Below are 56,081 nucleotides of genomic sequence, written 5' to 3' on the forward strand. Positions count from 1 at the left end.
GCTGATCAAAAGAGACAGCTCATAGTTTAATAGATGAATAGAAGACAGATAACCGACAAATGTCATCATGACTTCATCGGGTATCGGCAGGCCTACAATTCCGAGAACAAGCATCCCGAATATCGCAAAATACCCGTATTGGGAAATCAATTCTTTTGCCAACTCCATGAAAAACTAGCTCACTTTCTTCAATAGTTTTTTCCCCTTCAGGCTGATGACTTTGATTTTGCTGACCATGAGAAAGGACAGGAACAGCATAATCAAAATGTACGGCTTTTTGCCAAGGATCTCTGATAAAAGGTTTAAGCAAACCAGAATTGTTCCGGCTGCGGTGATCGGAAGGCCTGTAAAATAATCCTGGTTCTCTGATTGAATATTAAATCGCGCCAGCCGAAGCGCTCCGCAAACAGGGAATAACAATGTCGAAGGAAGGCCTAAGATCGGTGCATCATAAAAAACGATTGAATAGGTGATGATGGCCGGGGCGACTCCGAAAGTGATAATATCAGACAAAGAATCCAATTCTTTTCCAAACGGGCTGACGGCATTTAATCTGCGCGCGGCCATGCCGTCAAGGCTGTCCAAGATAGCGCCGATCAGAACAAATATAATGGCTAAGAATAAATACCCTCTGAATGCAAGCAATATTGAAGAGATGCCCGAAACAAAGTTTCCAATCGTAATTAAAGAAGGTATGACTGATTTATTCAATGTTTTCGCATCCTTTAAATAAAAACGTTTTATATAGAAATTAAACAATATTAAATTGTATACGATTTGCTTCCTGTCTGCAATAAAATTCCTGAAATGATTGATAACCAGACTTTTTCATCATACCATAAAAGTGGTAAAGACACTGGCGGCGTCAAAAAAATTTATATTTTGTTAAGGTAACAAAAAAATGAATAAGAGAGCAGACGCTCTCTTATTCTATCGTTCGGTTCGCGTTTTCCTTTAATATAAGCCGATATATCAGGCCAGCGCGGGAATCGTCAAACGCAAGGCGAAATCAGCATCAGACGCTTGGTATTTCTTTAAAGAAGGGAAGCGTGGACCCGATGCTGTTGATAGCTTTGAGCGAAGCCGAAGAACAGAGCGGATTCGTTCGGGTCGAACCCTAAGCGCAGCGAGCGCGATAAATCCTTGTCCGGTAACGGCGGCATGCGAGAAGTCAAGCGTGACCGTCACAAAAAAACGCCCGCTGTCTTTAGGAAGCAGCGGGCGGGGAGGGGACATGTTATAGATATTGGTTAATCACGTTCAAGTCATTTGTATTTAATTTATATTGGAAAACCGGTCTGCCGATCGTGCCGTAGGCCATTTCTACGTTGAGAACTTCGATTTCCTCCAGAAACTTCAAGTATTTGCGAATTGAAACTTGAGAGATTTCCGTGTGATTGGCCAAATCTTCTGTTGTGAACGTCAAGCTGTCAAACGATCTGATGCTTGACCAAATGAGATTCAGCGTGCTTTTGGTCAGCCCTTTTGGCAAATGCATCTTTTCGGGCGCGCGTTTTTTTTGAAAAAGTTCGAAATCCAGCTCTTTTTGGCTGATATTCCGGTTGCTTGCATAAAGCTGCTGCTTCCGTTTGTAATCGGTTAGGGCGCTTTGAAACCGCTCAAATTCGAACGGCTTGATTAAGTAATCGACAGCCCCGTACCGCAGCGTTTTTTGAACAACATCCATTTCACTGGCCGCTGAGATGACGATCACGTCGACAGCTTGATTCTGGCGTCTGATCTCAGTGAGCAGCTCGACGCCGTTCCTGCCCGGCATATAAATATCGAGCAGGATCAGATCGATGTGCTCTTCCCTGAGGAAGGTGAGAGCCTCTTGAAAAGAAGCGGCAATTCCCTTCAGCTGAAATCCCTCTACCTGGCTGAGGTAACGTTTATTCAGCTCTCTTACCATCGGGTCATCTTCAACAATTAATACATCAATCATGGTCATCCTCCTTTGGTTCATACGGAATGCGGAGACTGAATGTCGTTCCTTCATTCTTTTCGCTTGTCACGATGATATGTCCATTTAAATTTTCAAGGCTTTGTTCGACGAAATAAAGCCCGAACCCCCGGTTGGAGCCCTTTGTTGAAAAGCCTTGATCAAACATTTTCTGCTGTTCCTCCTTGGATATGCCGACTCCCGTATCCGTGACTTCAATATCAAGCTGTCCGTCATGGTGGCGGAATGAAATCGAGATATTTTTCTTATCAGTTGCGGAAACGGCATCCAGGGCATTGTTGAGAAGGTTCCCGATAACGGTGATTAAATCGTGTATCACCGCTGTGTTGGCTGTATCCGGAATCCTCGTGCTGCAATGAACCTCCAGCGAGGCCCCCTGTTCCCGGATATAGCTCTGCTTGCCGAGCAAAAAGCCGGCGAGCACCGAGTTTTTAATATGGTTGATAATTTCGCTCGCTTCAGACTGCTGATAGATCGCAATGTCTTTTATATAGTTTCCAAGCTCGTCGTAGTTCTTTAATTGAACGAGACCGAGAATCACGTGGAGCTTGTTCATAAACTCGTGCGACTGCGCCCTGAGCGCGTTTGCGTACATTTTAACACCGGACAGCTGCTCAGCTAAGTGCTTCACTTCGGTTTTGTCCCGGAATGTGGCAATCGCTCCGACGATGTTTCCCTTTTTTAAGTGGATCGGAACTTCATTAAAGACAAGTTCTAGCCCGTTGATTCTAACGTCGCGGTCCAGAACGGGCTTCTGAGTATCGATCACTTGTTTCAGGCGGTTGTTTGGCAAGATGTCGGTGACATCCCGGTCGATCGGATTCTCTTCGATCCCCATTTTATGAAACAGGCGCTTCGCTTCCGCGTTGGCGAGCTTGATTTTTCCTGTTCGGTCAACGGCGAGTATCCCTTCTTTTGTCGACTCAAGCATCGCGCTTCGTTCATTCAAAAGCGTTGCAATTTCATACGGTTCCATACCGAACATAATCGTTTTTACTTTCCTCGCCACGATGACAGCTCCGATGATTCCGGCGAAGATGCTGAGGACGATGACCGTATATAAAGGGCGGAGATTTTGCTGGGTGATCTGCTCAATCTCGTTAAGGGTGATTCCGACCGCTACCGCTCCGACCTGGCTGCCCGTTTTATTATAGATGGGAACAAAAGCCCTCAGTGATTCACCGAGCGTGCCTTTTGCCGTACTAATGTGGCGGCGGCCCTTCAGCACTTCTTTTTCGTCCCCGCCGGCAAATTTCTTTCCGATTTTATTCGGATCCGGGTGGGTTTTACGGATGCTGTTCATATCCATGACAACGACGAATTCAGTCTCGGTGATTTTTTGAACGCGGGCGGTGTATTTTCGGAGCTCATCGTATTCGCCGCTTTCCAGCGATTGCGCCGTAATCGGAGCTTCGGCGACCATCTCCGCCGTCTGCAGGGCAATCTGCTGCTCCTGCTCCCGAATGTTCCTTGCGGTCTCGGAACCGACCATAAAAAACGCGATCAATAAAGAAATCAAAACGACGACGCAGACAAATATCGTTAATCGTGTCTGCAGTTTTAATGTTTTTTTCAACGGCGATTCCTCGCGATCTATTGATTAGTCAACACATAATACTTTACAAGTAAATGGCGAATTTGTGAAGAATCCTGCCCCTTTCTGCCGCGAACAGCAGAAATTAAAAATATGGAAAATATTCTTGTCAACAGGTCCTAAGTCGTACATAATGAATGAGGAACATATCAGAAAGGGACTTTTTTTATGAAAAATACGTATGTAACAGGCTTTTTTCCTTTTATCGCAATTCTTCTTTTCAGTTCATCTCTTGCGATTTCTTCCGTTATCTATGCCATGGGGATACTGTCTTCTCTCGGCATTTACAAAGGAATGCTCGAATTTTTCTCTGAGAGCGGCATCCGGATGGCTTTGTTTGCTGTGTTTACGCTGATTTTTTTCATGGTATTTTCCGCTTTGAAGCTGATTGCCAATACTGTGACAGAGCTTGCCCTCTTATTTTTCGCCAAAGATCCTGAAGGAGCGAACCTGAGGAAAATCAGGGTCGGTTCTGCCGTGTACCTGGGAGCAAGCCTTTTATCCTTTATTTTTGTCCAATATGCCGCTGGAATTGCAGCGCTTTTTTTACTCGCAACACTCGTATATTTAATTTTTATCGTTTATGCGATCCACAGCACGCTTTCATTTATGTCATTAATCGGCTTTATTATGTTTGAGCTGCTGTTTTGGTTTACGTTTTTAATCGGCACGGTGTATATCGTCATCAAGCTATATAACAGCGTCATGGCGAGCCTGCCCGTTTGAGCCATGCAAAAAACCGGAGCGCGGACGTTTGTCCGGCGGCTCCGGTTTTTTTTATGACAAAAATCGTTTTCTGATCTCAGGACCGGGAATGGTGCACTCGCTTTTTTGCCCAAACCATTTGTAACGGTTTTTCGCAATCACGCTGTAGATGGCGTCCCGTAGCGGTCTGGGAATGATCAAGAGGGCGGAAGCGGCCCGCCAAAGACCAGGAAGGCTTTTCACCACATGCAAGGCCGCGGTTGATTTCTGATATACCCGTCCGTTTTCGATCAAAATAAAGCTGTCAAAATGATCGGAGGGGAGCTGATATTGCTTGAGCAGCTTCCCCCCGGCATCAGATTGCAGGGAAGCGAATGAAAATAAGCCTTCTGGATCATGCTTGATGATGAATTGAACGGCTCCGTCGCAAAAGTTGCACACGCCGTCAAACAGAACGATTCGCTCAGGCATATCAGCCACTTTCAGCCACCCCTTTTTTGATTTAAGATGCGTATGCAAGCGTTCCTCTCCAGATCAAAAGTTGAGGTCCCGCGTGATGCAGGTACTCGACATTGCCTTTTGCCTCTTTTCCGACCCATACACTCATTGTGTACGTATCCGTCAATCCGACAAACCAAAGGTCTCTGTACCCGTTGGATGTTCCGGTTTTGCCTCCTACATATCCGCCGCTGAAATTCGCTTTTTTCCCGGTTCCTTCTTTGACAACCGCTGATAAGAGCTGACGCATTTGGTTGTTTGTCCGCATGCTGAATACTTGCTGCGGTTTGTCTTTCCATTTGTAAAGCGTTTTGCCTTTTAAGTCCGTCACCTTTGTGATGGCATGGCTGGATGTATAGCTGCCGTTATTGCCGAAAGTCGTATAGGCATCGGCCATCTCCAGCGGTGAGAAGCCCCATGTAAATCCGCCCAGTGCAGCAGGAAGACGGTAGTCATTTTGAACGATTTTATCAAATCCGAACGGTTTTAAATAGCTGAATCCTTTTTGCACGCCGACCCGGTTCAGCATTCGTACGGCCGGTGTATTATACGAATTTTTAAAGGCTGTCTTGATCGACACGGTTCCGTATGTTCTTTCGTTGAAGTTGTTCGGACAGTATTCTTTGCTGCAAAATTTGCTTGCGTCAATCATGCTGCCTGCCGTCGCACCCGTTTCTTCAATGTACGGCCCGTAGTCAAGGAGCGGTTTAATCGATGATCCCGGCTGCCTGTATGCCTGGAATGCCAGGTTGTAATCATACTTTTTATAGTTTTTCCCGCCGGACATGGCGACGATTTGATGGGTTTGGTGGTTGATCACCACCGCTCCGCCTTGTACGCCTTCATAAGGGAGGCGATTATTCACTTGCTGGACGACCCGGTTTTGCATCCCGGTATCGAGCGCCGTATAAATTTTGATCCCGCTCGTCGTGAGGGAGCTGATGCGGTTAGACAGCTCTTTTTCGATTTTTTTCTTTTCTTCTTTTGTTTTTGCCTTTTTCAGCCGTTCGTCAAACCCTTCCGAAGCAGACACCAATTTGGTGAATTCCTCGTTGACATAAGTCGTATAGTCGGGATAAGCGTCTTTCTTTTCTTTTACATGAAGCGTAATTTTTTGCTTTACGGCTTTGCTGTATTCTTTTTCAGTGATCACGCCCGCTTTTTTCAGCCCTTCAAGCAGCCGCTTTTGGCGGGTTTTTGTGTAGTCAAAATGTTTCAAAGGATCATATAATGTAGGGTTATTAGGGATCGCGCAAATAAACGCCGTTTCGGCAAGGTTGAGAGATTTCAAAGGCTTGCTGAAATAGAAATAAGACGCGGATCCAATTCCGTAGACCCCATGATTAAAATAGATCGTGTTTAAATATTTCTCAAAAATTTCTTCTTTTGAAAGCTTTTTTTCCAGCTGATAGGAATACAGGAGCTCTGTGAACTTGCGGTCGAAGGTTCGTTCATGGTTCAAATACAAGTTTCTCGAAAGCTGCTGTGTAATCGTGCTGGCTCCCTGATCAATGCCGCCTTTTTTGACATTGGCTGCGGCGGCCCGGGCCATTCCGATAAAATCAAAGCCTTTATGCTGAAAGAAATGCCGATCCTCTGAAGTGAGAAACAGCTGCTTCACATGATCAGGGATATTTTTATAGGGGACAAATACCCGGTTTTGGTGATCTGAAACAATTTCTGAAATCAGGGCGCCGTCCCTGTCATACATGTAGCTGTTTTGTACAAGGCCGATATCTTTTATATTGATCTTCTCATCGAGCACCTGATCGAGAGGCTTCATATCCTGAGCTTCCCGGCCGGAGGCCATTAAGGTAAAGACAAATATAGGAATTAACATCAACAGAAAAATCCATCCAAAAAATGAACGCAACTTTGTCACTCTCTTTTCGCTAAATTCTAGCCATATCGTACCATTCTTTTTCGATATCGAGAAGGATAATTTGATAGATTGGCAGTTTTTTATCCGATTTCAGCTTGCTTTTGCCTCTGATTTTTTTTGCTGGGACCTTTGGAATATCAGAAGGCATGCTCCGCCGAAAAAGAGGACGGCAGTTGCGTAAAAAGCGGAAGAAATTCCGAAAAAGCTGGAAAGAACGCCGCCGAGCACCGGGCCGATGACATTGCCCAAAAATCTGAAACTTACATTATAGCCAAGCACTTCCCCTTGAATAGGCCCCGGAGATTCAACTCGGATTAAGGCGGTGATGCAGGGAATCATCCCGCCAAGCGCGATTCCGAACAGAAAGCGGAAGAACACAAGCATTTCATACTGAGATGTAAGTCCTTGCGGGATAACGCAAACCGCGGCAGCCAGCGCGAGAATCATCAATATTTTTCCATGGCCGAACCGATCGCCTAAGACGCCCCATTTTCTCGCGGCGAGAAGGCTTCCAAGGCCGGTTGCAGAAAAAGCCAGCCCTGAGAAAAATGCGAGATTGTCAGTTCCGTGCAGCTCGCTGACATATAAGGCAAGCAGCGGCTGAACACTGAAGTTTCCCACTTGAATCACAGCGGTGAGGATCATCGCCGTAATCAGCGGGCGCTGGTGCAAAATCGTCTGCAGCACCTGCTTTCTCGTATACCCGGCGGAGGCATCGCGCTTCGCCTTCAAAGGACGTTCACGCACTCCGATAAACACGAGGAAAACGGCGCTGTAAATGGCAAATGCCGTAATGAAAAACGTATATGTAAAACCGACGCGATCGGCGAGCAGACCGCCGAGCAAGGGGCCGAATAACCCTCCTGAGACCGTGCCCATCTGCAGCGTGCCGAGCACTTTGCCAGCCGTTTTTTTCGGCGTCTGAGCCGAAATCATGGCAAGGGAAGTGGGAATGAACCCGGTTACGAGCCCCATCGCCATTCTCAAAAAAAACAGTTCGTATACGGAAGAGACAAGGGACATGAGAAGAATGCAAGTGCCGATGCCGGTGCCCGTGATCAAGAGGATTTTTTTATAGCCGTGTTTATCTCCGAACCTTCCCCAAAAAGGAGAAACCAAAAAGGCCATCAAAAATGTGACGCCGAAAACGTATCCGCTCCATTTTGCCGTAAATCCGTCCGAATAGCTGCCGAGCGTTTCGATATAGAGGGAAAGAAACGGCAGAACCATTGTAGAGCTTGCGGCCACGAAAAAATTCGCGAACCACATGATCACAAGGTTTTTCTTATAAACAGAGATGCGAATCACCTTCTTAAAAAGTTTGAATTTCCTTCATTATAAATGAAATGTGGAAGCTGTATGGAATCGCTGCTCATTGGAAAAATGAAAATTGGGTATTTGAAGGAATTTTCAACATTTTCAGAAATTAAAACCTTAAATATAGAAATATAATGATATAATAAGAGAAATATGAACGTACTTTGGAAAACATTCAGAAGGCTTTAGGCTTGGACGATTTCCATCCGCTGCGCTACATCCATAAGTTTTTTATATTGAGATAGAAAGGCAGGTGTGAAAGTTGGAAGCGAGCACCTTACTGATTATTGATTTTGAATTTACAATGCCTGAGGGAAAGTATCACCCGCAAAATTTTTTCCCGGAAATCATAGAAGCAGGGATTGTAAAGGCGGTTCATGATGAGGTGGTTGAGACATTTTCAAGCTATATTAAGCCGAAGAAGTTCCCTAAATTAACGAGGCGCTGCAAAAAATTTCTCAGCATTACGCAGGAACAGGTTGACCAAGGCATCACGTTTAACGCGTTGATTGAAAAGCTGCGGGAGCTTGATCCTGACCAAAACAGCGCCATCATTACATGGGGAAACATGGATATGAAAGTGCTGAAGCAAAATTGCATGTTCAACCATGTTCCGTTTCCGTTTAAAGGAGAGATGAGGGATCTTTCCATGGAGTACAAGGAATTCTTTGGTGACAAAACATTGACGAATTTGTGGAAAGCAGCGGAAGAGTACGGCGATTCAGGAACGGGAAAACAGCATAAAGCGCTAGACGACGCGATGACAACGTATAAGCTGTTTCGGCTCGTAGAACGGGATAAGAAGTATTTGGAAAATCCGAAACCGACGACGATCGGCGAACGGGTTGATCTTTCAAAAGTTTTTCCGCACGCCACATAAATAACCCAATCTGGCGAACAGATTGGGTTATTTGTGCGGGAAATATTCATTTTCAAGCGCATGAATAAGTTCAAGCGATTTTGCCGCGTATTCGGACGAATCGTTTTGCAGATCCGTTTTTAAACGGTTTAAAGCTGAGCGGAGCGAATCCGCATAATCCGGTACAGCTTCATCGAACGGCTTCACCATACGATGCGGGATATTTGTCTGTTCACCGAAAGCGAGCGCTTTTCGTTCATGAAAAAAAGGGACGTCTGCCTTGTTGGGATGGTGAAGATCGCCTTGCTTCGGGTGGGTCAGCACGGCGAGGATTTTGACAAGGTAGTGCATTGGTTTAACATCCGTAATTTCGCCGATGTAGACGCCTGTCTTATAAAAGCCCTTTACACGATCGCCGACTTGAAATTGGTTGTTCACTGCATCTGCCTCCTAATGGTATCATAATAAATAAATGGTAAAAAAATCATTTCAGGGAGGAAGAAAAATGGCGCCGTTTCTGATTCAGTTTATGCTCTATTTTCCTGAAGACAAAAGAGAATATATCCCTTCTTTTATTACGCTGGCCGTTTTCTTTATCATCGCAATTGTTGTATTCCGGCTGATCATTAAACATTCCAAAAAAGAAGCTGAAAAAGCGGAAAAGCTGGAAAGAGAATTGAATGAAACCATCCACAAGCGCTCTTAGAAGCGCCCGTTTTTCAGCCGGAACGCTTATGAAAAAGCGGTCTTCAGACGTCTGAGCCCGTCTTTTACAACAGAGAGCGAACATCCGACATTCATTCTGACGAATCCTTCTCCGCCCGGTCCGTACTTTGGTCCCGGCTCCAGAATCAGCTTTCCTTTATGAAGGAGAAGCCGTTTGATGTCCTGATCCGTCAATCCGAGCTTGCGGCAGTCAAGCCATGCCAAGTAAGAGGCGTCTGGCTCCATCATGCGGACCTCGGGCAGCTCCTCTGCTAAAAAGCGGCGGACTTCTTCCATATTTCGTTCGATGTAAGGGATAAGCTGATCGAGCCACGGTTCGCCTTTTGAATAGGCCGCTTCGATTGCTGCAACTGCAAATGTATTTAAAGAATGCAGTCCCTGACGCTGCATAACTTTTGCAAAGGCGGTTCTCTTCGCCTTGTCGGGTATGATGATGGCTGAGGCCTGCAACCCGGCCAAGTTAAACGTTTTGCTAGGTGCAATGCATGTGATCGAAATATCCGCGAATTCCGGAGATAAAGAGGCGAACGGCGTATGGTTCAGTCCGTTCAGCATCAGGTCTGAATGGATTTCGTCGGAAACAACTGTGACACCGTGTTTAAGGCAGAGTTCGCCCAGCGTTGTCAGCTCTTCTTTCGACCATGAACGTCCGGAAGGATTGTGCGGATTGCAAAGAATGAACATCTTCACATCCGGTTCCCCAAGCTTTTTTTCAAGGTCGGAAAAATCCATTTCATAGCGGCCGTCTTTTTCGATTAATGGATTGTGTAACACAACCCGTCCGTTTTTTTCAACAATATCAAAGAACGGCGTATATACAGGCGGCTGTACGACCACCCGCTCGCCGGGCTCTGTGTACGCCTGCACCGCTTGGGCTAGCGCTGTTACAATGCCCGGGCTGAAAGTGATAAACGCCGGTTCAGTATTCCATCCGTGCCGGCGGCTAAGCCAATCGGTGACAGCTTCGTTCGTGCCCGCGCTTGCAGATGTATAGCCAAAAACCCCGTGCTCCAAGCGCTGCTGAAGAGCGTCGATAACGGGCTGGGGGGCGCGGAAATCCATATCAGCCACCCACATTGGAAGCGCGTCATCTACACCGAATAATTCCTGTGTTAAGTCCCACTTCACAGACTGGGTCCCGCGTCTGTTATGTTCTGTATTAAAATCCATGATCTCACCTCATGTCTTTTTCATATGTTATACATTAACTGTGATAAGGATAGATTGCAATGTTTTAACCATGAAAGCTTTTATAAAGTAAAGGGAGTGGCATCCGATGGAATGGAGCAGTGTGCCCTGAGTGGGCTTTTCAGCGTCATCTCAACCCTATGAGCTGGTATATTCGCCCGGTCTTTCTTGTGGCGCTTGCGTATTTTTGCTATAGGCGGACTTGGAAAGGCGTCATCGTTACTTTTTTGCTGATGACGAGCAGCATGTTTTGGTTTCCCGTCCCCGAGCGGATCAATCCGGAGATGCAGGCTGTTTTGGATTACGAGCAGATGCTTTTGTCCAACCCGCTTTCTGCCGTGCTCACGCTCGCTTTTATGATGGGGTTTCTCGTGTTGATTGGCGCGGCATTTTGGAAGCGCTCCTTAGGGTGGGGACTTGCGGTATTGAATGTGACGCTGATCGGCAAGGTTGTGCTGTCAGTGATGCTGACGGGGGAAAACGGCTGGGCGCCCCTCGGAAATACCATGTTCGGATTGATTCTCGTCAACGGCATCGGGCTGCTGCTGATCGCCTGGCGGAGGAAGCGGAGACAAGCCGGCCGATAGCCTGGTGCTTTCCTTATCGACAAGCCGGCGCGTTATGATACAATAGCTTTTGAAACATTACAATGAAGCGGTGATCATGATGAAAGAAAGTCAGGCAGCAGCACAAATCATCCACATCATAAAGGAATGGGATCCGTTTCAAGCCGGACCCGATTTTTATGAAACGGAAGCGGCCGAGATTGTTCAGGCCGTCTACACGGAAAACGACGCAGAGCGGCTGGGCGAAGCTATCCAGTCCGTTTTTGAAGTATCATTTGATCAGACGCTGCCGCTGGCAAAATGCAAACAGCTGGCTGAACGGCTCCTTGCGATCAAAGACAGCAGTTCGTGCTGATCAAAATTTAAAAACCGCCAAACGGCGGTTTTTTTATATTCATGTCAAAATGAAATCGGCAATTTTGTCTGATACATAATCCGGATTTTCTTCGGGGACGAGGTGGCCGGTTTCCCGCAAGGAATAGAAAATGGAATTGGGCAAATCCTGATGAAGCCTTTTGCCGATCTGTACAGGGACAACGCGGTCCTCTTCGCCCCAGATTAAGAGGGAAGGCGTCTCGATTTTCTTCAAATCGTCCGGTAATAAATCGCCTTCCCGGTGTCTGATGAGACGCGCGAGCGCCCTGAAAATTTGATCGTCAAGAAACGGTTTCAGGTAGCCATTGATCATCTCCTGATCGATCAGAGATCTGTCGTAGACAACATTCATGAGATTTTTCAGGACGCCTTGTTTTGACAGCCAGCGCTTGATGTACAAATAAAAATAAGGAATATGGCTCCCGAAAATGAGCGGGCGGGGGGAACGCTTTAAATAGCCTGAGCTGCACAGCAGGACGACTTTTTTGAACAGTTCAGGCCTTTCCTTTATCGCATAAAGTGAAATCTGGCCGCCCATCGAATGTCCGACAAGCACGGCGTCTCTAATCCTCAGCCTTTCGATCAGTTCGATGACCACCCTGGCCATGTTTTGATAGGTATACACAAAGGTGCTGGATTTTTCTGATTGGCCGAAGGGAGGCAGGTCAACGGCGACTAAATTAAACTCATCCTTCAGAAGAGGAATGATTTTTCTGTAGCAAAACGAGGAAGAAAGAAAGCCGTGTATTAAAACGAGCGATTGCCTGCCCGGATTCTCGTAATGCTCATAATATATATTGACCCCTTGAATGGTTTCAATAGAAGGTTTTGTTAACAGCATGATCCAAATCACTCCGAATGTTTTTCTTTCATGTTCAAACAATCTGGCTGCATGTTGTCGCCTAAGTCCTGAGTACGTTATTTATCGTACCCGAAAAAATTTTTTTCACGCTTTGATTTCGCTTTTTTTACCGCCTTACATTCGTTCAAAAACGTGCTATAATATTCAGAAGATTTCTTGACATATAAAAGGTGTGATAACGAGATGAAGCTAACAGAAAAAGAAACAGAAATATTGGAAATATTAGAGGAAAACAGCCGCCTCGAACCTGAAACCATTGCTAAAATGGCGAACATTTCACAGGAAGAAACAAAAGCGATTATCGAAAAGCTTGAAAAAGAAAAGGTCATCATCGATTATTCGGCAATGATCGACTGGCGAAAAGTCGACGGCCATGAAGGCGTTACAGCGATGATCGATGTGAAGGTAACACCGAAGCGCGGCGTCGGATTTGACGAAGTGGCCGAGCGGATTTATCGTTTTCAGGAAGTTGAATCCGTTTACTTGATGTCAGGCGTATATGATCTGTCTGTTGTCATCCGCGGCAGAACGATGTCGGATATTTCGCATTTCGTGTCCGAAAAATTATCGACGCTCGAATCGGTCGTGTCGACAACCACCCACTTTATTTTAAAGAAATACAAGCATGACGGTAAAGTTTTTGACTCCGGTGATGATGACAAAAGAATCGTGGTGTCTCCTTAAATGAGGACAACTTATATTTCTAAAGCAGCCCAGCAAATCAAACCGTCGGGCATCCGCAAATTTTTTGATCTTGCGTCCACAATGGAAGGCGTGATTTCATTGGGCGTCGGAGAGCCCGATTTTGTAACGGCGTGGAATGTCAGGGAAGCGAGCATCCTTTCCCTTGAACAGGGCTACACGTCATATACGGCAAACGCGGGTCTTCTTTCTTTGCGGAAAGAGATCAGCGCTTATCTGAATAAACGCTTTCATCTGGATTATGCTCCTGATGACGAGCTGATTGTCACAGTCGGAGCAAGCCAGGCGCTTGATATTGCGGTCAGGGCGATCCTTGATCCCGGAGAAGAAGTGCTGATTCCCGAGCCTTGTTTTGTCGCTTATGAAGCGCTTGTTTCTTTGGCGGGGGGAAAAGCGGTTCACATTCACACGAACGCAGAACGCGGATTTAAAGCGAGCGCAGCCGATTTTGAAGCCGTTCTGACTGAACGTACGAAGGCCATTATCCTTTGCACGCCGTCTAATCCGACAGGCTCTGTGTATACAAAAAAAGAACTGGAAGAGATCGCGGCTTTTGCTGAACAGCATGACCTGATTGTAATAGCGGATGAAATATACGCCGAGCTGACATACGATGAAGCGTATACAAGCTTTGCGGAAATCGCCGGAATGAAGAAGCGGACGATATTGATATCGGGTTTTTCGAAAGGGTTTGCCATGACAGGCTGGCGCCTTGGATATGTCGCAGCTCCTGCATATTTAAGGGACCCTATGCTGAAAATTCACCAGTACTCGATGATGTGCGCGCCAAGCATGGCTCAATTTGCGGCGGAGGAAGCCCTTAAAAACGGTCTCGAAGACGTCGAAAAGATGAAAAAAAGCTATCGCCGCCGAAGGAATGTGTTTGTGGATTCACTGAACGAAATCGGGCTTGACTGTCATCAGCCGGGGGGCGCTTTTTACGCGTTTCCGTCCGTTAAAAAAACGGGCATGAGTTCAGAACAGTTTGCTGAGGAGCTTCTCATCGCAGAAAAAGTCGCCGTCGTCCCGGGCAATGTTTTCGGGCCGAGCGGCGAAGGCTATATCAGATGTTCTTACGCTTCCTCGCTTGAACAGCTTCAGGAAGCGCTCGTCAGAATGAAACGCTTTGTCCAGAAGACCGGTGCAGTTCAATAAAAAAATGCGCACCTAAAAGGTCCGCATCAACATAAGGGGGGGAATACTAGAAAGCCTTAGTTGTTCTTTAGTATTCCCCTTTCAGCTCGGTTTTAAACATACAATGCTTAAAAAAGTTTTTTTGCTTAATAAAGACTTGTATGATATAATTTTTTATTGCGTATAAAAAGAGTTAAATTCATATGATTTAGGAGTTGTTAGTTATGACAGCAAAATTTGAAGTAGGCAGTGTTTACACTGGAAAAGTGACTGGATTACAGGCGTACGGAGCGTTTGTTGCATTAGATGAAGAAACACAGGGACTTGTGCATATTTCTGAAGTAACACACGGTTTCGTTAAAGATATTAATGAGCACTTGGCGATCGGTGATGAGGTGCAAGTGAAGGTTCTTTCTGTAGATGAGGAAAAAGGCAAAATCAGCCTTTCTATCCGCGCTACACAGGCAGCTCCTGAACGAAAAGAAAGCAAGCCTAGAAGACAAAAGGCTGTTCAAGCCGAAGATACAGCTGCTCCACAAGGATTCAACACGTTAAAAGACAAACTTGAAGAGTGGATCGAGCAGTCCAACAGAAAAGATCTTATTAAGAAGTAAATGAAAAAACTCCGGCAAAAGCCGGAGTTTTTTTATCGCATTTCCGGCTGCTTGGCGTCTTCGCCAGCAGTCTCTTCAGCCGGTCTAAATAAAAGTCCGAGGTTGATCAGACCTGCAATTCCGACAAGCGCGTAAACGGTCCGGGCTAAAGCGGATCCTTGACCGCCAAAAATGGCTGCAACCAAGTCAAATTGAAAAAATCCTATCAGTCCCCAATTGATTGCTCCAATGATTGTTAATACCAATGCAATACGTTGAAGTGCATTCATTTGTTTTTCCTCCTTTTTGAAGTCCTATATTTCACATTTATAGATTGCGACGGATTTGGAAACATTATACGCCTGAGGAGCAGATCGCTTTACAGGGCATTCGGCGATTTCCCATAATAGTAAATAAAGGAGGAGATGTAGATGGATAATTTTACATATTGGAATCCCACGAAGCTGATATTCGGCCGGGGAGAAGTTGAAAAGCTGGCAGAAGAGGTGAAACACTACGGCCGCAATGTCCTGCTCGTATACGGAGGAGGCAGCATTAAACGAAATGGTTTATACGATCAAGTGATTTCAATTCTTGAAAAGGCAGGCGCGACCGTCCATGAACTGCCCGGTGTCGAACCGAATCCGCGTGTTGCCACTGTGAATAAAGGAGTCGCGATCTGCAAAGAGAACGATATTGACTTTCTATTGGCAGTCGGCGGCGGAAGCGTCATCGATTGTACGAAAGCGATCGCCGCCGGAGCGAAATACGACGGCGATGCATGGGATATTGTGACAAAAAAACATATTCCTGCTGATGCGCTGCCGTTTGGAACGGTTTTAACGTTGGCAGCAACAGGATCGGAAATGAACTCGGGATCTGTGATCACAAATTGGGAAACCAATGAAAAATACGGCTGGGGAAGCCCGCTCGTATTCCCTAAATTTTCAATTCTTGATCCGGTCAACACATTTACCGTTCCAAAAGACCACACGATTTACGGCATTGTCGACATGATGTCCCACGTGTTTGAGCAATATTTTCACCATACCGAAAATACTCCTTATCAGGACCGGATGTGCGAATCCCTGCTCAAAACGGTGATTGAAACAGCTCCTAAGCTCATTGAAGACCTTGAAAACTATGAGCTGCGCGAAACGATTCTCTATACAGGCACCATTGCGCTGAACGGTATGCTATCAATGGGCGCACGCGGAGACTGGGCGACGCACAATATCGAGCACGCTGTTTCGGCCGTCTACGATATTCCGCATGCGGGAGGGCTTGCGATCCTGTTCCCGAATTGGATGAAGCACACGCTTTCCGAAAATGTCGGCCGCTTTAAACAGCTTGCCGTACGCGTTTTTGACGTAGATGAAACAGGAAAAACCGATCGTGAAGTGGCGCTTGTTGGAATCGAGAAGCTGTCTAAATTCTGGACCAGCCTTGGCGCGCCAAATCGTCTTGCTGATTATGACATCACAGATGAGAAGCTGGATCTGATTGCCGACAAAGCGATGGCAAACGGCGAATTCGGCCGCTTTAAAACGCTGAATAAAGACGATGTTCTGTCTATTTTGAAGGCTTCTTTATAAGATTTCTTGACGGCTCAAGGAGGACCGCCATACCTTGAGCCGTTGTTCATTTGTTATCTTTTTGACAAAACTGCGCGTGGCGGCTGAAAAACATGCATTTTTGCGCGCCTGCCTCCATCCTCCTTTTTTTCGTCACTTGATTTAACGAAGGAGTTCATATAAAGTGAAAAGGGAAGAGGCTGTCGCCGAAAATCGACATGTTTTAAAACCCTTTGGCCCGCACTCTCATGAAAATGAAAGCGCTGGCGGGTATATGGAAGAAAACAGCTAGTACTGGAGGTTTAATAATATGACGCATGTCCGTTTTGACTACTCAAGAGCATTGCCATTCTTTAAAGAACATGAACTTACATATCTGCGTGACTTCGTGAAAGTCGCCCACCATACCATTCACGAAAAAACAGGTGCAGGCAGCGACTTTTTAGGATGGGTGGATCTTCCGACTGACTACGACAAAGAAGAATTCGCCCGCATTAAAAAATGCGCTGAAAAAATTCAAAATGATTCCGATGTTTTGCTGGTTGTTGGAATTGGCGGTTCATACCTCGGCGCAAGAGCGGCGATCGAAATGCTGAATCATTCATTTTACAATGTGCTGCCGAAAGAAAAGCGTAAAACGCCGCAAGTGATTTTCATCGGCAACAACATCAGCTCTTCTTACATGAGAGACGTGATGGATCTTCTTGAAGACGCTGATTTTTCAATCAACGTGATTTCTAAATCAGGCACAACGACAGAACCGGCGATTGCTTTCCGGATCTTCCGCAAGCTTCTTGAAGAAAAGTATGGAAAAGAAGAAGCGAAACGCCGCATTTATGCAACAACTGATAAAGAGCGGGGCGCATTAAAAACGCTTGCTAATGAGGAAGGCTTTGAATCATTTATCATTCCTGACGATGTCGGTGGCCGCTTTTCTGTGCTCACAGCGGTCGGCTTGCTTCCAATCGCAGTCAGCGGAGCCGATATCGATGAAATGATGAAGGGCGCCCGCGATGCGAGCAAAGACTTCTCCACATCAGAGCTTGAAGACAATCCGGCTTACCAATACGCGGTCGTCAGAAATGTCCTTTATAACAAAGGCAAAACGATTGAAATGCTGATCAACTACGAGCCGGGCCTTCAGTACTTCGCAGAATGGTGGAAGCAGCTCTTTGGCGAAAGTGAAGGAAAAGACGAAAAAGGCATTTATCCATCTTCAGCCAACTTCTCGACGGATCTTCACTCTCTTGGACAATACGTACAAGAAGGAAGAAGAGACATGTTCGAAACGGTGCTGAACGTTGAAAAGCCGAGACATGAGCTGACAATCGAAGAAGCGGACAATGATCTTGACGGCTTAAACTACCTTGCCGGCAAAACGGTCGACTTCGTCAATAAAAAAGCGTTCCAAGGCACAATGCTCGCGCACACAGACGGTAATGTGCCGAACCTGATCGTGAACGTACCTGAAATGAACGCTTACACGTTCGGCTACCTCGTGTACTTCTTTGAAAAGGCCTGCGCAATGAGCGGATACCTGCTCGGCGTCAACCCGTTTGACCAGCCTGGAGTGGAAGCGTACAAAGTCAATATGTTCGCTCTCCTCGGCAAGCCTGGCTTCGAAGAGAAAAAAGCAGAGCTTGAGAAACGTTTGGATCAATAAACGAAAAAACAGCCTCCGGACTTATTGTCCAGGAGGCTGTTTTAATTCATATGACGGATGCTGAAGTCCAGTAGACGGATAAAATTCGTCATGAGTGTAGACGAATCCCAATTTTTCCAGTCGTTTTTGTGAAGCTGTATTTTCAGGGTGATGTCCCGCAAACAGCTTTTTTGCCCGGATTTTGTTAAATGCGTATTCAATCATGGCCTCAGCCGCTTCAGATGCATAACCTTTCCCCCAAGCCGAACGGACGAGATGAAAACCAAGCTCGTACACATCATTTTCCGGGTCATAGGGGCGAAGTCCGCAACATCCGATGAATTCGTTGTTTCCTGTTTTAAATATCGGGAAGTATTGCACACCGTGTGTTTTGTATTGTTCGATCTCAAGCAGCAAACGATTTCTTATTTCGCTATCGGTCATAATTCCGTCTGCTGTCAGATATTTGGCCACATCTCGATTTCCCCACAATGTCTTTGCCAAATTCAAATTCTCTTTAGCCCATAAAGAAAAGCCGATGCGTGTTGTTTGCAGAAAGCAGTGCTTCATTCCATTCTGGTCCCCCTTGTAAGGCAGCTGTTCACCTTATTTTAACACGGCAATAGCCGGCGGGGCCCGTTAACCTAATGATTCATCCCGTAAATCGCAAACGCGAGATAAGTCGCGAAAAAACTCCACAACACATAAGGGACAAGGAGAAGTGCTGCTCTTTTATGAATGCGAAGTGTAATCAAGGCGAGCGCAAGAGCGGTCAAGGCTACGAAAAAGGAGTCGGCCGAGGCAGCAAGTACGTTTTTTTCCGTGAATTGAAAATAGCTGAATGCCTGGTTAAACAAATAGTTAATGATCAGCATGATCCAAAATGGCGCCGCTGCTTTTCTCAGATCATATGTGGCATACACAAGCGCCGCCGCTAATGAAATGAAGGCGAACAGCACGCTCCAGATGGTTCCGATCAAACGGCCTGACGGTGTCCAATCCGGTTTGTTTAATGACTCATACCATTCACGATCTACGGGAAATAAAACGCCCGCGAGTGAAAACAGTGCATATGTAACGAGAAACACGATCACAGCCGCTACTATTTTTTCCTTCTTCAATAGAAGTCCCTCCTCATAGTAAGCTCATACCTTTGTCTTTCCCTATTCGTTTAAATATACTCATACCGCACAAGCTTCTGATCCATACTAAAAAATAAAACGGGTGAAGTGACATCATGTTATTTGTATTGGAAACGTTGTTTCTCATCTTAACGGGTATTATTCTGCTGAGAATTTCGGGGAGAAAATCAATTTCACAGATGACAATAGCCACCACCGTCGTCATGATTTCCATCGGAACGATCATTGTTCAGCCGATCATTGAAGACAGCATTTTTAAAACGGTGGCAGCTGCATCGATCTTTATCATCGTCCTTCTGTTGATCGAGTATTTGAAAATGAAATTTGATTTTTTTGAAAGCCTGATTGCGGGGAAAGCCGTTGTATTAATCGAAAACGGCGAGCTTCAGAAGCAGAACCTAAAAAAGCACCGCCTGACTGTCGACCAGCTGGAAATGAGGCTCAGGACACAGGGGATTTCAAAATTATCGGACGTGAAAAACGTAACGCTCGAATCAAACGGCCAGATTGGCTACGAGTTATCGGATGATGCAAAGCCTTTTACTATGGGAGAGTATAAAAAATTCCTCCGCATGCAAAACAACCTGCAGCAGCCGGAGGACAATCTGTTTAAGGAAATCAATGAAGGGCACCTGCACGAACCTGATAAACAATTGCGCTAGGGCCCAGAAGTATAAAAACGAAAAAAGGAGTTTTTTTATGATAAGCTTACCTTCTGAACTGGAAAACCGGTCGTTTTCTCTTTATCATCTCGAACAGACGCTTAAGCCTCTCGGTTATGTAATCAGCGGCGGCTGGGAATATGACCGCGGCTTTTTTGACTATAAAATTGATGATGAGGAAGGATACTTATTTTTGCGGATTCCGTTTGAAGCGGAGGACGGACAGCTTGATTCGCAAAATGCGACGGTCAAGCTCGGTACACCGTTTTTGCTTCGCCACGTCTATCAGGAAGCGCTGGACGACTACGTCGTTCAGGGGAATTTTCGCGCATCTTTTGACCAGTTTGCTGAACCGAAAGAAAAAGACGCCGATATTCCCGGCGTCTATGAAAAGCTTGGCCAATCGTATGTAAAAGAACTCGAAAAGGCGCTTCTTTCCTAAAGTGACAGCAGCTGGTCTGTCGGCTGAAGCTTGTACGAAAATGAAGGAGACAGCACAGGCCCGTCTTTTTGGTGAATACCGATGACGAAAATGTCTTCCTTCATGAAATGGTGAATCACTTCTTGAAAAGACGCACCTTCCATCGTCTTCGGAAGCGGAACCCGATGGACTTTGAAATGAATATCGGCTTCCTTAAATAGCGGATCAGGAAGCTGATTTTTAATGAGAAAATGCTGCAGCATTGCTGTTTTTAAAAGGTCCGCCGTACTGATGATTTGGTTCGCTCCGGCGCGCTCGGCATTTTTTTTCTGCTTTTCCGTCAAGATTTCTACAACGCAATACACCGACGGGTTCAAGCCTTTAACAGCCAGCAATGTTAAGACCGACTGCATATCTGCAGATATTTCGCTTTTATGCTGATCGGCGGTAATAAAGACGATTTCAGCTTCTTCAATATTGGCTTTTTGCAGTGTGGCATCATCCGCAGCGGGTCCTCTGATGAAATGAATGTTTTCCATCAGGGGGCCTTCCTTTAGTGTTTCATCAATGAGCACGATCGTTTTGTTTGAATCGGCGGCCTGGAGCGTCCTCATCAGCTTGTTGGATTTCTCGTTCCAGCCGATCAGGATCATATGTCCCTTGCCTCTGTAGTTGACCTTGCCTTCGGCGTAGCGCTGCTGCTTGCTAAAAGCGGCCGTCGCCATCGTTGCAAAATAGGCCGTGACAAACGCTGCCCCTATTAAAATAAGGAGCATGCCGACGGTTTTGCCGAGTGCGGTTTTAGGGACAAAATCGCCATATCCGACTGAGGACACGGTGATCAGCGCCCACCATACGCCTTCAAAAACGTTTGAAAACTGCTGCGGCTCGACGAATGTGATCAGCTGACCGAAAAGGATGATCAATAAAAGGATAATGATTGCGATGCGGACATATATCGGCCACCTCAGCCATGCGATAAATACACGGTTTGATTTCATGTTTCTTCACCGTCTTTCCGCAGGGAAAATGATAAAATCTCTTTGATGATTGCATTTAACTTTTGATTGGTGCTTACTTTCCCGTGCTGTTCAATGGCTTGTCTGATCATTTCTGCCGTTTCTTCTTCAAATTCAATCAGCTGCTCGTCTTTTTCCGATTCGTTATAGAGAAGAATGAATGCATCAAGCCCTTCATTCATTTTATCAATCGCCGTGCTTAACTGTTCTTTTTCCTGATCCGTTACTTTCACCGTGTCACCACCCGTGCTCTCCTTTTTATTCAGTATATCCCTCTTTTACAAAAATTTTTCAGGTAAAAATAAACCTTTGTTAACCGACAATAACCGGTAGAGCTGAAGATTTTTACTGCGGCGTCATATCGGTTCCCGTCCTTCCATACACTTTTTATAAACGGATGAGGGATGGGAGCGGAATGTCCTGTTTAATGAGGCTCTTTTTCATACTGGTCGGAGTCCAGCTGATGGCGGCGGCATCCATTCAATTCATTTTTGATTTAAATGCCGTTTATCATTCCTCTGATGAGGTATTCTGGAGGGAGTTTTTCAAGGAGCTGTCCACAAGGCCGCCTTTCTACATCATGGTGTCAGGAATGGTGCTGATCTTTATCGGGGTTTGTTTACCGCGAAGAAAAAGGTAGTGCACTTTTCTGTACAAAAGGAAATCCCTCGGGATAAAATATATTTACAATTAAAATTTTAAACGACTTATCACAAGAGGGAAGATGATTGCATGAGCATGATTTTTTACTTGTTAACATTTGCTGCATTAGGTTTATCGATTTGGGCACAATTTAAAGTAAAGAGCAACTTTGAAAAATATTCAAAAGTAGAGGCGTCAAGCGGGAGAACTGGAGCCGAAGTGGCCAGACAGATTCTCGACCAAAACGGCCTTTACGATATCCCGGTTGAACCGGTAAGAGGAACCTTGACAGACCATTATGACCCGACAGCACGCGTTGTGCGCCTGTCCGAACCCGTATATTACGGGCGTTCAATTGCAGCGGTTTCCGTTGCTTCCCATGAATGCGGACATGCCCTGCAGCATCAGGAATCATACGGCGCACTTGTTTTGAGGCATAAGATGTTTCCGATCGTGAACTTTTCTTCGGGAGTGGCGCCGTTTTTGTTTATCGGCGGAATGCTGCTCGGAAGCCTGAATCTGATCGGACTCGGCATCATTTTGTTTTCGGCGGCCGTATTCTTTCAGCTTGTGACACTGCCAGTTGAATTTAACGCAAGCTCCCGGGCAAAAAGGATCATCGTTTCAGAAGGAATGATCCGTAACACGGAAGAAAGAGGCGTCAGCAAGGTGCTGGATGCCGCGGCTTTGACATATGTTGCTGCAGCGCTTGTTTCGCTGTTTGAGCTGCTGCGCTTCGTCGCAATTTTCCTGTCCGGTCGTAATGACTAACCATTCGTCTTAAGGAGGTGGCCCCTTACCATATTTGGTAAGGGCTTTTTTTGAATATCCTGAATCTCATACTCGTCATACTTTTAATTGCAGCTACGGCTTTTTTCGTTGTCGCCGAATTTGCGATCGTCAAAATCCGCGGCACAAAAATCGATCAGCTTGTTGAAAGCGGGGATAAGCGGGCGATTGCGGCCAAAAGAGTGGTGACAAATCTTGATGAATATTTGTCTGCCTGCCAGCTCGGCATTACCATCACCGCATTAGGGCTCGGCTGGCTCGGAGAATCGACATTCGAAAGGATCATCCATCCGCTTTTTGAACTATTTGGCCTGCCTGAATCCGTTTTAAGAGTGGCTTCGATTGTTACCGCCTTTGTCATCATTACATTTTTGCACGTTGTGGTCGGCGAGCTTGCGCCAAAAACGATTGCGATTCAAAAAGCGGAAGCCGTCAGCTTATGGACGGCGAAGCCGCTCATTTTGTTTTATAAAATCATGTTCCCGTTTATCAAACTGCTGAATGGCTCGGCCCGGCTGTTAACGAAGCTGTTCGGGTTCCATTCGGTTAAAGAGCATGAAGTGGCAATCAGTGAGGAAGAGCTGCGGCTTATGCTGTCTGAAAGCTATAAAAAAGGAGAAATCAACCAGTCTGAGTATAAATACGTCAACAAAATTTTTGAATTTGACAACAGACTGGCCCGGGAAATCATGGTGCCGAGAACGGAGATGGCTACCTTGTTGGCCGATCAATCCATAAAAGAAGCGATTGAAACCGTCATTAATGAACGCTATACGAGATATCCGGTCATTAAGGATGATAAAGATCATATTATCGGAATTGTCAACAGCAAGGATTTGTTTAAATCGTATTTTCTCGACGAGACGATTCCTTTAACGGACTTAATGAGGCCTGTCATCAGGGTGATTGAGAACATACCGATCCAGGAGCTCTTGATTCGCATGCAGAAGGAACGGATTCATATGGCCATTCTTGTTGATGAGTACGGTGGAACGGCAGGACTGGTTACGGTTGAAGACATATTGGAGGAAATCGTCGGGGAAATCCGGGATGAGTTTGATCAGGACGAAATGCCGCACATTATAAAAAAAGGCGAACACCATTATATTATGGACGGAAAGGCTTTAATCGACGAAGTGAATGACCTCCTTCATATCGCGATTGAAAACGAAGAAGTCGATACGATTGCCGGCTGGCTTCTGACGCAAAAGATGGAGCTGAAAAACGGTGACATCCTCAAAACTGAGGGATGCGAATTTAAAATTCTTGATGCTGAAGATCATCATATCCGTTTCATTGAAGTGAAAAAAACGGAATTTTAAAAAGACAGCTGCGGGCGACCGCGGCTGTTTTTTAGTTCGATGGCCGTTCTTTATTTCAATAAAATGGATATCTTTTCAAAGATAAGAGGATATATCTATGGAAATTCATGACTTTTTACGAATGTACTCCGTTTCGTTCTTTTTTATAATAGGGTGTATAAATATGAGGAGGTTTTCAATACGTGAGAAACAACCATTTGCTAAAAGCTATCCTGCTATGGGGAGCTGTATGTATCATGCTGCTGACGGGGCCGCTCTCAGCGCTTGCTGCTTCGTCATCAAACCCGTCGGATAAATTGTATTTTAAAAACAAAAAATACTACATATTCAACAATGTTTGGGGAGCCGACCAGGTCAGCGGCTGGTGGCAGACCATTTATCATAACAATGATTCAGACATGGGCTGGGTATGGAATTGGCCGAGCAATACAAGCACAGTAAAAGCTTATCCGTCGATCGTCAGCGGCTGGCATTGGACTGAAGGCTATACTGCGGGCAGCGGCTTCCCGACCCGATTGTCAGATCAAAAAAACATCAACACGAAAGTCAGCTATTCGATCAGTGCGAACGGCACGTACAATGCCGCATATGACATTTGGCTCCACAATACAAACAAGGCAAGCTGGGGTTCGGCTCCAACCGATGAGATTATGATCTGGCTCAATAACACAAATGCCGGACCTGCCGGTTCTTATGTCGAAACTGTTTCGATCGGCGGGCACAATTGGAAAGTATATAAAGGCTATATTGATGCTGGAAGCGGCAAAGGATGGAACGTGTTTTCATTTGTCAGAACGGCAAACACCCAACGTGCGAACCTGAATGTTCGGGATTTCACGAATTATCTTGCCGACTCCAAACATTGGCTTTCCAAAACAAAGTATGTCAGCAGTGTGGAATTCGGGACGGAAGTTTTCGGAGGCACAGGACAAATTAATATTTCCAATTGGGACGTAACAGTCCGCTGATGGATTCACACCGCTCTTTCACAAAAAGAGCGGTGTTTAATTTATTCCAAATGTTCTTTTTTAGGCGTTCGCAACTGAAATATTACGATACCATCCTTACGTATTGCCGTTTATCTTCATCCTGTATAACCACTCCAAGCTTTGCCAGGTCTTTGCGCAGAATTTTTGCTTCTTCATGTTTATTATCCAGTAAAGCTCGTTCTCTGGCTAAAAGTAGCGTATTGATATGCGAGGGAAAATCGGGGTGATCCGCAACCCAGCGTTGATACTCATTCTTAAAAGGATCTTCGTCTGCCCATTTATAGCCGTGATGTTTAAAAGCACTTTCTGCAAGGGCTCTCTTTGATTCAAGTTGTTCACGGTACAATTCAGTACCCTTATGATCAAGAACAACAAGATCCTTATTCTCAAGATAAACTGCAGAAATGTCTTTTTTCTCAATCACTACTTCTTTCTCTTTAAACAACAGCTTCACATTTTGATCAGAGATGAACACCTGAAGAATTTCAGTGAAAATATATTGTGAAAAAAATAGGCCGGCAACGATTCCGATAACTGCAGCGATAATTGAAACCCAGAAATTGTTTAGTGATGTGATAAATTCCAAAGGCCCTTTAAAAGGAACGATTGGAATGGTCAATAACCAATCGGCTATAACAGGCAAAAACCATCCAAGAACAGCTCCTAAAACCGGTGGAATGATCCAATATAAGGTTTTCTCTATTTTAGATAATCCAATAATCGTTTCCTGATTCAAAATCTTTCACTGCCTTTCATCACATGACTGACTGCTGTTTCCCATATTTTTTTATAATCCATCTCGATTCCTAAAATCATAAAGTTACCCAAATTATCAATGATCAGGGCAAGGGAGTGTGCATTCACTTTGGTGTTTTTAGAAGAGATGACACCGAGTTCGACACCGTAAGAAAGCAAAGCTTCAAAACCTTCTAAGAATTGTTCCATGATAGATTTAAGCTTTTTCTCATATCTTGGTTTTTGTGCTGCACTTAAAACAAACTCGTGTACCACTTTTAAAGCAGGAGAGTTATGTTTATACTCTTCAAAATAGCGTATGCCGTCTGTTATTAATCGTTTTTTAAAGTTCTCCTTCGTGTACTCATTGATTGAAAAAAATTCAGAGAAATTGTGATCATCAAATACAATGTGAAATAGATAATCCACCAGCTCTTCTTTAGAAGGGAAATAATAGTAAATAGCCGGTTTAGAAATGCCGACTTCCGATGCAATCATTGAAAGGCTCGTGCCTTTTAGGCCGTGTTGGGCAATAAGAGTAAATGCTGCTTCAACAATCGCATCTTGGGTGTTCATTTTCTTTTTCATTGAAATCATCCTTAGCATAATCTGTATATTTATTTTACTTACCGATAGGTAAAAAAGCAACTGTAATTTATGCTTTACATATTCTGTATTAACAGATGCTCCGTTTCAAAAGGATTAAAGCTTCTTTCACCTACTCTTGCCATCACCCTTGCTGCCTTCAAAGGATTTATAAGCCGCAAAGCATATTTAGTATTGAGAAACGTATAATCGTTGGTATATCAAAGTTTATAGGATGTTTATGTTCGGAGTCTAAAAATATTTTATTCATACAACAAGGGGTGTTTGAATGACAAGGGCATGGTGGAAAGAGGCTGTCATATATCAAGTGTATCCGCGCAGTTTTATGGATTCGAACGGGGATGGCATCGGAGATATCAACGGGATCAGAGAGAAGCTTCCGTATATCAGGGAGCTCGGGGCAGATGCCATTTGGATTTGTCCGGTCTTTGATTCTCCCAATGCCGATAACGGTTATGACATCAGGGATTATCAAAGCATTATGCCGGAATTTGGCACGATGGACGACTTTGACGCTCTGCTGACTGAAGCGCATCAGCTCGGAATGAAACTGATCATCGATCTCGTCATCAATCATACGAGCGATGAACATCCATGGTTTATCGAATCAAGGGCAGAGCGGAATTCCGGGAAGCGGGACTGGTATATTTGGCAAGACGGAAAGGACGGGAGCGAACCGAACAACTGGGAAAGCATATTCGGCGGCTCAGCCTGGACTTATGACGAAAAAACAGAGCAATATTATCTGCACCTGTTTCACGAAAAGCAGCCGGATCTGAATTGGGAAAACAGTGACATGCGAAGCGCTCTTTATGACATGGTCAACTGGTGGCTTCAAAAAGGAATCGACGGGTTCAGGGTTGACGCGATTTCACACATTAAGAAAAAAGAAGGACTTCCGGATCTGCCGAATCCGGAAGGGCTCTCTTTTGTGCCTTCATTTGCTTATCATATGAATGTCGACGGGATTATAGCGTTATTGCAGGAACTAAAAGAAAATACGTTCGCCGGGTATCCCCATATCATGACAGTCGGCGAAGCAAACGGTGTCAGCGCTGAAGAAGCGGAGGACTGGGTTGGAGAATCAAACGGGATATTCAGCATGATTTTCCAATTTGAACACCTCGGTCTTTGGGGGATTGAAGGCGGAGAACTCGATCTCCCCGAACTCAAGCGGATATTGTCAAACTGGCAATCGGCTCTTGAGGGGAAAGGGTGGAACGCGCTTTTTATCGAAAATCATGATCAACCCCGGGCCGTTTCAGTCTGGGGAGATGACGGGAAATACAGAGTAGACAGCGCCAAGGCCTTAGCTGCGATGTATTTTTTGATGAAAGGCACCCCGTTTATTTATCAAGGGCAGGAAATCGGAATGACAAACGCGATTTTCTTCGATATAGATGATTATGATGACGTATCGATTAAAAATGATTACCGGATTCAAAAAGAAAAGGGCCGCTCACACGAAGACATCATGAAGGCGGTTTGGAAAAAGAGCAGGGATCACGCCCGCACGCCGATGCAATGGACGGATCGGCCAAATGCCGGCTTTACTAAAGGAGAACCGTGGCTCTGCATGAACGAAAATTACAAGCTGATCAATACAGTTCATCAGCAGCATGACCCCCGGTCAGTCTATCATTTTTATAAACGGTTGATCGCGATCAGAAAGCGGTATGACGTCTTCATCGACGGATCATATGAACTGCTCTTGCCTGAGGACCGGCAGATTTTCGCATACTTGCGGAAGCTTCGGGAAGAAACGGCCATCGTGATCGTCAACCTTAGCGCGCGCCAGGCGTATTACCACCATCCCGCATACCCGTTATGTACGGACGGACTGCTGCTGTCAAATGCTGATATCAACGCGCACAAGCACCTTACATCTTTTGTGATGAAGCCTTATGAGGCGCGCGTTTACATGATCAGACAGGAAATCGGCGATTTATAACGAATAGAGAAAGGGTGCCAGGAAAGGAGCGGATTCGTATGTTGAAAAAAATACAGATTCAAACAAACCGGCGCGATGAAATGCTTGATATTACAAATGACGTCCAAAGATTCATTTCAGAAAATGGCGTTTCCAGCGGCACTGTTATTGTCTATTGTCCGCATACAACGGCAGGCATAACGATTAATGAAAATGCCGACCCCGATGTTAAACGCGATATGCTGAGACGGTTCGATGAAGTGTATCCGTGGGAACATGAGCTTGACCGCCATATGGAAGGGAATACTGCGGCGCATTTGAAAGCGAGCACGGTCGGGGCATCGCAACATATGATCATTGAAGGGGGCAGGCTTGTCCTCGGGACTTGGCAGGGCATATATTTTTGCGAGTTCGACGGCCCGAGGCACCGGACATGCTATTTTAAAATCACAGCCGATTGAAAGGAGAAAATAAAATGAATCAGTTCATGGAACGTCTCTCTTTATCAAAGCCTGTGATCCAGGCGCCGATGGCGGGTGGACCGACAACACCAAGGCTCGCCGCCGCCGTATCAGATTGCGGCGGCTTAGGCAGCCTTGCATCCGGCTATTTGACGCCGGAAGTTCTTCAACGACAGATTCTGGAGACTAAAAAGCTGACATCAGCCGGGTTTCAAGTCAACCTCTTCATTCCGGAAAAACGGGAAAACGTCAGACGGGAAGAATATGAAGGGTGGAAAGAGAAGATACCTTATGCGCATTCGGCTTCACCCGTGCCAGAAGAGAAACACGATTGGGACGATTTTTACGAGAAAATCGAAATCATTTTAAGGGAAGGGGTCAGCGCCGTTTCATTTACGTTTGGCCCGCCGCCGGCCGATGCCGTCAAAGAACTGAAAGACCGAAACTGCTGTTTAATGGGCACCGCCGTTTCGGTTGAAGAAGCCTTGATGCTTGAAGAATTGGGGATGGATGTCATCGTTGTTCAAGGAAGTGAAGCTGGCGGCCACAGGGGTGCCTTTTTGAAAACGAAGGGAGAACCCGCTGTCGGCTCGATGGCTTTAATTCCCCAAGCGGCAGATCATGTGTCGGTTCCGATTATTGCAGCGGGCGGCATTTTTGACAAAAGAGGTGTTGCGGCAGCTTTTGCCCTCGGCGCACAGGGCGTTCAAATCGGCACCGCTTTTTTGACGTGCGAAGAAAGCGGAACACACCCTGCATACAAACAAAAATTGCTCGAAGCGGTTGAAACAGACACAAGGCTGACCCGTTTGTTCTCAGGGAAGCCGGCAAGAGGCATCGTCAATCAATGGATGGAAGACAGGCGCCCGGACGAAGTTGAAGCGCTGCCTTATCCTCTGCAAAATACGCTGACGCAGCCGATGAGAAAACAGGCGAAGCTTGAAGGGAATCCGGACGGCATGTCATTGTGGTCCGGGCAGGGCGTGCGGGCCTCCGTCCGGCTAACGACGGTGAAGGAGCTGATGGATCAGCTTGCGCCTGCCGATGTGCTATCTGATCATTTGTATTAATGCAGGAATATCAACCCGTGTCACTTGAGAAAGCAGATAGGCGGACGTCTGTGCATGAGGCTTTCTCAGCCCGTTCAGTTTTTCAATGATCGTTTCGCCGCTTAAGATCCCCAGACCGTGTGCCGCATAGAGATTATTTTCAAGTAAAATAGCGTTTTCTCCGCGCCACTGCGGTCTTTCGGGATCGAATTCAGGGTTCTTGAAATACAGGCAGTCTCCCGGAAGGTAGTCGTTCCCCTTATCCGTATAGATCGGCAGCCGCTCATAATGCCAATCGTATAAAATGATTCTTTGATAATTCCGGTCAAATGTCTGATCGCCGATCGTTTTGAGGAGCGCCATATAAAAAATGATGACAATCGCAGTTGCGCACTCAAAAGCATAAAGAGAGCCGCTTTCGAAAATATTTCGAATCGCCTTTGAAGCCGGCGCTCTGTACTTCAACTCCAAAGCCCCCTCAGGCGTCACCCTCCAAAACTCTTCATTCCCGTATGTCTTTGAAAAGGTGGCAAACTTTGCTCCGCTGTTGATCAGCTCTCTGGCTGATTCGACGGTATGCACTCTGAATCTCAGCTCAAATAACAGTTCTGAGATTGAACCGTATCTATATCTGGACGGCATGGCCAGCATCCGGTTGGCAATGTCTCTTTGCGTCTGACTGACATTCAGTTTTTCGATATCCTCAGGACGGAGCCAGTAGCCCGAAACACTTATCATAGGATACACCCTTTTCCCTTTTTTATTAGCGTATGCCTGATGCTTGGGCAGGAAAACGGTCTAATTTTCCGCTTTTTTTACTTAAAAAATAGATCCCGTCTCCGATAAAAGTAGAGAAAGGGGAATCACACATGAAAAAGCTTTTAAATTGGATGAAACGGCCTTCTATTTCTAAAAAATTAATTTTTTCATTTATATTCATTTTAACAATTCCGATCTTGGTTCTTTCGGCTACTTCATATTTTACGGCCAGCAGCACGCTTGAGGATGAGATTTTGAGAAGTGCGAAAGACAATATCGATGAACTGAACGACATCATTCAGCAAGATATCGGCAGCAAGGAGACTTCTATTGCGTATTTCAGCAAATGGATTGATCAAAAAGCGTACAAAGAGAAAGGGCAGACCGCCATTAAACAGCGGTTTGAGCAATTTGCAAAACAAAATCCCGACGTCGAACTCGTATTCACCGGTTCGGAGGATAGCGTTTACGCACAATATCCGAATGCTCCATTGCCTGACGGGTATGACCCGGTAGAACGCGACTGGTACAAACAGGCTGTCCAGGAAAAAGGGAAAACGATTGTAACTGAACCTTATGAGTCTGCATCAACAGGCCATATGGTCGTCACGATCGCCAAGCAGAACAAAGACGGATCAGGCGTAGTCGCCCTTGACTTAAACATTGACAAGCTGATCAAATCGGCAAACAGCATCAGCATCGGAAAAACCGGCTATGCATTCATCATCGGCGAAGGGAAAACGTATGTCGCCCATCCGAAAATGAAAGCCGGCACAGAAGCAGAAGCCGATTTGACAGAGCAGATGTTCAGCAAAGAGAGCGGCTTGTTCACATTTAATGAAAAAGGCAAAGAAAAGAAAACGGTCTTCACGACCAATAAACTAACAGGCTGGAAAATCGGCGGAGAGATGAATACAGCAGAGATTAAAGACGCTGCACAGCCTGTGCTTCACATGGCAGTCATGACATTGGCAGGCGCGATTATTCTGGGCGGCATTCTTGTTTACTTTATCGTCCGCGCGATCAGCAAGCCTTTAAATCAACTCGTCTCTTCTGCAAAAAGCATCAGTGAAGGAGATCTGACACAAAAAATCGATGTCCGCTCCAGAGACGAATTCGGACAGCTGGGCGCAAGCTTCAACGAAATGGCTGACTCATTGCGTTCGCTGATCAGCACAATTCAGGAATCGGTCGACAATGTGGCATCTTCATCAGAGCAGCTGACGGCAAGCGCCGACCAGACAAGTAAAGCGACGGAGCACATTACATTAGCCATCGAGCGGTTCTCAAGCGGCGCTGAAAGTCAAAATGAAAAAGTCGAAGCGAGCTCCCAGCGGCTCAGCCAAATGAATGACAAGCTGAATGAAATCGCAGGCGTATCGGAATCGATTACAGAATCCTCGGGTAAATCGACGGAAATTGCCGAAACAGGCGGAGAGCTCGTCCAACAAACCGTCGGGCAGATGAATTCGATCAACAAGTCCGTCAGACAGGCCGAACAGGTTGTCAAAGGGCTAGAAGCGAAATCGAAAGATATCACCGCGATCCTGCGCGTCATAAACGGAATCGCTGATCAAACGAATTTACTGGCGCTGAACGCCGCCATAGAGGCAGCGCGGGCCGGCGAATCAGGCAGAGGATTCTCGGTTGTCGCTGAAGAAGTCAGAAAGCTTGCGGCCCAATCAGCAGGATCGGCAAAAGAAATCGAAGAGTTGATTCAGGATATCGTCAAGGAAATCGAACATTCGCTCAACATGTTCAAATCGGTCAACCAAGAAGTACAGTCAGGGCTCGAAATTACGGAAGAAACGGAAACGAGTTTTAAACATATTTACGACATGACGAACGAAATCGCAGGCAAGCTGCAGACGATGAACGCCGCAGTAGAGCATTTGTCAACAGGTTCTCACGAAATATCCGACGCGGTCGAAGAGATCGCCGACGTATCGCGTGAAAGCTCTGCCGGCATTCAAGACATCGCTGCTTCAGCGGAAGAACAGCTGGCTTCAATGGAAGAAATCAGCTCATCCGCTGCGACGCTCGAACAAATGGCTGAAGAACTGCGCGACTTAACGAAAAAGTTTAAAATTTGATGAAAAGAGGCTGCTGGTCAGCCTCTTTTTTAAGCTCTTTTTTAAGAATCTTCAGAAATACTTTTTAAAGTTTTTTAATATGCAAAAGTAAATGAAAGCTCCGATATTAGTTTCATAATCTAGAAGCTAAAGGAGTTATATCAAATGAAAAAGGTATTGGACTGGCTTAAACGTCCGTCTATCTCAAAAAGGCTGTTTTTCAGCTTTATATTGGTTTTAACTTTGCCGATTTTGGCCTTATCCTATAGTGCGTACCAAACGGCGGGAAGCTCTCTTGAAACGGAAATCATGAGAAGCGCGCGCGATAATGTCGAACAGCTGAATGAGATCATAGACCAGAATATCGGAAAGAAAGAGCAGGCCGTCTCTTTTTTCAGCGGCTGGGTGAATGAAAAGCTTTATCAAGAAAAAGGGAACGCATCACTTGTAGAGAGATTCGAGCAGTACGCCAAGCTGAACCAGGATGTGGAAGCGATCTACACAGGTTCAAAAGACGGCAAGTTCATCCGCTATCCCGCTGAAAAAATGGCGAAAGATTATAACCCGGCGGATAGGGACTGGTATAAGCAAGCCGTTGAAAATAAAGGAAAAGCGATTATCACAAACCCTTATAAAACAGCGTCGACCAGAACGATGGTCGTTACGATTGCAAAGCAGACGGAGGACGGCTCAGGGGTTGTTGCCGTTAACATGAAAATCGATGAACTTATCAAAGCGACAGAACGCGTCAACATCGGAAAAAGCGGCTTTGCGTTTATCTCAAGCAATGATAAAAAATATGTCGCTCATCCGAAGATCGAAGCCGGAACCGAAGGCAAAGGCGACTGGGTTACAAAAATGTACGGCAGTGAAAAAGGTGATTTTCAATATACATTTGAAGGAAAAGAAAAGAGAATGGCCTTTACGACGAACAAGCTGACCGGCTGGAAAATCGGCGGAACGATGTTCACGGATGAGATATCAGAGGCTGCTCAGCCTGTCTTCCACATGGCGATCATCATTTTGGCAGCCGCGATCGTGCTCGGCGGGATTCTCATCTACTTCATTATCCGCGGAATCAGCAAGCCGTTAAGCGAGCTCGTGTCATCCGCAAAGAGCATCAGCGGCGGCGACTTGACACAAAAAATCGCAGTCCGTTCAAAAGACGAATTCGGTCAGCTCGGTACAAGCTTTAATGAAATGGCCGAATCGCTGCGCTCTTTAATCAGTGTCATTCAATCATCAGTTGACAATGTAGCTTCTTCATCTGAAGAGCTTCATGCCAGCGCAGAGCAGACAAGCAAAGCGACTGAGCATATTACAATGGCCATTGAACAGTTTTCTGACGGTAATGAAAGCCAGAAAGAAAAAGTCGAAGCAAGCTCGCATCAGCTGAATGAAATGAACGACGGGTTATATGACATGTCAAAAACTTCAGCCGCGATTACTGATGCGTCGCTGAAATCGACTGAGATTGCAGGCAAAGGGGAAGAGCTTGTTCAAAAGACGGTCGGCCAAATGAACTCGATCGATCGGTCTGTCAAGCAAGCGGAAGCGGTCGTCAAAGGGCTCGAAGCCAAATCAAAAGACATCACAAGCATTTTGCGTGTGATTAACGGAATCGCCGATCAAACGAATCTGCTCGCGCTCAATGCAGCGATCGAAGCGGCAAGGGCCGGGGAATCGGGCCGCGGCTTCTCGGTAGTGGCTGAAGAAGTCAGGAAGCTCGCCGCACAATCCGCCGGTTCGGCGAAGGAAATTGAACATTTAATTCAGGAAATCGTCAAGGAAATCGACAACTCCCTGAACATGTTCAAATCGGTCAATCATGAAGTACAGTCAGGACTTCGAATCACAGATGAAACAGAGACAAGCTTCAAAACGATTTACGATATGACCAATGATATCGCAGGCAAGCTGCAGACGATGAATGCCGCTGTCGAACAATTGACGCAAGGTTCCCGCCAAGTCGCGGGCGCGGTCGAAGAAATCGCTGATGTATCGAAAGAAAGTTCGGCAAGCATTCAGGACATCGCCGCTTCAGCCGAGGAACAGCTCGCTTCTATGGAAGAGATCAGCGCATCTTCCACCACATTGGCGGAGCTGGCTGAAGAACTGCGTGATTTGACACGGAAATTTAAGATTGAATAGCTTTAAAACATCCGGTTTTCCTCCGGATGTTTTTTTAGTTATTTTAGACTATAAAAAGTTATAAAACGCGTATAAAAACTTTTAAAAGAATCCGATATTAGAAATATAACAGAAAAGAGGAGTCAACAATTCTATGGAAAATATTATAAATTGGGTGAAACGTCCCTCCATTGCAAAGAAATTAATTCTTTCATTCTTGCTTATTTTAACTGTTCCAATCATCGTCCTCTCCTATAGCGCGTATCAAACGGCAAGCAGTACGCTTGACGGAGAAATCATGGACAATGCGCGCGAAAACGTTAATCAGCTGAACGAAATCATCAATCAGAATATCAGCCAGAAAACAAATGCCATGTCCTATTTCAGCGGGTTCATTAAAGAAAACTCTTTTAAAGGAAAAGAAAGCGACGCTTTAAAAGTGAAATTCGAACAGTTCGCCAAGCTCCATCCCGATGTTGAAGGGATCTTTACCGGATCAAAGGACGGAAAGTTCATCCGCTACCCGGATCAGGAAATGCCGAGCGGATATAATCCGGTAGAGCGGGACTGGTATAAAAAAGCCGCCGAACACAAGGGCGAAGTCATTATTACAGACCCTTACAAAACGGCGTCAACCGGAACGATGGTTATCACCATCGCCAAGATGCATGAAGACGGATCCGGCGTGGTCGCCGTCAATATGAAAATCGAAGAGCTCATTAAAGCGACAGAACGCGTGACCATCGGGAAAAAAGGCTTTGCCTTTATCACCAGCGCCGATAAAAAGTTTGTCGCCCACCCGAAACATGATGCGGGCTCAGACATCGAAGGCAGCTGGGTTGAAAAAGTATACGCCAATGACAAAGGAACAATCAAATATACGTCTGACGGCGAAAAGCAGATGGCATTCGCGACCAATAAACTGACCGGCTGGAAAATCGGCGGAACCATGTATATCACTGAACTAAAAGAAGCGTCACAGCCTGTGTTGAATGCAGCTTTGATTACGTTGGGCGTCAGCATCATCATCGGTGTGCTTCTGATGATTTTCATCATCAGATCGATCACAGGTCCGCTCCGCGAACTCGTTTCCTCTGCGAAAAGCATCAGCGGAGGCGACTTGACGCAAAAAATCACTGTCCGTTCAAAAGATGAAATCGGACAGCTCGGATCAAGCTTCAACGAAATGGCCGAATCGCTGAGCTCTTTAATCAGCGTCATTCAGACATCAGTTGAAAACGTCGCTTCTTCGTCAGAGCAGCTGACCGCGAGCGCGGATCAGACAAGCAAGGCGACAGAACATATTACATCTGCGATCGAACAATTTTCAAACGGAAACGAAAGCCAAAACGAGAAAGTGGAAGTCAGTGCACAGCAGCTGGCTGACATGAACAGCCAATTGCATGAAATGTCCAAAGTTTCAGCATCGATTACAGAATCATCCATTCAATCGACAGACATTGCCGGTACAGGCGGAGAGCTTGTTCAAAAAACGGTCGGACAAATGAATTCCATCGATCATTCCGTTAAACAGGCAGAATCCGTCGTGAAAGGACTTGAAAGCAAGTCAAAAGACATTACGGCAATCCTGCGGGTGATCAACGGCATCGCAGATCAGACGAATTTGCTCGCGTTGAACGCTGCAATTGAAGCCGCAAGAGCCGGTGAAGCCGGGAGAGGGTTTTCAGTAGTGGCTGAAGAAGTGCGCAAACTGGCTGAGCAATCCGCCTCATCGGCAAAAGAAATCGAAGCGCTCATTCAGGAAATCGTCAATGAGATCGGAAAGTCGCTGGACATGTTCCAGGACGTCAACCGTGAAGTACAGTCGGGACTTACCATCACAGACGAAACAGATACAAGCTTTAAGCAGATTTATGACATGACAAACGAAATCGCGGGCAAGCTGCAGACGATGAATGCGGCAGTTGAAGAGCTGTCAGAAGGGTCACAGCATGTCGCGGGAGCGGTTGAAGAAATTGCAGACGTATCGCGTGAAAGCTCAGGAAGCATTCAAGACATCGCCGCTTCGGCTGAAGAACAGCTCGCTTCAATGGAAGAAATCAGTTCTTCTGCGGCTACGCTTGAACAAATGGCTGAAGAACTGCGCGATTTGACGAAAAAATTTAAGATTGACTAAACATCAGGCTGCCGGCGATCCGGCAGCCTTTTACGCGGGAAAAGCATTTTTAAAAAGTGACGGGGAAGGGGATAAATAGGTTTAAACAGACTGCCATCTATCGTACACTGGTTGTACAGGAGGGATAAATCATGCGACTTGAAGGCAAGAAAGTGATCGCGCTTGTCAGCGATGACTTCGAAGATTTAGAACTGTGGTATCCAGTTTTAAGGCTGAGGGAAGAAGGCGCGATCGTACACCTCGTTGGCGAAAAAGCGGATCATGAATATAAGGGCAAATACGGCGTACCTGCTGTCTCTGATTATGAGCTGAAAAGTATGAATATTGAGGAATACGACGCAGTTCTGGTTCCGGGAGGCTGGGCGCCTGACAAGCTCAGAAGATATCCCGAGGTACTGGAGATGATTCGGTGGTTCAACGAAAGGAAGAAGCCTATCGGGCAAATCTGCCATGCCGGCTGGGTACTGATTTCCGCAGGAATATTGGAAGGCAGGAAAGTCACAAGCACACCTGGGATCAAAGACGATATGGAAAATGCCGGAGCAGTATGGGTAAATGAAGCAGCGGTCGTCGACGGTCATATCGTGTCAAGCCGCCGCCCGCCGGACCTGCCGATCTATGTCAAAGCCTTTGCCGATCTTTTGGCGCAATCCTAAAACAAATGAGCCGCCCGTTCATTCGAATCGAGGCGGCTCATTTGTTATTTTTGATCAGCGGGGAAAACGAGACCGATCTGTTTGCGGGCTTCATCCATGACCGCCAAGGTGTTGATAGAGCGTTCAAATGTGTTAAGCGAAGACTCGATCCGCCCTTGTTTAATTAAATGAATGAATTCCTCTGTTTCATAAAACATGGCCGGTTTGTCATCCGGCAGCGTAAGATGTTCAACCCGTCCGTCCCGATAGCGGATGTCGACTTTTTCAGGTCGGTGGATTTTATCAATGACAATACAGCCTTCCTCCCCTTGAATTTCAGCAGGCGTGAAGGAATTGGAGATTTTCGAGTGCATCAAAACAGCTTCATGTTCCTTGTATTTTAACAGCACTGTTCCTTCACCGTCCGCCCCCGACTCAAGGATCAGCCCGTTTGCTTTTACTTCGAGGGGCTTGCCGAACAGGACGATCGCGGGATGGACGCAATAGACGCCGATATCCATCAGGGAACCGTTCGATAAAGCCGGATTAAATGCGTTTAAGACGGTTCCGTTTCTATAGGCGTCATAGCGGGAAGAGTATTGACAGTAGCTTGCTGTAAAACGGCGGACTTTGCCGATTTTGTGCAGGTTGCGTTCGATGTTTTTAAAATTCGGAAGAAATGTCGTTTTCATCGCTTCCATAAATGTCACGCGGTGTTCCTGCGCTGTTTTTACCATTTCTTCCGCTTCTTTGACATGGGACGCAAGCGGTTTTTCGCACAGGACGTGCTTTCCGCTTTTCATGAATGTGACGGCCTGTTCTTTATGTAAAGAGTTGGGACTTGCGATATATACCGCATCAATAACATCGCTCTCAGCCATTTCGCTGATATCGGTAAAAACCGCCTCTGCCCCGTATTTTTGCGCGAATTCACGTCCGCGCTCCCCGCTCCTTGAATATACCGCGGTTAATTGAAAATCGCCGACCAAACGGGCCGCTTCAAGAAACCGGTCGGTGATCCAATTTGTTCCGACTACCCCGAACCGTATCATGCTATTTTCCCCTTTCGCTGTAGGATATGTTTATTATACAGTGTTTTCTTTTGCCGGCGAAAGGCAAAAAGCCGGAAACACCGGCGTATATGTATATCATCAATAAACGTTTGCAAGCGGAAAAAAAGACCAATAGCAATGGTTTTATTTTTAGTATGAGGAGTAATAGTGTACAATTTAATGTATAAAACCAATGTTAATGGAGGATCGCCATGGACTCTTTGAATATGTGGGGCGGCAGATTTAAGAAGTTTTTTTTAGACAATAAATTCGTTTTGTTTCTGCTCGTTCTGCTCTTGATCGGATTGAACATCCTTGTATTTACAAAAGCATCGTTTATTTTCACGCCTTTCATCGTCCTTGTGGAAACCATCGCTCTGCCTGTCGTACTGACAGGTGTCGTTTATTATTTGTTAAATCCGATCGTTGATTTTCTAGAGCGGAAAAATGTGAAAAGGATTTATTCGATTCTTCTTCTCTATATCGTGATCATCGGTCTGATCACGATTTTGATCGTCTCCGTTATCCCGCTGTTAAGGGAACAGATCACAAGCCTTGTCGATAATTTCCCAAGGTATGTCCACATTGTGGAAGACCAAATTAAACAGCTGATCGGAAGCCAGTTTTTTAATCAGGTCCAGCAGACGCTGAACATCAATCTGACCGATTTGGCAAGCAAATTATCCGATCAGGCCACCACAATTTTAAACAGCACATTTACCGGAGTGGGAACGTTCATAGGCGCTGTTACAGAAGTCGTGATTTCAATTGTGACCGTGCCGTTTATCCTGTTTTACTTATTGAAAGATGGTAAAAAACTGCCGCTCTTTATTTTGAAGCTCGTACCGGTCCGCTTGCGGGAACAGACGTATGTGATGATGTCCGAGATGAATCACCGGCTCAGTTCGTATATCAGGGGGCAGATCATCGTCAGCTTCTGTATCGGCTGCCTATTGTTTATCGGATATATGATCATCGGTCTTGATTACGCTTCCTTATTGGCCCTTGTGGCGGCGTGTACGAGCATCGTTCCGTATCTCGGACCGACGATTGCGATCACGCCGGCAATCATTATTGCCCTGGTTACTTCCCCGTTTATGCTTGTGAAGCTGATCATCGTTTGGACTGTGGTGCAGCTGTTTGAAGGAAAATTTATTTCGCCGCAAATTATGGGAAAAAACCTGCACATCCATCCGGTAACGATCATCTTTGTGCTGCTGACGGCAGCCAAGCTGTTCGGCGTGATCGGCGTCATTCTCGCCATCCCCGGATACGCGGTCATCAAAGTGGTGGTCACGCATTTGTTTGAATGGTTTAAACAGCGTTCACACCTTTATGAAAAAAACGAAGAAGTCTGAATCCCGCTTGCATAATCGGCTTTTAAAGGCGATATAAATAGTTTATTAGAGGACAAGTTTTATGAAGCGAAAGGAATGACATATGAACATTTGGGATATTTTTGTCGCCATCATACTCGGAATTGTTGAAGGATTAACAGAATATGCCCCTGTTTCGTCAACAGGGCATATGATCATTGTTGACGACGTCTGGCTGAAATCGAAAGAACTGCTCACGCCTGAGGCGGCGAATACCTTTAAAGTCGTGATTCAGCTCGGCTCCATCCTCGCTGTCGCCATCGTATTTAAAGACCGGATTCTCAACCTCTTAGGTGTGAAGAAAAACATGACGGAAGAGCAAAAATCGGGAAACCGCCTTTCCATTGCCCAAATCGCTGTAGGACTTGTTCCCGCCGCTGTGCTCGGCTTTTTATTCGAAGACTATATCGATCAGTACCTGTTTTCCGTACACACCGTTGCGGTCGGTCTCATCGCCGGCGCGGTGCTGATGCTCGCGGCCGACTGGATTAACCGGCGCACGGAGACGACAGATTCGGTTGACCGGATGACGTATAAGCAGGCGCTCGGTATGGGGCTGTTTCAATGTCTGGCGCTCTGGCCGGGCTTCTCGCGCTCGGGTTCGACGATTTCGGGCGGTGTTATTCTCGGCTTGAACCACAGAGCGGCCGCCGATTTCACCTTCATTATGGCGATTCCGATCATGATGGGAGCCAGCCTGCTCTCTTTAATTAAAAACTGGGCATATTTAAGTGCAGATCTGTTTCCTTTCTTTATTACAGGGTTTATCAGCGCTTTTATTGTCGCTCTTTTTGTCGTCCGCTTTTTCCTCAGGCTGATCAATAAGATCAAGCTTGTCCCGTTTGCCATCTATCGCATCATTTTAGGGCTTCTTCTGTTCATTTTGTTTCTGTAAAATTACGAACCGATTTCCAGCTGGAAATCGGTTTTTATTATAGGTAAAAAGAATGATATCCTATTATTTCCCACTATAAAACTGCCTGCCAACTTACTATACTAGTAAGAGGGAGGAGATATTGAAATGTTTATTATCGCATGTCTATTGATTATCTTAGGTTTAATGCCTATTTTTTATAAAGCGAACCACAATACAAAAGATGTGAAAGTCAACACGATTTCGGTCGAGCGCGTCCAGGCTCCCGCTTTAAAGAAAAAGCTGAACATTCTTCATCTGTCTGATCTTCATTTAGAAAACATTTCGATTTCACCTGAACAGATTCTTGAACTTGCCAATAAAAAACGAGTGGATCTCATTGCTTTAACAGGAGATTTTCTTGATAGGAAACGAAATATACCAAAGCTTGCAAACTACTTAAAAGCTTTGCAAAAACTAAAGCCGGCATACGGGATGTACGCTGTATTCGGCAACCATGACTACGTATTGAAAGGTGAACACTTTCGGAAGCTGAAACGTGTGCTGGAAGATAACGGATGCATCACCCTTCGAAATCAGCATGTCTCGATTGAAGTGGAAGGTGAGGCACTCAACATTATCGGGATTGATGATTACAGCACGAAGCGAAGCGATATTGCCGCTTCATATAAAGAGCTGAAGGAAGGGTACAACCTTGTATTGACGCATGATCCGAACGTTGTGCTTGATATGCAGGAATTTCACTTTGACTATCTTCTGTCAGGGCACTTTCACGGCGGTCAGATTCATTGGCCGAAGCCTTATCATCTTCTGAAGATGGGAAAGCTTGTGCGAATGAATATGATTAAAGGTCTTCACTATCATCATGACAAACCGTTTTATATCAGCGAGGGATTGGGCCAGACGGGAGCGAATATCCGCATTGGAAGCCGTCCGGAAATGACGTTCCATCACATTTCATAAAAAGAAGAGGCTGTTCCTGTTTTGAGGGATCAGTCTCTTTTTTTTGTTATTTCTGCAGATAGGACTTGAACAATTTTTCTTTCGAGATAAACAAATATTGGGAAGGAGGGATTTTACGAAGAGAAAATTGCTTTGTTGTTAAATATAAAATCGGAATCTGCGTCAGTTTTTTAAAGACTCTGTAAAACTGGTTTGCGGGCTCAACGGCTTCAAAACCGAGCCTTTCAACGCCTTTATGCAGTGTGGTAATGCCGATGATGCCTTTGATTTGGTCTGTCCGGTGATGGTTTTTAACATATTCGGCCAGGATCGGCATTGAAAAGTACGCCTTTTGATAAATGAGGATGCCTCTTCTGACAGCGCTCTCAATATTTTGTAGCTCTTTAATCAGCTTAATATTATGCAGATGAATTTTGATCAGAACATCGTTCTTCTTAATAACCGTCCCATCGTTTAACACCACATCGATCCCTTTGTACCTTGTGAGACGGACGCGAAAAATGCTCGATTTCATTTGATCAATGAGTGTCAGTCTTGAAAAAAAATAATAAAACGGGTCAATTACACTCCAAATCGACAAAAAACAGTTTCTCAAGTCGCCACTTTCCTTTCCTGAAAAAATACACTTATATTTTGGCTGGATATTTGAAAAATATAAATGGAAAACATTTTTCTTCTGAAATGGAGGATGGAGATGACAAAGATTCTGATTTTCCCTTTTTTAAGCATTTCCACCGGTCATCATCACGTTGCCGATTCACTGCAGGCAGAACTGCTTCTCAAATCCCATCAATGTGAAAAAATCGACATTTTTTCACATGCTTATCGGCGGCTTGAAAAAGCCTCTTCTGCGGCGTATTTGTCATGGATTCAGTATTTTCCGAAAGTCTACAGCTCGGTCTATCATCTCCTGGCGTGCGGGCGCCATCAAACCGCAAAGCGCCACCTCTTGTACGAGCTGATCTTTTTGAAGGATATGCAGCAGATCATTGCGGAAAAAAAGCCTGATATCGTGTTCTGTACGCATGCATTGCCCTCCTATTTGCTGAACCGCTTAAAAGGCCGATTTCCCGACATGAAAGTGGTCAATGTCTATACCGATTTTTTCGTCAACCGAATTTGGGGAAGAGAAAAGATTGATTATCATTTTGCGCCGATCAAAGACATCAAAGAACAGCTGATCGCAGAAGGCGTTGATGAAGAGAAGATTTTTTTGACCGGAATACCCGTGCATCGTTCCTATAAAATGGAGAGAAAGCCTGGGCAGAACGGGGACAAAAAAGCGGTGTGCAACATCCTCATAACCGGCGGAAGCATGGGGGTGGGCGGCATTTTTAAGCTTGTGCAGGAGCTGTCGCCGAATGGGGATGTCGCATACCAAATACTATGCGGAAAAAACCGAAAGCTCTACCGGTATGTTCATGATTTAAACAATCCATACATTACAGCGCTGCCTTATATCGAAAGCAAAGCTGAAATGAACCGCTTATACGGGGAGGCGTCGGGCATCATGACGAAGCCCGGCGGCGTCACGATCAGCGAGTGCATTGAAAAACAGCTCCCTGTTTTCATCTATCACGCGCTGCCCGGACAGGAAGAGATGAATCTCGATATTCTGAAAAAGAAAAACCTTGTCATTGAACTGAATCAGCAAAAACAGCAGCCGATTGAACAGCAGCTGCTCTCCTTTTTCCGTTCGGAAGAAGACATCAGACGCTATCAAATGAGCGTTGGTCAATATTTGCGCGAAAAATCGGACCGGGATATCAGCGACATTTTAGACGGGATCATTCATAACCGGAGCGGTTTAGGGAATGCTCACGTATAAGGAAGGAGGAAGAACGATGTCTGAGAGCCGCAAGAAATCAGTCGTCATGTTGCTGATTGATTCATTAATGGATGAATCGCTTCAAGAAGCCGTGAAAACCGGACAGGCTCCTGGTCTGCGATATTTTCTGGAAAACGGGCGCTATGTCCCTGATATGATCAGCCCTTTTCCGACGATGTCCGTCAATGTTGACAGCACATTGCTTACAGGGGCGAGCAGCGACCGCCATAAAGTTCCGGGTCTTGTGTGGTACAACGCGAAGGAAAAACGGATCATCAATTATGGCAGCCATATTCGAGAGCTTCTGAAATTAGGCATCAAACAATCCTCCAGAGACGTCTTTTACAATTTGAATCAGGTTCATTTAAGCCAACAGGTGAAGACGCTTCACGAAGAGCTTGATGAAAAAGGAATTGAAACGTGCTCGATCAATGCACTTTTGCACAGGGGGAGCCGGGACGGCTATTTACAGGTTCCTTTTCTTTTTTCAATAATTTCCGGATTAAACCAATCAGTCAAAATCAACACGTCCCAGCTGTTCTCGTACGGCGGTTTTTCCAAAGTGAATCCGGCAAACCGCTCGCTTTTCAAAAAATTCGGCTTTAATGACCGGTTTTCTGCGAATGAATTGGTTCATCTGATCAAAACAAACAAAGTGCCGCCTCTTGCACTCGTCTATTTTCCCGATCTCGACCAGCACGTACATAAACACGGGAGAAACGACGCAGCAGGGGTCGCGAAAGCAGACCGGCATGTCCAAAAGATTTTAGACAGCTTTCCGTCATGGGAAGCCGCTTTAAAGGATCACATTTGGATCGTGATGGGGGATAACGGACAGGCCTGGATCAGCGGCAATAAAAAAGAAGCATTGATTGATTTGAGAAGCCTTCTAGACGCCTTTCGCATTGTGAAATTAAAGAAAGGCGTGGCGGACGATGACGACATCGTTCTTGCCGTTAACGAAAGAATGGCGTTCATCTATTCGCTCGATAAAGCGAAGCTTCCGCTCACGAGGATCGCGGATATTCTGCAACAGGACGAGAGGATCGACATCATCGGCTGGAAAAATGAAACGGATTCAATTGAGGTCGTTTCGGGGGAGCAGCACGGGAAGCTCACATTTCGGCCGGGAGGCAAATACACGGATGAATTTGGACAAACGTGGACGCTGGAAGGGGATGTAAACATTCTCGATTTGACGGTCGAGCAAAGCAGCATGACATACGGAAAGTTTCCCGATGCGCTGGCCAGACTGTACACTTCATTTTTTTCGCATGAAGGCGACTTTTTGATCGCCAATGCAAAGCCTGGATACGAATTTATCGGCGAAGGGTCGCCGACGCACGTCGGAGGAGCCAGCCACGGTGCATTGCACAAGCAGGACTCCCTCGTATCCATGATCATCACCGGAACCGATACAAAGCCGGCATACAATCGCCTTGTCGACGTGAAAGAATGGATTCTTGATTTAGTCAAATCACTGGGAACGGGGCAATGACTAACCCCCTCTCCCAGTGATTATGACGGCTGTCTGATGCCTTTGACAAATGCTGCAAGCGCCGAAGCGATCATCACGAATAGTGAGACTGTTTTTATGATCGCCTGTAAGAGTGCGTGTTCTACGACGATATTGGAGTGCACACATAAAGCCAAAATAAATATGGCAATCAATAATCCGTATTTTTCTCTCATAACCGTTTCTCCTTTCGGGCCGTCATCCTCCAAAGAACAGGTCGAGAATGTTTCCGGCGGTTGAAGATTGTTTGTTGTACAGTTCCGAATACCCGCAGTTTTTGCAATAAACGACGAGAAAACGGTTATGCTGCACATCGAACAATTTTGACAGGCCGGTGCCGGTCGTCGCGATTTCTTTTTGCCCCGCATCTGTGCTTCCGCACTTGATACATCCTTTATGTTCACGCATAGCGCTTCTCCTTTCATGATGTAAAATCCAACCAACTTCATTATAATGGAATGTTCTTCAAAAGAAAATATTTCTCAGGAAATGACCGGTCGGAAAAGAGGGGAAAACGAACTGATTCCTTTTACTTATAAAAATCTCTCGAAGACCGGTTATTTTATTTTTTCGTCGAAAAAACAATCCTTTTAACCTATTCATTCGCCTAGGACCATCCTGTAAGATAAACCTATTACAATATCATCCACTACAGGAAAATAGTTTTTATTGACTAGGATAAATGAAAGGGGCAGCTGCTTTGAGCGAAGGTTTTTGGGATTCAGTAGGCAACTTTTTGCACATATCCTACACGGAAAATGAACGAAAACGCGACGAGTATAAAAATTTATACGACTTTTTATCTGATAAAGAAAGCGATGTTAAGACGAAATTAGCAGAAGTTGATGCAAGTTTGAAAGCATACAACAGCAATCTCCCGGACTTGAAAATCCCTTCCCACGAATTTGAGGATACACGCCATGAAAAGGATGCCAAGCTGAAGGAATTGGTCAAGCATTTTAAAGATATGGTCGATGACATTCAAAGCGCCAAGTCGAAGGCGAAAAGCAAGTGGGAGTATTATAAAGCAAAAGCTGAAGCTGAAGAGAAAAAGGCGTAGAGGAGGAACAGCCGAGTCATGGACGGATATGGATACTACAACTATCAAGCGGCCAATCCGAAAGTAAGCGGAGAGACTGTGAAAATTTCACATAATGGAACAATAAAAGCGCATTCCCATGCGAAAGCGATCGAAAAACATGTTGGCGACTCGCTGAAAAAAGCAAAGGAATTGAAAGCGTATGTTGAAAGCGGAAAATGGAGCGGAAAAACCCGCGACGCATTTTTAAGCTACCTTGAGCTGATTATCGAATTGAATGCCGATATGAAAGACGCCTTGAAAGATCATACGGCTGCATTAGATGCACTGCAAATGCACATCGACGATTTTTCAAAGCTCAGTGAAGTGCAGGAAATCAAAAACTTATAACAGGGAAGGAGAATGACATGCAGGTGAAAGCAGATACGCTGTCGGCGGCAGAACTTTATGTTTTAGCAGGAGCAGCCGGAGTTACCTACATATTCGGTCTTCCGGAACGCGAACAGCTGGCCTTGGCTGAGCCGGATTGTGCAGTAAAAGCAAAAGAGAGCCTGATTGAAAAAGGCATCCTTTTAAAGGAAGGCAAGCTGACCAAGACCGCTTTTTTTCTGATTAAGCTGCTGAAGCAATATCAAGAAAGCGAAGAATTCGTGCGCTTTAATAACGTCATGTGCGCATTTTTGCCGGACGATGAGGAGCGCGTTGTCGCTCTGACTGAAAGAAGCCAGGGCAAAGGCTACACATTAGATTATTTGGAAAAGCGCGAAGTTTATTTATCGCTTATTTCCAACGTGTCATTTTTAGTAAGAGAGCCGCGTGATCAAGACCTCGCTTTTTTGACAAAACCGATGAGCGCCGCTGAAAAAGCCGAAGTCAGGGCAATGGATCTTGATCAAAAAGAAGTTCTTGCTGTGGAAACGTTCAAGCTTGCCTCGCAGCAAAAACCGGCAGACACCGGTTTCCAGACGACAACACTTTACTTTACAAAAGGCGAAGATTTCATCTCGGTTGATCCTTTAAATGATCGATATGAATGGATCAGCCTTTATATTATGAACAACCGGATCTATGACGCACTGCACATCAATTTCAGAGCAGGGAGGGCGATGCTATGAATGCAGAAGGCGGAGCAGGAGGCGGCGGTACAAACATCCATCTCGAGTTTGAAGAAATGATCACCATTTCCAATAAGCTGAAAAGCATCTGCGATATTTATACAGAAGGGGTTCAGAAAGAAATCAAAAACCTTTCAGAATCCGATTTTTATAAAGCCGGACAGGCATCAAAAGCGATTGAAAGCTACGCGGATATTCTCGGGAAGACGATGGAGCTGTTTGATAATTACTGTATAGCTTCCCACATTGTCAGTTATGCGATGGAGAAAATGTATGAAACAGATAAAGAGCTTCAAAAACTCTACAAGATTCAGAAATAGAAATGAGGCGATCATCTAAATGGATGTGAAATACGTACCGGAAGAATGGCAGGGCATGAAAGACGGGCTCGATGCGCTGACGGGCGGACCATATGGCGGCGGTATGAAAGCCGGCCTTATCAAACTCAACGATCTCTTGGAAGATATCGAATCCAAAATCAAAGACAAGGACAGCGACAGGTCGATCAGCTTTACCCACACAAGCAAAAAAAGCAAGATCGAGGAACTGTTTAAGGATTATCAAAAGCTGGCTGACTTTTGCCTGAAAGCCGGCAGTTTGGTGGAAGATCACATTGACAGCCCTTTTTATAAAAAAATAGACGCGTTCGCCGAAAAAATGCGCGGACTGACGATACATAATTACACGACCGCGAACCGGATCGGCTCCAAGGAAACCACTTACGTCGGATACGGCATGTCCAAACAAGCGGTCGAAACCGACAAAGCGAAAGTGAGCGTAAATGATATTTTCAAAGACTCGGAATCGTTTGATCACGTACTGAGCAAAGAATTTGAAGAATTCCAGATCAACCACCCCGACATCGAATTATCGTATGAAGAATACATGAAAGCGATTGCCTCTTCCCGCGGATTTGAATACGAATCAATCGGAGATGTCCAAAAGAATCAGGAATTGTGGCGGGATCTTCTGGCCGGTGCAGGCATCATCGTGCTCACCATCTTTTGTGCACCGGCAGGTCTCACGGTGGCCGTCGCCTACGGAGGAGCCAATATTTCGAGCGCCGCAACCGGAAAAGACTGGATGACACAACGGGAGTTAAACACAGACGAAAGGTTTGAAAGAGGCGTGTTCGGCGCCCTTGACATCATCCCGGGGGCAGCCGCGGCAAAAGGTACATTTAAAAGCGCAGCCACAATCGGCCAAATTTCAAGCAAAACAGAACATATGGTACAATCTTTTAAAGACAGCAAAAACATCTGGGCGAACCGCATGAAGGTGAATGGGCTGAAAGCTCAAGACCGACTCAACGACGCAGGCTTCGCCATCAAAAAACAATTCGCCAAAAGCGCCGACGCTTTGAGCGATATTGCCCGCGGTGCAGAAGCAGGAGCCGGCGGCACCCTCGTCCGAAAAGGGTCCAATTACTCCGCCCACGTCAACGACGCCCATAAAGCGTCGAAAGCGAAGATGCAGGATTCGATTCAGCGGGTTGAGAAGGAGATTGAGGCTGGGAAGAGTGTTTCTAAAGGTACGACAAACCTTAAATATAAAGAAGATTACTATGTCGAACACACGACAGGACCCGTTAAAAAGTTTACTGAACGTAATGGTGTTAGTGGTGGACATAATTATGATGAGTTTAAGAATTATTTTGATAGTAATTCTAACAAGTATGAGTTGGAAACTGTTGTTAAGAAAGAACATCCAAGTATAGAAGGAGTTTTTGATATTGAATATAAAGTGAAGTACGAAAAAATGGACTATACCGGAAAAAATGGAACAGGTGAATACAAAGTAATACCTAATAAAGACAAAATGTATAAAAAGACAGTGTATGATCCAAAGATTATTTCGGATGATGAAATAATAAATTTAAGTAAAAAGGCAATGGACGAAGGATTAAGCAATAAAAGAGAAATTCCTCTATTAAAACAAAAGAAGATAAAAATACAAGGACAAACAGAATATAATGGAAAAAAATTAAAATTTGAAGGCATTATGAATTCAGAAACTGGTGAGATAGAAAATGCTTATCCAGTATTAGAATGGGTGGATTAGTATGAACGTATATGAAGAATTTATTGAGATGATGAAACAGAATAATTTGACTAAAGAAGCAGTTATAGATGTTTTGAATCTTTATGTAAATGGACGTAACTTTCTACAGCATTTAGAAGAATTTAAAAATAAAGAGGGAGAGCGCCGTGAGTATAATGGAATAATTTATTCAGATGAATATGAACAAGATGAAGAGGAATACTTTGGACAAAATAAAGTTTTATTTTATTCTGGCGACGGTGACGATGATTACGATATTGTGAGTTATGATGAATTGTATCAGTATATAAGTACTGCGTGTAATTTTTATATAGAAAGAAATCCTGAGAAGAAAGAGCTTATTGAAGAATTATTAATGAAGATTAAAGAAAAATATGATATTAAATAATGGATACCTGAGGAACATAGTGAGATGAAGAAGCTTTCTGTGCAACTTTAGGCTAAACTTTAAGTGGAATGCTTTCTGTACGTTACTATAAGGCACCTTGTTGTTAAAAACAACGGGTGCTTTTTTGTGTAATATAGCTGGTAGAAGGAAAAATAAATTCTTCCCTCAGATCTCAATGGAAATATAGAATAGACATAGTGGATGAACAAATAAGAAGTGTAGCACAAAATATGAGTTCTAGTGAGAAAAAATTAACTTATTTAAATGTTAAACTAACCTATTAAAAGGAGGTATTGGTTTTGCAGATTTCAAGGGTGCTGGACTTGTGGTAAAGACTAAAGATTTACCAGAAAGTCTCTGGTTAAAGTCTGACGAGGCAAAATTTGAATGGCTAGATAACGCAATTGGAGGAAGACCAGAAGGTATGACATGGCACCATACTGAAGTGCCAGGTAAAATGGAGTTAGTACCTTTTGGAATACACAATATAACTATTCATAATGGTGACAGATCTACTGGAATGTGGGCAGATGTTCCGAGATAGCATTTAGAAAGGAGAAGAAATAAGCTAAGAGTTGCTGTATGACTCAAATGAGATATAATCAAAAACGCATGCGACTGAAAGCAAAAGACAAGCTCAACGACCGTAGCTCATTGACAAAGTTTATTAAAATAAATGTGGTGGACTTTCAGTGAATATTAATCAAGCTCATAAAATTTTGAATAAGCTGGGGAAATCAACTACTCTTGAAGATAGTTGCATTAAAGAGAATGTTGCTCCGTATGAAAATTTTTATATATTGAAGAACGACAAAGATAAATGGGTTTATGGTTTGTTTATGGTTGAAAGACAAAATAACCCTTATTTGGAAATAACAAAAGAATTTTACAATGAAGTTGAAGGGGCAAAACACTTTTTTCTGGATAGGTTATCTTCTTTTTATTTTTTAGAAAAGTTTCAGCTTTTTGTGATGGAACATGAAGAGTTGGATATAGGTGGACCTACATTTGATCAAAGTAAGCTTTTTCAAGCCATGTCTATATTAGGGATCCCTGCTTCTTTATTTGCTTTGGGACAATCACAAGTAAAAAATAGAGCGATTATGCTAGAGATGGAAGACGAAGCAAGTTCGATTGTCTCTTTTGTCAACAATAAAGGTAATGTGATTCAATCTACAGTAGCAATCCAAAATCAAAGAGCACTGTTTATTGCGTTCAAAAAAGTCTATTTGCTTTATCAATTTGAAAATAAAGTGAAAAACTTGTTGGAAACTGAAGGAATAGCAAATAATTTCTCTGAAGGAGACATAAGTACTTTTCTTTTATAATGAAATTTTAATCGACCATCTATCTATTATAGATGGTCGATTTTAATTGAAACTACATAAGGTTATGGAGACAGAGAGTAAAGATTACACTATTCTTAAATATCACAATGATACAATAGATAAAGGTTATATAAAAGAAGTTTCAATTACAAAAGGTGGTCTTTAGAAATGCATAATTTGTTGAAGGAAAACCTTGGTGAGGATTATGCGGTTATAAGTCATGCTGAAGAAAATAAAATAGGGGTTTATCAAAAGTTTAATAACTGTATTTATCAAGAAACATTTGTTGAACTTCAAGAAAACACGGAAAACAATATATATTATTTAATATTAAATCAAAGAGGGAATGAATTTATTAAAGAGCAATTTGATAATAAAGAAGAGGGAATTTGTGCACTCGGTATTTATGCGGTTTCAATTTTAGGTGATCGTATTCGAGATATTGAAACACAAGATAAAATATTAGAGTTAGAAGATAATGAAATAAAATCTTTAAATAACTTATTAGATTTGAAAATTGGTGAGAATTATTTTTCAATTTTTAAAGAAAAAAAGATTTCTGTTAACTTAGAACAAACAAAAAATGGATTATATAATATTTTTTATATGACTCCTGACTTCAAAAAAGTTTATTTAATTAAAGATAGAGAAGCTCCAAGTGCATTTCTTGTATTGTATAACTTTTCCTTGAAATTAAAAGAAGTTATCTCTCTTTTAAATCTATGGAAAAACGATTTCAATATAAGTATGCAGTTTGAAGAGAAGATAAGAAGATTGATTTTAGGAAAATAATATTTGATGTATAATTATTTTTAAATGAATATGATTTAAAACTAAAACGCATGGAAATCGATCTCCATGCGTTTTCAAGATGAATCAACAAAGCGGGTGTGCCAAATGAAAAGAAGAATAATATCGTTTCAGTGGAACGATGATAACCATATCTCACAATTTAAAAAAAGACTGTACTCCACTATCCTTGGCGGGGTTATCGGTGATGCGCTGGGCGTCCCTGTGGAATTTAAAGCTAGAAACTTAAATATCACTGGAATGATAGGGTACGGGACTTATAATCAACCGCCTGGGACATGGTCAGATGATACATCACTCACTTTGTGTTTAATGGAGAATCTGATCGAAAAAAAAGATGAGACCGAATTGATGAAAAAGTTTGCTGCGTATCGGGAAGGGTACTGGACTCCATACGGCAGCATGTTTGATATTGGCAGAGCGACTGATGATGCAATCGAGCGCTTCAAAAGGGGCGTTCCAATTGAACAATGCGGCGGAGCGTCTGAGTTTGATAATGGAAACGGAGCATTGATGAGAATATCTCCGTTGGCTTTTATGCTATGGAACGAATCAGATTTTTCAAAAAGACAAGCTGAGATCGAAAGGTGGGCATTTATTACACATCGTCATCCCCGATCTACGCTGGGATGTATCATTTATATAGAATTCTTAATAAACTTGTTTGATCATTCTCCTAAAGAGGCATATAAACAAGCAGTCCATTCTTGTGTGGAGAATTTGAGAGGAACCGAGTATGAAAATGAGTTTTCTGCCTATAAGAGGATACTCAATGATGACATTGCGGGTGTTAAAAGAGAAGACATCATGTCAGACGGCTATGTTGTGCACTCTTTAGAAGCGGCATTGTGGTGTTTCCTCAATTCAGACCGTTATTCTGATGCTGTATTGGAAGCAGTGAACCTGGGGGAAGACACAGATACAATTGCCTTTATTACAGGTACAATGGCTGGAATGTATGATCAAATGGAAAGCATCCCGGAAGAATGGATCACTGCCTTGCCTAGGATAGATGACATTCTGGATTTGTCTGAAAGGTTCACTCAGTTCTGTTTTGAAAAATCAAAGCAATAGCGCTTGTCTAGGTGAAAAAGAAAATGCCGGCTGACAGAGCATTTTCTTACTCACATCAAAAACCGCTTGCTTTTCTCCAAAAATCCATCTATAATAAATCATGTCTTAAATATACGGGGCATTAGCTCAGCTGGGAGAGCGCTACACTGGCAGTGTAGAGGTCAGCGGTTCGAGCCCGCTATGCTCCATCTTTAAAACCCTTGAAGATTCAAGGGTTTTTTTGTTGCCTTTTTTACGCGATCCATTTTTGCGGGGTGATGGCCTATCTGTCTGTACGGTATTTGACGACTGGCCATTTTTCTTTTCGCAGAGCGTTCATCAGCTCCGGTCCTACATGCAAATGCTCTTCAATCAGCTCTCTTGGAGTCAGCGCCATCCACTGATTTAATGAAATGTCTGCAAAGCGGCTGCTTTTGAATATTTCTAAAAACCACAGGCTTTCGCTGCCTGTATTTTGAATGTAATGTCCCATGGCAAACGGGACATATCCGACATCCCCCGCCCGGTAATTAAAGGTACGGGCAGTCCCGTTTGCCGCAAATACTGTCATTCGCCCGGTTCCTGTGATATAGTACTGCCATTCATCGTTGTTCGGGTGCCAATGCATTTCCCTCATTCCGCCGGGCTTGACTTCGACGAGTGCGGCGGCGATCGTTGTCGAAATTGGAAAGTTTGAAGAATCAACAATTCGCACCGTTCCGCCGGGTGTTACGATAGGTTTTTGTGCAAACAACCTGTAAGCGAAGCTTTTTGGTACGGTTCCATACGGGTCGGGCACTTTTTGGTTTTCGAGCGGTCCCGGCGCTTTTGCTTGGAAGATGTATCGCTGTTTGTCGGGGATGCGGGCGAAGGCGCTTTCGTGTACACCGAAATTCGCGGCCAGAATATCTTTCGGTGTGTGTGCGAACCAATCTGTAATCGTGAAGGTATCGAACTCGGAGAAGTTCCCGTCGTCAAAAACGAGGAGAAATTCGCAGCCATCCTCAAGCCCTTGAATCGAGTGCGGTATTCCAGCGGGAAAGAACCACAAATCCCCGGGGCCGACATCGGCGATAAAGTTTCGGCCGTCCTGATCGACGGCGGTAATGCGCGCATGGCCCAAAATCATGTAAGCCCATTCCGATTGCTTATGCCAATGCAGCTCGCGCACCCCGCCTGGCGTCAGCCGCATGTTGACGCCGGCAATCGTCGTTGATACCGGCAGCTCCCGGACAGTTATTTCGCGCGACCAGCCGCCATGATTTAACTGCATATGTGTGTCTGAAAAAGAAAACTTTAAATTGGGGATTGCTCCGGCATCTGTTTTTGGAGGAACGAACATGTCGGGATTCTCTAAATCCCGCATCACGTCGCGGGGCCCAAAATCGGTCGCGCCCGCACCATCGTGTCTTATTGGATGAGGCACGCGATTGTACCAAGCTGGAGTCCCGGCTGTTCTTTTCATGTAAAAAGCTCCCTTCACAGGTCGTGTATACCGAAATTTATGACAGGGACGCTTAAAATATATCAAATCGAAAAAAATCGGAGCCTTATTAAGACGCTTTTAAAAAAACTAGATGGACAGATTTGCATTTCCTTTGGCAGCAGAAGAAAACCTTCGATTTAAAGTCTGCACGGCACGGTCTTCTGCTGTTTGCCTTCCACCGCTAACGATTACTGACTGAATGATTTCGCCCGAAGCTGAATAAGAATGAGATAGAAAGCATCCGGGCAATTTTCGAACGGCTACATGAATGAATACTATGTGACAAGAAAGAAGGGAGCGTTGATGAAAAAGCTTTGCCGGGAAGTCTGGGTAGAGGTAAACCTTGATGCGATTAAAAAAAATTTGCGCGCATTTCGGCGGCATATTCCGAAGAGGAGCAAGATTATGGCTGTCGTAAAAGCAAACGCTTATGGTCACGGCTCGGTGGAAGTGGCACGCCATGCACTGGAAAACGGCGCGAGTGAGCTCGCCGTTGCCTCGGTGGAGGAAGCGGTCGTTTTGCGAAAAGCGGGGATTGACGCACCGATCCTTGTGCTCGGTTTCACCCCGCTTAGCTGTGTGAAAGAAGCGGCAGCTTGGAATATATCGTTATCAGCATTTCAAGTTGACTGGATTAAAGAAGCGAACGAGATATTGGAAACAGAAGCAACCCCTGACCGGCTGTCTGTTCATATCAATGTGGATACCGGCATGGGGCGTTTAGGTGTACGCACAAAAGAAAGGCTTTTAGCAATTGTGGAAGCGCTGGCGGCAAGTGAAAACCTCAGATGGGAAGGGATTTTTACGCATTTTTCCACAGCTGACGAACCGGATACTGAGCTAACCATGATTCAACACGAAAAGTTTATCAGCTTTCTCCGCTTTCTGAAAGAACAAGGCTTTAAGCTGCCTACGGTGCATATGAACAACACGGCCGCGGCGATCGCTTTTCCGGAATTCAGCGCTGATATGATTCGCTTAGGTATCGGAATGTATGGATTATATCCTTCCGATTATATCAGGCAGCTCAATCTCGTTAAGCTTGTGCCTGCACTAAGCTTGAAGGCGCGCATCGCTTATGTGAAAACCATGTTGACAGAACCGCGGACCGTTAGTTATGGGGCTACATATGTTGCGGAGCGCGGGGAAGTGATTGCCACGATTCCGGTCGGCTATGCTGACGGTTATTCCCGTGAACTTTCCAATCGCGGATTTATTCTACACCGCGGAAGACGGGTGCCGGTGGCGGGAAGAGTAACAATGGACATGATAATGGTCAGTCTGGGAGAGAGCGAAGGTAAACAAGGAGAGGAAGTCGTGATTTACGGCCGGCAAAAGGGAGCTGAAATTTCCGTTGATGAAGTTGCGGAAATGCTTGATACGATCAATTATGAAGTGGTATCTACAATAAGCTGGCGCGTCCCCCGTTTTTATATAAGAGACGGCAAGATTTTTAAAAAGTCGACCCCGCTGTTATACGTGTAGTTTTCCCATACTCACAGGCTGTTTTCT

Annotated in this window: 63 protein-coding genes, 1 tRNA gene and 1 pseudogene (1 of these 65 only partly in view); 41 read left to right on the forward strand and 24 right to left on the reverse strand. The window is 44.8% G+C overall.

Going from position 1 to position 56,081, the window contains the following annotated elements; genetic code table 11:
• From M1E06_RS04815 to malK, 5 genes are all read right to left on the reverse strand, one after another.
• Positions 1 to 168, reverse strand: partial view of a DedA family protein gene (locus M1E06_RS04815; protein WP_020452781.1) — the beginning only. 315 nt of this gene lie to the left of the window's left edge; 168 of the gene's 483 nt are visible here — the first part of the coding sequence; its start codon is at positions 166 to 168; its stop codon lies off the left edge, out of view.
• Between the two features lie 6 nt (positions 169 to 174).
• Positions 175 to 711 carry a CDP-diacylglycerol--serine O-phosphatidyltransferase gene (pssA, locus tag M1E06_RS04820; protein WP_020452780.1) on the reverse strand — a complete coding sequence of 179 codons (537 nt, stop codon included), beginning with the start codon at positions 709 to 711 and terminating at the stop codon, positions 175 to 177.
• A 261-nt stretch (positions 712 to 972) separates the two neighbouring features.
• The gene (locus tag M1E06_RS04825; protein WP_187291872.1) at positions 973 to 1,188 is read right to left on the reverse strand and encodes a hypothetical protein; all 216 of its coding nucleotides are present in this window, start codon (positions 1,186 to 1,188) and stop codon (positions 973 to 975) included.
• A 49-nt stretch (positions 1,189 to 1,237) separates the two neighbouring features.
• Complete coding sequence (locus M1E06_RS04830; RefSeq protein WP_020452779.1) at positions 1,238 to 1,945, reverse strand: response regulator; 708 nt, start codon at positions 1,943 to 1,945, stop codon at positions 1,238 to 1,240.
• Positions 1,938 to 3,539, reverse strand: a complete 1,602-nt coding sequence (malK, locus tag M1E06_RS04835) for a malate sensor histidine kinase MalK (RefSeq protein WP_020452778.1) — start codon at positions 3,537 to 3,539, stop codon at positions 1,938 to 1,940. Before malK ends, M1E06_RS04830 begins: the two co-directional genes overlap by 8 nt.
• Before the next feature lie 186 nt (positions 3,540 to 3,725).
• On the opposite strand from malK, the gene M1E06_RS04840 reads away from it, so the two are divergent.
• Positions 3,726 to 4,283 (forward strand): YufK family protein, encoded by a 558-nt coding sequence (locus M1E06_RS04840; protein WP_020452777.1) that lies wholly within the window; start codon positions 3,726 to 3,728, stop codon positions 4,281 to 4,283.
• A 51-nt stretch (positions 4,284 to 4,334) separates the two neighbouring features.
• On the opposite strand, the gene M1E06_RS04845 is transcribed toward M1E06_RS04840, so the two are convergent.
• From M1E06_RS04845 to M1E06_RS04855, 3 genes are all read right to left on the reverse strand, one after another.
• Positions 4,335 to 4,733, reverse strand: a complete 399-nt coding sequence (locus M1E06_RS04845) for a thiol-disulfide oxidoreductase DCC family protein (RefSeq protein WP_033155026.1) — start codon at positions 4,731 to 4,733, stop codon at positions 4,335 to 4,337.
• A gap of 31 nt (positions 4,734 to 4,764) precedes the next feature.
• Positions 4,765 to 6,600 (reverse strand): transglycosylase domain-containing protein, encoded by a 1,836-nt coding sequence (locus M1E06_RS04850; RefSeq protein WP_052252271.1) that lies wholly within the window; start codon positions 6,598 to 6,600, stop codon positions 4,765 to 4,767.
• A gap of 132 nt (positions 6,601 to 6,732) precedes the next feature.
• The gene (locus M1E06_RS04855; protein WP_025809721.1) at positions 6,733 to 7,911 is read right to left on the reverse strand and encodes an MFS transporter; all 1,179 of its coding nucleotides are present in this window, start codon (positions 7,909 to 7,911) and stop codon (positions 6,733 to 6,735) included.
• A gap of 352 nt (positions 7,912 to 8,263) precedes the next feature.
• Between M1E06_RS04855 and kapD the strand changes: the two genes are divergently transcribed.
• A complete protein-coding gene (gene kapD, locus M1E06_RS04860) occupies positions 8,264 to 8,839 on the forward strand; it encodes a 3'-5' exonuclease KapD (protein WP_373926117.1) in 576 nt (191 codons plus the stop codon).
• Positions 8,840 to 8,866: 27 nt separating this feature from the next.
• Here the strand turns inward: kapD and M1E06_RS04865 are convergent, their stop codons facing one another.
• Positions 8,867 to 9,256 (reverse strand): kinase-associated lipoprotein B, encoded by a 390-nt coding sequence (locus M1E06_RS04865; RefSeq protein WP_023856140.1) that lies wholly within the window; start codon positions 9,254 to 9,256, stop codon positions 8,867 to 8,869.
• A gap of 67 nt (positions 9,257 to 9,323) precedes the next feature.
• Here M1E06_RS04865 and M1E06_RS04870 point away from each other — a divergent pair, with 67 nt between their 5' ends.
• The gene (locus M1E06_RS04870) at positions 9,324 to 9,524 is read left to right on the forward strand and encodes a hypothetical protein (protein WP_020452772.1); all 201 of its coding nucleotides are present in this window, start codon (positions 9,324 to 9,326) and stop codon (positions 9,522 to 9,524) included.
• Positions 9,525 to 9,550: 26 nt separating this feature from the next.
• On the opposite strand, the gene M1E06_RS04875 is transcribed toward M1E06_RS04870, so the two are convergent.
• Entirely contained in the window at positions 9,551 to 10,714 is a 1,164-nt protein-coding gene (locus M1E06_RS04875; protein ID WP_025809718.1) for a MalY/PatB family protein, read from the reverse strand.
• 106 nt (positions 10,715 to 10,820) lie between these two features.
• On the opposite strand from M1E06_RS04875, the pseudogene M1E06_RS04880 reads away from it, so the two are divergent.
• Positions 10,821 to 11,319, forward strand: a pseudogene (locus M1E06_RS04880) (hypothetical protein).
• 79 nt (positions 11,320 to 11,398) lie between these two features.
• Positions 11,399 to 11,653, forward strand: a complete 255-nt coding sequence (locus M1E06_RS04885) for a DUF1871 family protein (protein ID WP_023856137.1) — start codon at positions 11,399 to 11,401, stop codon at positions 11,651 to 11,653.
• Between the two features lie 39 nt (positions 11,654 to 11,692).
• Here the strand turns inward: M1E06_RS04885 and M1E06_RS04890 are convergent, their stop codons facing one another.
• The gene (locus M1E06_RS04890; RefSeq protein WP_023856136.1) at positions 11,693 to 12,514 is read right to left on the reverse strand and encodes an alpha/beta fold hydrolase; all 822 of its coding nucleotides are present in this window, start codon (positions 12,512 to 12,514) and stop codon (positions 11,693 to 11,695) included.
• Between the two features lie 204 nt (positions 12,515 to 12,718).
• Between M1E06_RS04890 and M1E06_RS04895 the strand changes: the two genes are divergently transcribed.
• From M1E06_RS04895 to yugI, 3 genes are all read left to right on the forward strand, one after another.
• Positions 12,719 to 13,219, forward strand: coding sequence for an Lrp/AsnC family transcriptional regulator (locus M1E06_RS04895; RefSeq protein WP_003184796.1), 501 nt, complete (start codon positions 12,719 to 12,721; stop codon positions 13,217 to 13,219).
• Positions 13,220 to 14,392, forward strand: coding sequence for an aminotransferase (locus tag M1E06_RS04900; RefSeq protein ID WP_020452766.1), 1,173 nt, complete (start codon positions 13,220 to 13,222; stop codon positions 14,390 to 14,392). It begins immediately after the preceding gene.
• A gap of 203 nt (positions 14,393 to 14,595) precedes the next feature.
• Positions 14,596 to 14,985: a S1 domain-containing post-transcriptional regulator GSP13 gene (yugI, locus tag M1E06_RS04905; protein WP_020452765.1), complete on the forward strand. Its 390-nt coding sequence runs from the start codon at positions 14,596 to 14,598 to the stop codon at positions 14,983 to 14,985.
• Positions 14,986 to 15,017: 32 nt separating this feature from the next.
• Here yugI and M1E06_RS04910 read toward each other — a convergent pair whose 3' ends face one another.
• Entirely contained in the window at positions 15,018 to 15,254 is a 237-nt protein-coding gene (locus M1E06_RS04910; RefSeq protein WP_020452764.1) for a DUF378 domain-containing protein, read from the reverse strand.
• 141 nt (positions 15,255 to 15,395) lie between these two features.
• Here M1E06_RS04910 and M1E06_RS04915 point away from each other — a divergent pair, with 141 nt between their 5' ends.
• A complete protein-coding gene (locus M1E06_RS04915; RefSeq protein WP_065643714.1) occupies positions 15,396 to 16,559 on the forward strand; it encodes an iron-containing alcohol dehydrogenase in 1,164 nt (387 codons plus the stop codon).
• Between the two features lie 289 nt (positions 16,560 to 16,848).
• Positions 16,849 to 18,201: a glucose-6-phosphate isomerase gene (locus M1E06_RS04920; RefSeq protein ID WP_020452762.1), complete on the forward strand. Its 1,353-nt coding sequence runs from the start codon at positions 16,849 to 16,851 to the stop codon at positions 18,199 to 18,201.
• Between the two features lie 21 nt (positions 18,202 to 18,222).
• Here the strand turns inward: M1E06_RS04920 and M1E06_RS04925 are convergent, their stop codons facing one another.
• Together M1E06_RS04925 and M1E06_RS04930 are read right to left on the reverse strand one after the other, a co-directional pair.
• Positions 18,223 to 18,750, reverse strand: a complete 528-nt coding sequence (locus tag M1E06_RS04925) for a GNAT family N-acetyltransferase (RefSeq protein ID WP_020452761.1) — start codon at positions 18,748 to 18,750, stop codon at positions 18,223 to 18,225.
• Positions 18,751 to 18,824: 74 nt separating this feature from the next.
• Entirely contained in the window at positions 18,825 to 19,301 is a 477-nt protein-coding gene (locus tag M1E06_RS04930) for a TspO/MBR family protein (RefSeq protein WP_020452760.1), read from the reverse strand.
• Between the two features lie 116 nt (positions 19,302 to 19,417).
• On the opposite strand from M1E06_RS04930, the gene M1E06_RS04935 reads away from it, so the two are divergent.
• Positions 19,418 to 19,984 carry a DUF421 domain-containing protein gene (locus tag M1E06_RS04935; protein ID WP_020452759.1) on the forward strand — a complete coding sequence of 189 codons (567 nt, stop codon included), beginning with the start codon at positions 19,418 to 19,420 and terminating at the stop codon, positions 19,982 to 19,984.
• Between the two features lie 37 nt (positions 19,985 to 20,021).
• On the forward strand, positions 20,022 to 20,426 hold the full coding sequence (locus M1E06_RS04940; protein ID WP_020452758.1) for a YugN-like family protein: 405 nt from the start codon (positions 20,022 to 20,024) through the stop codon (positions 20,424 to 20,426).
• On the opposite strand, the gene M1E06_RS04945 is transcribed toward M1E06_RS04940, so the two are convergent.
• Together M1E06_RS04945 and M1E06_RS04950 are read right to left on the reverse strand one after the other, a co-directional pair.
• A complete protein-coding gene (locus M1E06_RS04945; RefSeq protein ID WP_020452757.1) occupies positions 20,423 to 21,406 on the reverse strand; it encodes a potassium channel family protein in 984 nt (327 codons plus the stop codon). The two genes, M1E06_RS04940 and M1E06_RS04945, sit on opposite strands and share 4 nt — an antisense overlap.
• On the reverse strand, positions 21,403 to 21,657 hold the full coding sequence (locus M1E06_RS04950; RefSeq protein ID WP_020452756.1) for a membrane-integrating protein MstX: 255 nt from the start codon (positions 21,655 to 21,657) through the stop codon (positions 21,403 to 21,405). Before M1E06_RS04950 ends, M1E06_RS04945 begins: the two co-directional genes overlap by 4 nt.
• 182 nt (positions 21,658 to 21,839) lie before the next feature.
• Here M1E06_RS04950 and M1E06_RS04955 point away from each other — a divergent pair, with 182 nt between their 5' ends.
• The 4 genes from M1E06_RS04955 to M1E06_RS04970 all read left to right on the forward strand — a co-directional run bounded on the left by M1E06_RS04955 (position 21,840) and on the right by M1E06_RS04970 (position 25,145).
• Positions 21,840 to 22,064: a hypothetical protein gene (locus tag M1E06_RS04955; protein WP_023856126.1), complete on the forward strand. Its 225-nt coding sequence runs from the start codon at positions 21,840 to 21,842 to the stop codon at positions 22,062 to 22,064.
• A gap of 98 nt (positions 22,065 to 22,162) precedes the next feature.
• Entirely contained in the window at positions 22,163 to 22,837 is a 675-nt protein-coding gene (locus tag M1E06_RS04960; protein WP_023856125.1) for a zinc metallopeptidase, read from the forward strand.
• A gap of 50 nt (positions 22,838 to 22,887) precedes the next feature.
• A complete protein-coding gene (locus M1E06_RS04965) occupies positions 22,888 to 24,177 on the forward strand; it encodes a hemolysin family protein (RefSeq protein ID WP_020452754.1) in 1,290 nt (429 codons plus the stop codon).
• A gap of 182 nt (positions 24,178 to 24,359) precedes the next feature.
• Positions 24,360 to 25,145 (forward strand): GH12 family glycosyl hydrolase domain-containing protein, encoded by a 786-nt coding sequence (locus tag M1E06_RS04970; protein WP_020452753.1) that lies wholly within the window; start codon positions 24,360 to 24,362, stop codon positions 25,143 to 25,145.
• Between the two features lie 82 nt (positions 25,146 to 25,227).
• Here M1E06_RS04970 and M1E06_RS04975 read toward each other — a convergent pair whose 3' ends face one another.
• Entirely contained in the window at positions 25,228 to 25,902 is a 675-nt protein-coding gene (locus tag M1E06_RS04975; RefSeq protein WP_020452752.1) for a YqeB family protein, read from the reverse strand.
• Positions 25,899 to 26,489, reverse strand: coding sequence for a TetR/AcrR family transcriptional regulator (locus M1E06_RS04980; protein ID WP_016886099.1), 591 nt, complete (start codon positions 26,487 to 26,489; stop codon positions 25,899 to 25,901). The genes M1E06_RS04975 and M1E06_RS04980 overlap by 4 nt, the downstream gene beginning before the upstream one ends.
• Positions 26,490 to 26,775: 286 nt before the next feature.
• On the opposite strand from M1E06_RS04980, the gene M1E06_RS04985 reads away from it, so the two are divergent.
• The 3 genes from M1E06_RS04985 to M1E06_RS04995 are packed head-to-tail and all read left to right on the forward strand — an operon-like array spanning position 26,776 to position 29,968.
• Positions 26,776 to 28,458: a glycoside hydrolase family 13 protein gene (locus M1E06_RS04985; RefSeq protein WP_020452751.1), complete on the forward strand. Its 1,683-nt coding sequence runs from the start codon at positions 26,776 to 26,778 to the stop codon at positions 28,456 to 28,458.
• Between the two features lie 38 nt (positions 28,459 to 28,496).
• Positions 28,497 to 28,898, forward strand: a complete 402-nt coding sequence (locus M1E06_RS04990; RefSeq protein WP_020452750.1) for a secondary thiamine-phosphate synthase enzyme YjbQ — start codon at positions 28,497 to 28,499, stop codon at positions 28,896 to 28,898.
• 14 nt (positions 28,899 to 28,912) lie between these two features.
• Positions 28,913 to 29,968: a nitronate monooxygenase gene (locus tag M1E06_RS04995; protein ID WP_020452749.1), complete on the forward strand. Its 1,056-nt coding sequence runs from the start codon at positions 28,913 to 28,915 to the stop codon at positions 29,966 to 29,968.
• On the opposite strand, the gene M1E06_RS05000 is transcribed toward M1E06_RS04995, so the two are convergent.
• Positions 29,948 to 30,685: a protein-glutamine gamma-glutamyltransferase gene (locus tag M1E06_RS05000; protein ID WP_020452748.1), complete on the reverse strand. Its 738-nt coding sequence runs from the start codon at positions 30,683 to 30,685 to the stop codon at positions 29,948 to 29,950. The genes M1E06_RS04995 and M1E06_RS05000 overlap by 21 nt on opposite strands.
• 152 nt (positions 30,686 to 30,837) lie before the next feature.
• On the opposite strand from M1E06_RS05000, the gene tlpB (M1E06_RS05005) reads away from it, so the two are divergent.
• From tlpB (M1E06_RS05005) to M1E06_RS05020, 4 genes are all read left to right on the forward strand, one after another.
• Positions 30,838 to 32,799: a methyl-accepting chemotaxis protein TlpB gene (gene tlpB, locus M1E06_RS05005; RefSeq protein ID WP_456270909.1), complete on the forward strand. Its 1,962-nt coding sequence runs from the start codon at positions 30,838 to 30,840 to the stop codon at positions 32,797 to 32,799.
• 144 nt (positions 32,800 to 32,943) lie between these two features.
• Positions 32,944 to 34,929: a methyl-accepting chemotaxis protein TlpB gene (gene tlpB / locus M1E06_RS05010; protein WP_020452746.1), complete on the forward strand. Its 1,986-nt coding sequence runs from the start codon at positions 32,944 to 32,946 to the stop codon at positions 34,927 to 34,929.
• A gap of 133 nt (positions 34,930 to 35,062) precedes the next feature.
• Positions 35,063 to 37,045 (forward strand): methyl-accepting chemotaxis protein TlpB, encoded by a 1,983-nt coding sequence (gene tlpB / locus M1E06_RS05015; protein ID WP_020452745.1) that lies wholly within the window; start codon positions 35,063 to 35,065, stop codon positions 37,043 to 37,045.
• Between the two features lie 131 nt (positions 37,046 to 37,176).
• Positions 37,177 to 37,701 (forward strand): type 1 glutamine amidotransferase domain-containing protein, encoded by a 525-nt coding sequence (locus tag M1E06_RS05020; RefSeq protein WP_020452744.1) that lies wholly within the window; start codon positions 37,177 to 37,179, stop codon positions 37,699 to 37,701.
• A 44-nt stretch (positions 37,702 to 37,745) separates the two neighbouring features.
• Here the strand turns inward: M1E06_RS05020 and M1E06_RS05025 are convergent, their stop codons facing one another.
• Complete coding sequence (locus M1E06_RS05025; RefSeq protein ID WP_020452743.1) at positions 37,746 to 38,732, reverse strand: Gfo/Idh/MocA family protein; 987 nt, start codon at positions 38,730 to 38,732, stop codon at positions 37,746 to 37,748.
• 212 nt (positions 38,733 to 38,944) lie between these two features.
• Between M1E06_RS05025 and M1E06_RS05030 the strand changes: the two genes are divergently transcribed.
• From M1E06_RS05030 to M1E06_RS05040, 3 genes are all read left to right on the forward strand, one after another.
• The gene (locus M1E06_RS05030) at positions 38,945 to 40,090 is read left to right on the forward strand and encodes an AI-2E family transporter (RefSeq protein ID WP_020452742.1); all 1,146 of its coding nucleotides are present in this window, start codon (positions 38,945 to 38,947) and stop codon (positions 40,088 to 40,090) included.
• Positions 40,091 to 40,172: 82 nt separating this feature from the next.
• A complete protein-coding gene (locus M1E06_RS05035; RefSeq protein WP_020452741.1) occupies positions 40,173 to 41,003 on the forward strand; it encodes an undecaprenyl-diphosphate phosphatase in 831 nt (276 codons plus the stop codon).
• 126 nt (positions 41,004 to 41,129) lie between these two features.
• Entirely contained in the window at positions 41,130 to 41,945 is an 816-nt protein-coding gene (locus tag M1E06_RS05040; RefSeq protein ID WP_020452740.1) for a metallophosphoesterase, read from the forward strand.
• A gap of 46 nt (positions 41,946 to 41,991) precedes the next feature.
• Here the strand turns inward: M1E06_RS05040 and M1E06_RS05045 are convergent, their stop codons facing one another.
• Positions 41,992 to 42,540: a YkoP family protein gene (locus tag M1E06_RS05045; RefSeq protein WP_020452739.1), complete on the reverse strand. Its 549-nt coding sequence runs from the start codon at positions 42,538 to 42,540 to the stop codon at positions 41,992 to 41,994.
• Between the two features lie 99 nt (positions 42,541 to 42,639).
• Between M1E06_RS05045 and M1E06_RS05050 the strand changes: the two genes are divergently transcribed.
• Complete coding sequence (locus M1E06_RS05050) at positions 42,640 to 43,773, forward strand: MGDG synthase family glycosyltransferase (RefSeq protein WP_043054450.1); 1,134 nt, start codon at positions 42,640 to 42,642, stop codon at positions 43,771 to 43,773.
• Positions 43,774 to 43,789: 16 nt separating this feature from the next.
• The gene (locus M1E06_RS05055; RefSeq protein WP_025809680.1) at positions 43,790 to 45,271 is read left to right on the forward strand and encodes an alkaline phosphatase family protein; all 1,482 of its coding nucleotides are present in this window, start codon (positions 43,790 to 43,792) and stop codon (positions 45,269 to 45,271) included.
• Positions 45,272 to 45,291: 20 nt separating this feature from the next.
• On the opposite strand, the gene M1E06_RS05060 is transcribed toward M1E06_RS05055, so the two are convergent.
• Both M1E06_RS05060 and M1E06_RS05065 read right to left on the reverse strand, forming a co-directional pair.
• Positions 45,292 to 45,465: a hypothetical protein gene (locus M1E06_RS05060; RefSeq protein ID WP_020452736.1), complete on the reverse strand. Its 174-nt coding sequence runs from the start codon at positions 45,463 to 45,465 to the stop codon at positions 45,292 to 45,294.
• Positions 45,466 to 45,487: 22 nt separating this feature from the next.
• Complete coding sequence (locus M1E06_RS05065; protein WP_003184724.1) at positions 45,488 to 45,697, reverse strand: zinc ribbon domain-containing protein; 210 nt, start codon at positions 45,695 to 45,697, stop codon at positions 45,488 to 45,490.
• A gap of 292 nt (positions 45,698 to 45,989) precedes the next feature.
• Between M1E06_RS05065 and M1E06_RS05070 the strand changes: the two genes are divergently transcribed.
• The 12 genes from M1E06_RS05070 (at position 45,990) to M1E06_RS05125 (ending at position 53,292) form a co-directional block, all read left to right on the forward strand.
• Complete coding sequence (locus tag M1E06_RS05070) at positions 45,990 to 46,349, forward strand: hypothetical protein (protein WP_023856112.1); 360 nt, start codon at positions 45,990 to 45,992, stop codon at positions 46,347 to 46,349.
• An 18-nt stretch (positions 46,350 to 46,367) separates the two neighbouring features.
• Positions 46,368 to 46,718, forward strand: coding sequence for a WXG100 family type VII secretion target (locus M1E06_RS05075; RefSeq protein ID WP_020452734.1), 351 nt, complete (start codon positions 46,368 to 46,370; stop codon positions 46,716 to 46,718).
• A gap of 17 nt (positions 46,719 to 46,735) precedes the next feature.
• Positions 46,736 to 47,443, forward strand: coding sequence for a DUF5081 family protein (locus M1E06_RS05080; RefSeq protein WP_020452733.1), 708 nt, complete (start codon positions 46,736 to 46,738; stop codon positions 47,441 to 47,443).
• Positions 47,440 to 47,763, forward strand: a complete 324-nt coding sequence (locus M1E06_RS05085) for a hypothetical protein (RefSeq protein WP_003184717.1) — start codon at positions 47,440 to 47,442, stop codon at positions 47,761 to 47,763. Before M1E06_RS05080 ends, M1E06_RS05085 begins: the two co-directional genes overlap by 4 nt.
• A gap of 19 nt (positions 47,764 to 47,782) precedes the next feature.
• Positions 47,783 to 49,504 (forward strand): EndoU domain-containing protein, encoded by a 1,722-nt coding sequence (locus M1E06_RS05090; protein WP_025809676.1) that lies wholly within the window; start codon positions 47,783 to 47,785, stop codon positions 49,502 to 49,504.
• Between the two features lies 1 nt (position 49,505).
• Positions 49,506 to 49,892: a ribonuclease toxin immunity protein CdiI gene (gene cdiI, locus M1E06_RS05095; protein ID WP_020452731.1), complete on the forward strand. Its 387-nt coding sequence runs from the start codon at positions 49,506 to 49,508 to the stop codon at positions 49,890 to 49,892.
• Between the two features lie 197 nt (positions 49,893 to 50,089).
• Positions 50,090 to 50,176 carry a hypothetical protein gene (locus M1E06_RS05100; RefSeq protein WP_230368475.1) on the forward strand — a complete coding sequence of 29 codons (87 nt, stop codon included), beginning with the start codon at positions 50,090 to 50,092 and terminating at the stop codon, positions 50,174 to 50,176.
• Between the two features lie 41 nt (positions 50,177 to 50,217).
• Positions 50,218 to 50,436 (forward strand): HNH endonuclease signature motif containing protein, encoded by a 219-nt coding sequence (locus M1E06_RS05105; protein WP_025809673.1) that lies wholly within the window; start codon positions 50,218 to 50,220, stop codon positions 50,434 to 50,436.
• A 148-nt stretch (positions 50,437 to 50,584) separates the two neighbouring features.
• The gene (locus M1E06_RS05110; RefSeq protein WP_025809671.1) at positions 50,585 to 51,220 is read left to right on the forward strand and encodes a hypothetical protein; all 636 of its coding nucleotides are present in this window, start codon (positions 50,585 to 50,587) and stop codon (positions 51,218 to 51,220) included.
• 168 nt (positions 51,221 to 51,388) lie between these two features.
• Entirely contained in the window at positions 51,389 to 52,012 is a 624-nt protein-coding gene (locus M1E06_RS05115; RefSeq protein ID WP_025809669.1) for a hypothetical protein, read from the forward strand.
• A 105-nt stretch (positions 52,013 to 52,117) separates the two neighbouring features.
• Positions 52,118 to 53,104, forward strand: coding sequence for an ADP-ribosylglycohydrolase family protein (locus tag M1E06_RS05120; protein WP_025809667.1), 987 nt, complete (start codon positions 52,118 to 52,120; stop codon positions 53,102 to 53,104).
• A 115-nt stretch (positions 53,105 to 53,219) separates the two neighbouring features.
• Positions 53,220 to 53,292, forward strand: a tRNA-Ala gene (locus M1E06_RS05125).
• A 74-nt stretch (positions 53,293 to 53,366) separates the two neighbouring features.
• Here M1E06_RS05125 and M1E06_RS05130 read toward each other — a convergent pair.
• Positions 53,367 to 54,548 (reverse strand): oxalate decarboxylase family bicupin, encoded by a 1,182-nt coding sequence (locus M1E06_RS05130; protein ID WP_023856017.1) that lies wholly within the window; start codon positions 54,546 to 54,548, stop codon positions 53,367 to 53,369.
• Positions 54,549 to 54,872: 324 nt separating this feature from the next.
• Between M1E06_RS05130 and alr the strand changes: the two genes are divergently transcribed.
• Complete coding sequence (alr, locus tag M1E06_RS05135) at positions 54,873 to 56,054, forward strand: alanine racemase (RefSeq protein ID WP_020452719.1); 1,182 nt, start codon at positions 54,873 to 54,875, stop codon at positions 56,052 to 56,054.
• Positions 56,055 to 56,081 lie beyond the last annotated feature (27 nt).

The organism is Bacillus sp. AK124 (assembly GCF_053903085.1).

Excerpts from the sequence above, each read along its gene's own strand:
- M1E06_RS04830 (WP_020452779.1), bottom strand. The coding sequence starts at position 1,945 with ATGATTGATGTATTAATTGTTGAAGATGACCCGATGGTAAGAGAGCTG.
- M1E06_RS04840 (WP_020452777.1), top strand. The coding sequence starts at position 3,726 with ATGAAAAATACGTATGTAACAGGCTTTTTTCCTTTTATCGCAATTCTT.
- M1E06_RS04845 (WP_033155026.1), bottom strand. The coding sequence starts at position 4,733 with ATGCCTGAGCGAATCGTTCTGTTTGACGGCGTGTGCAACTTTTGCGAC.
- M1E06_RS04850 (WP_052252271.1), bottom strand. The coding sequence starts at position 6,600 with ATGTTAATTCCTATATTTGTCTTTACCTTAATGGCCTCCGGCCGGGAA.
- M1E06_RS04855 (WP_025809721.1), bottom strand. The coding sequence starts at position 7,911 with ATGTGGTTCGCGAATTTTTTCGTGGCCGCAAGCTCTACAATGGTTCTG.
- kapD (WP_373926117.1), top strand. The coding sequence starts at position 8,264 with ATGCCTGAGGGAAAGTATCACCCGCAAAATTTTTTCCCGGAAATCATA.
- M1E06_RS04870 (WP_020452772.1), top strand. The coding sequence starts at position 9,324 with ATGGCGCCGTTTCTGATTCAGTTTATGCTCTATTTTCCTGAAGACAAA.
- M1E06_RS04875 (WP_025809718.1), bottom strand. The coding sequence starts at position 10,714 with ATGGATTTTAATACAGAACATAACAGACGCGGGACCCAGTCTGTGAAG.
- M1E06_RS04885 (WP_023856137.1), top strand. The coding sequence starts at position 11,399 with ATGAAAGAAAGTCAGGCAGCAGCACAAATCATCCACATCATAAAGGAA.
- M1E06_RS04890 (WP_023856136.1), bottom strand. The coding sequence starts at position 12,514 with ATGCTGTTAACAAAACCTTCTATTGAAACCATTCAAGGGGTCAATATA.
- M1E06_RS04895 (WP_003184796.1), top strand. The coding sequence starts at position 12,719 with ATGAAGCTAACAGAAAAAGAAACAGAAATATTGGAAATATTAGAGGAA.
- M1E06_RS04900 (WP_020452766.1), top strand. The coding sequence starts at position 13,220 with ATGAGGACAACTTATATTTCTAAAGCAGCCCAGCAAATCAAACCGTCG.
- yugI (WP_020452765.1), top strand. The coding sequence starts at position 14,596 with ATGACAGCAAAATTTGAAGTAGGCAGTGTTTACACTGGAAAAGTGACT.
- M1E06_RS04910 (WP_020452764.1), bottom strand. The coding sequence starts at position 15,254 with ATGAATGCACTTCAACGTATTGCATTGGTATTAACAATCATTGGAGCA.
- M1E06_RS04915 (WP_065643714.1), top strand. The coding sequence starts at position 15,396 with ATGGATAATTTTACATATTGGAATCCCACGAAGCTGATATTCGGCCGG.
- M1E06_RS04920 (WP_020452762.1), top strand. The coding sequence starts at position 16,849 with ATGACGCATGTCCGTTTTGACTACTCAAGAGCATTGCCATTCTTTAAA.
- M1E06_RS04925 (WP_020452761.1), bottom strand. The coding sequence starts at position 18,750 with ATGAAGCACTGCTTTCTGCAAACAACACGCATCGGCTTTTCTTTATGG.
- M1E06_RS04935 (WP_020452759.1), top strand. The coding sequence starts at position 19,418 with ATGTTATTTGTATTGGAAACGTTGTTTCTCATCTTAACGGGTATTATT.
- M1E06_RS04940 (WP_020452758.1), top strand. The coding sequence starts at position 20,022 with ATGATAAGCTTACCTTCTGAACTGGAAAACCGGTCGTTTTCTCTTTAT.
- M1E06_RS04945 (WP_020452757.1), bottom strand. The coding sequence starts at position 21,406 with ATGAAATCAAACCGTGTATTTATCGCATGGCTGAGGTGGCCGATATAT.
- M1E06_RS04955 (WP_023856126.1), top strand. The coding sequence starts at position 21,840 with ATGTCCTGTTTAATGAGGCTCTTTTTCATACTGGTCGGAGTCCAGCTG.
- M1E06_RS04960 (WP_023856125.1), top strand. The coding sequence starts at position 22,163 with ATGATTTTTTACTTGTTAACATTTGCTGCATTAGGTTTATCGATTTGG.
- M1E06_RS04980 (WP_016886099.1), bottom strand. The coding sequence starts at position 26,489 with ATGAAAAAGAAAATGAACACCCAAGATGCGATTGTTGAAGCAGCATTT.
- M1E06_RS04985 (WP_020452751.1), top strand. The coding sequence starts at position 26,776 with ATGACAAGGGCATGGTGGAAAGAGGCTGTCATATATCAAGTGTATCCG.
- M1E06_RS04990 (WP_020452750.1), top strand. The coding sequence starts at position 28,497 with ATGTTGAAAAAAATACAGATTCAAACAAACCGGCGCGATGAAATGCTT.
- M1E06_RS04995 (WP_020452749.1), top strand. The coding sequence starts at position 28,913 with ATGAATCAGTTCATGGAACGTCTCTCTTTATCAAAGCCTGTGATCCAG.
- M1E06_RS05000 (WP_020452748.1), bottom strand. The coding sequence starts at position 30,685 with ATGATAAGTGTTTCGGGCTACTGGCTCCGTCCTGAGGATATCGAAAAA.
- tlpB (WP_456270909.1), top strand. The coding sequence starts at position 30,838 with ATGAAACGGCCTTCTATTTCTAAAAAATTAATTTTTTCATTTATATTC.
- tlpB (WP_020452746.1), top strand. The coding sequence starts at position 32,944 with ATGAAAAAGGTATTGGACTGGCTTAAACGTCCGTCTATCTCAAAAAGG.
- tlpB (WP_020452745.1), top strand. The coding sequence starts at position 35,063 with ATGGAAAATATTATAAATTGGGTGAAACGTCCCTCCATTGCAAAGAAA.
- M1E06_RS05020 (WP_020452744.1), top strand. The coding sequence starts at position 37,177 with ATGCGACTTGAAGGCAAGAAAGTGATCGCGCTTGTCAGCGATGACTTC.
- M1E06_RS05025 (WP_020452743.1), bottom strand. The coding sequence starts at position 38,732 with ATGATACGGTTCGGGGTAGTCGGAACAAATTGGATCACCGACCGGTTT.
- M1E06_RS05030 (WP_020452742.1), top strand. The coding sequence starts at position 38,945 with ATGGACTCTTTGAATATGTGGGGCGGCAGATTTAAGAAGTTTTTTTTA.
- M1E06_RS05035 (WP_020452741.1), top strand. The coding sequence starts at position 40,173 with ATGAACATTTGGGATATTTTTGTCGCCATCATACTCGGAATTGTTGAA.
- M1E06_RS05040 (WP_020452740.1), top strand. The coding sequence starts at position 41,130 with ATGTTTATTATCGCATGTCTATTGATTATCTTAGGTTTAATGCCTATT.
- M1E06_RS05050 (WP_043054450.1), top strand. The coding sequence starts at position 42,640 with ATGACAAAGATTCTGATTTTCCCTTTTTTAAGCATTTCCACCGGTCAT.
- M1E06_RS05055 (WP_025809680.1), top strand. The coding sequence starts at position 43,790 with ATGTCTGAGAGCCGCAAGAAATCAGTCGTCATGTTGCTGATTGATTCA.
- M1E06_RS05060 (WP_020452736.1), bottom strand. The coding sequence starts at position 45,465 with ATGAGAGAAAAATACGGATTATTGATTGCCATATTTATTTTGGCTTTA.
- M1E06_RS05065 (WP_003184724.1), bottom strand. The coding sequence starts at position 45,697 with ATGCGTGAACATAAAGGATGTATCAAGTGCGGAAGCACAGATGCGGGG.
- M1E06_RS05075 (WP_020452734.1), top strand. The coding sequence starts at position 46,368 with ATGGACGGATATGGATACTACAACTATCAAGCGGCCAATCCGAAAGTA.
- M1E06_RS05080 (WP_020452733.1), top strand. The coding sequence starts at position 46,736 with ATGCAGGTGAAAGCAGATACGCTGTCGGCGGCAGAACTTTATGTTTTA.
- M1E06_RS05085 (WP_003184717.1), top strand. The coding sequence starts at position 47,440 with ATGAATGCAGAAGGCGGAGCAGGAGGCGGCGGTACAAACATCCATCTC.
- M1E06_RS05090 (WP_025809676.1), top strand. The coding sequence starts at position 47,783 with ATGGATGTGAAATACGTACCGGAAGAATGGCAGGGCATGAAAGACGGG.
- cdiI (WP_020452731.1), top strand. The coding sequence starts at position 49,506 with ATGAACGTATATGAAGAATTTATTGAGATGATGAAACAGAATAATTTG.
- M1E06_RS05115 (WP_025809669.1), top strand. The coding sequence starts at position 51,389 with ATGCATAATTTGTTGAAGGAAAACCTTGGTGAGGATTATGCGGTTATA.
- M1E06_RS05120 (WP_025809667.1), top strand. The coding sequence starts at position 52,118 with ATGAAAAGAAGAATAATATCGTTTCAGTGGAACGATGATAACCATATC.
- M1E06_RS05130 (WP_023856017.1), bottom strand. The coding sequence starts at position 54,548 with ATGAAAAGAACAGCCGGGACTCCAGCTTGGTACAATCGCGTGCCTCAT.
- alr (WP_020452719.1), top strand. The coding sequence starts at position 54,873 with ATGAAAAAGCTTTGCCGGGAAGTCTGGGTAGAGGTAAACCTTGATGCG.